General features: G+C 67.8%; 54 protein-coding genes (1 of these 54 cut by a window edge). 26 read left to right on the plus strand and 28 right to left on the minus strand.

Annotated features, from left to right (window positions below; genetic code table 11):
- Positions 1 to 91: 91 nt before the first annotated feature.
- Both ABZ195_RS12050 and ABZ195_RS12055 read right to left on the minus strand, forming a co-directional pair.
- The gene (locus ABZ195_RS12050; protein ID WP_355217904.1) at positions 92 to 499 is read right to left on the minus strand and encodes a hypothetical protein; all 408 of its coding nucleotides are present in this window, start codon (positions 497 to 499) and stop codon (positions 92 to 94) included.
- 153 nt (positions 500 to 652) lie between these two features.
- Complete coding sequence (locus ABZ195_RS12055; RefSeq protein ID WP_355217906.1) at positions 653 to 913, minus strand: hypothetical protein; 261 nt, start codon at positions 911 to 913, stop codon at positions 653 to 655.
- 75 nt (positions 914 to 988) lie between these two features.
- On the opposite strand from ABZ195_RS12055, the gene ABZ195_RS12060 reads away from it, so the two are divergent.
- The 3 genes from ABZ195_RS12060 (at position 989) to ABZ195_RS12070 (ending at position 2762) form a co-directional block, all read left to right on the plus strand.
- Positions 989 to 1258, plus strand: a complete 270-nt coding sequence (locus ABZ195_RS12060; RefSeq protein ID WP_355217907.1) for a metal-sensitive transcriptional regulator — start codon at positions 989 to 991, stop codon at positions 1256 to 1258.
- 98 nt (positions 1259 to 1356) lie between these two features.
- A complete protein-coding gene (locus tag ABZ195_RS12065; protein ID WP_355217909.1) occupies positions 1357 to 2235 on the plus strand; it encodes a 1-acyl-sn-glycerol-3-phosphate acyltransferase in 879 nt (292 codons plus the stop codon).
- Positions 2236 to 2294: 59 nt separating this feature from the next.
- Complete coding sequence (locus ABZ195_RS12070) at positions 2295 to 2762, plus strand: nuclear transport factor 2 family protein (RefSeq protein WP_355218506.1); 468 nt, start codon at positions 2295 to 2297, stop codon at positions 2760 to 2762.
- A gap of 3 nt (positions 2763 to 2765) precedes the next feature.
- Here the strand turns inward: ABZ195_RS12070 and ABZ195_RS12075 are convergent, their stop codons facing one another.
- Positions 2766 to 3560 (minus strand): SDR family NAD(P)-dependent oxidoreductase, encoded by a 795-nt coding sequence (locus ABZ195_RS12075; protein ID WP_355217910.1) that lies wholly within the window; start codon positions 3558 to 3560, stop codon positions 2766 to 2768.
- Between the two features lie 294 nt (positions 3561 to 3854).
- On the opposite strand from ABZ195_RS12075, the gene ABZ195_RS12080 reads away from it, so the two are divergent.
- Both ABZ195_RS12080 and ABZ195_RS12085 read left to right on the plus strand, forming a co-directional pair.
- Positions 3855 to 4607 (plus strand): hemolysin III family protein, encoded by a 753-nt coding sequence (locus ABZ195_RS12080; RefSeq protein ID WP_355217912.1) that lies wholly within the window; start codon positions 3855 to 3857, stop codon positions 4605 to 4607.
- A 331-nt stretch (positions 4608 to 4938) separates the two neighbouring features.
- Positions 4939 to 5229: a hypothetical protein gene (locus tag ABZ195_RS12085; RefSeq protein WP_355217914.1), complete on the plus strand. Its 291-nt coding sequence runs from the start codon at positions 4939 to 4941 to the stop codon at positions 5227 to 5229.
- Between the two features lie 27 nt (positions 5230 to 5256).
- Here ABZ195_RS12085 and ABZ195_RS12090 read toward each other — a convergent pair whose 3' ends face one another.
- A complete protein-coding gene (locus tag ABZ195_RS12090) occupies positions 5257 to 6468 on the minus strand; it encodes an acyl-CoA dehydrogenase family protein (RefSeq protein ID WP_355217916.1) in 1212 nt (403 codons plus the stop codon).
- A gap of 183 nt (positions 6469 to 6651) precedes the next feature.
- Positions 6652 to 7134: a TspO/MBR family protein gene (locus tag ABZ195_RS12095; protein WP_355217917.1), complete on the minus strand. Its 483-nt coding sequence runs from the start codon at positions 7132 to 7134 to the stop codon at positions 6652 to 6654.
- A gap of 306 nt (positions 7135 to 7440) precedes the next feature.
- On the opposite strand from ABZ195_RS12095, the gene ABZ195_RS12100 reads away from it, so the two are divergent.
- The 4 genes from ABZ195_RS12100 (at position 7441) to ABZ195_RS12115 (ending at position 11584) form a co-directional block, all read left to right on the plus strand.
- The gene (locus tag ABZ195_RS12100; RefSeq protein WP_355218508.1) at positions 7441 to 8568 is read left to right on the plus strand and encodes an ABC transporter ATP-binding protein; all 1128 of its coding nucleotides are present in this window, start codon (positions 7441 to 7443) and stop codon (positions 8566 to 8568) included.
- Positions 8569 to 8639: 71 nt separating this feature from the next.
- A complete protein-coding gene (locus ABZ195_RS12105) occupies positions 8640 to 9836 on the plus strand; it encodes a spermidine/putrescine ABC transporter substrate-binding protein (RefSeq protein WP_355217919.1) in 1197 nt (398 codons plus the stop codon).
- A gap of 15 nt (positions 9837 to 9851) precedes the next feature.
- A complete protein-coding gene (locus ABZ195_RS12110; protein ID WP_355217921.1) occupies positions 9852 to 10727 on the plus strand; it encodes an ABC transporter permease in 876 nt (291 codons plus the stop codon).
- On the plus strand, positions 10724 to 11584 hold the full coding sequence (locus tag ABZ195_RS12115) for an ABC transporter permease (RefSeq protein WP_355217922.1): 861 nt from the start codon (positions 10724 to 10726) through the stop codon (positions 11582 to 11584). The genes ABZ195_RS12110 and ABZ195_RS12115 overlap by 4 nt, the downstream gene beginning before the upstream one ends.
- On the opposite strand, the gene ABZ195_RS12120 is transcribed toward ABZ195_RS12115, so the two are convergent.
- From ABZ195_RS12120 to ABZ195_RS12130, 3 genes are all read right to left on the minus strand, one after another.
- Entirely contained in the window at positions 11581 to 12372 is a 792-nt protein-coding gene (locus tag ABZ195_RS12120) for a hypothetical protein (RefSeq protein ID WP_355217924.1), read from the minus strand. The genes ABZ195_RS12115 and ABZ195_RS12120 overlap by 4 nt on opposite strands.
- 301 nt (positions 12373 to 12673) lie before the next feature.
- Entirely contained in the window at positions 12674 to 13537 is an 864-nt protein-coding gene (locus ABZ195_RS12125; RefSeq protein WP_355217925.1) for an EamA family transporter, read from the minus strand.
- Between the two features lie 81 nt (positions 13538 to 13618).
- Positions 13619 to 14431 (minus strand): acyl-CoA thioesterase domain-containing protein, encoded by an 813-nt coding sequence (locus tag ABZ195_RS12130; RefSeq protein ID WP_355217927.1) that lies wholly within the window; start codon positions 14429 to 14431, stop codon positions 13619 to 13621.
- Positions 14432 to 14465: 34 nt separating this feature from the next.
- Between ABZ195_RS12130 and ABZ195_RS12135 the strand changes: the two genes are divergently transcribed.
- Together ABZ195_RS12135 and ABZ195_RS12140 are read left to right on the plus strand one after the other, a co-directional pair.
- Positions 14466 to 15431, plus strand: coding sequence for a LysR family transcriptional regulator (locus tag ABZ195_RS12135; protein ID WP_355217929.1), 966 nt, complete (start codon positions 14466 to 14468; stop codon positions 15429 to 15431).
- 111 nt (positions 15432 to 15542) lie between these two features.
- Complete coding sequence (locus ABZ195_RS12140; protein WP_355217931.1) at positions 15543 to 16268, plus strand: alpha/beta fold hydrolase; 726 nt, start codon at positions 15543 to 15545, stop codon at positions 16266 to 16268.
- 16 nt (positions 16269 to 16284) lie between these two features.
- Here the strand turns inward: ABZ195_RS12140 and ABZ195_RS12145 are convergent, their stop codons facing one another.
- The gene (locus ABZ195_RS12145; RefSeq protein WP_355217933.1) at positions 16285 to 17685 is read right to left on the minus strand and encodes an FGGY family carbohydrate kinase; all 1401 of its coding nucleotides are present in this window, start codon (positions 17683 to 17685) and stop codon (positions 16285 to 16287) included.
- A gap of 110 nt (positions 17686 to 17795) precedes the next feature.
- Between ABZ195_RS12145 and ABZ195_RS12150 the strand changes: the two genes are divergently transcribed.
- Positions 17796 to 18761, plus strand: coding sequence for a DoxX family protein (locus tag ABZ195_RS12150; protein WP_355217935.1), 966 nt, complete (start codon positions 17796 to 17798; stop codon positions 18759 to 18761).
- A 71-nt stretch (positions 18762 to 18832) separates the two neighbouring features.
- On the opposite strand, the gene ABZ195_RS12155 is transcribed toward ABZ195_RS12150, so the two are convergent.
- A complete protein-coding gene (locus ABZ195_RS12155; RefSeq protein ID WP_355217936.1) occupies positions 18833 to 20233 on the minus strand; it encodes a gluconate:H+ symporter in 1401 nt (466 codons plus the stop codon).
- Positions 20230 to 20727, minus strand: coding sequence for a gluconokinase (locus tag ABZ195_RS12160; protein ID WP_355217938.1), 498 nt, complete (start codon positions 20725 to 20727; stop codon positions 20230 to 20232). Before ABZ195_RS12160 ends, ABZ195_RS12155 begins: the two co-directional genes overlap by 4 nt.
- Before the next feature lie 140 nt (positions 20728 to 20867).
- Here ABZ195_RS12160 and ABZ195_RS12165 point away from each other — a divergent pair, with 140 nt between their 5' ends.
- The gene (locus tag ABZ195_RS12165) at positions 20868 to 21575 is read left to right on the plus strand and encodes an FCD domain-containing protein (protein WP_355217940.1); all 708 of its coding nucleotides are present in this window, start codon (positions 20868 to 20870) and stop codon (positions 21573 to 21575) included.
- Here the strand turns inward: ABZ195_RS12165 and ABZ195_RS12170 are convergent.
- Positions 21556 to 22077, minus strand: a complete 522-nt coding sequence (locus tag ABZ195_RS12170) for a DUF4333 domain-containing protein (RefSeq protein ID WP_355217942.1) — start codon at positions 22075 to 22077, stop codon at positions 21556 to 21558. The genes ABZ195_RS12165 and ABZ195_RS12170 overlap by 20 nt on opposite strands.
- A gap of 48 nt (positions 22078 to 22125) precedes the next feature.
- On the opposite strand from ABZ195_RS12170, the gene ABZ195_RS12175 reads away from it, so the two are divergent.
- The gene (locus ABZ195_RS12175) at positions 22126 to 23013 is read left to right on the plus strand and encodes a hypothetical protein (protein WP_355217944.1); all 888 of its coding nucleotides are present in this window, start codon (positions 22126 to 22128) and stop codon (positions 23011 to 23013) included.
- Here the strand turns inward: ABZ195_RS12175 and ABZ195_RS12180 are convergent.
- The 4 genes from ABZ195_RS12180 to ABZ195_RS12195 all read right to left on the minus strand — a co-directional run bounded on the left by ABZ195_RS12180 (position 23010) and on the right by ABZ195_RS12195 (position 28904).
- Entirely contained in the window at positions 23010 to 23357 is a 348-nt protein-coding gene (locus ABZ195_RS12180) for a YnfA family protein (protein WP_355217946.1), read from the minus strand. The genes ABZ195_RS12175 and ABZ195_RS12180 overlap by 4 nt on opposite strands.
- Positions 23336 to 25330, minus strand: coding sequence for a phosphotransferase (locus ABZ195_RS12185; protein WP_355217948.1), 1995 nt, complete (start codon positions 25328 to 25330; stop codon positions 23336 to 23338). Before ABZ195_RS12185 ends, ABZ195_RS12180 begins: the two co-directional genes overlap by 22 nt.
- 64 nt (positions 25331 to 25394) lie before the next feature.
- Positions 25395 to 27332, minus strand: a complete 1938-nt coding sequence (locus ABZ195_RS12190) for a primary-amine oxidase (protein ID WP_355217950.1) — start codon at positions 27330 to 27332, stop codon at positions 25395 to 25397.
- A 63-nt stretch (positions 27333 to 27395) separates the two neighbouring features.
- Positions 27396 to 28904: a carboxylesterase/lipase family protein gene (locus tag ABZ195_RS12195; protein ID WP_355217952.1), complete on the minus strand. Its 1509-nt coding sequence runs from the start codon at positions 28902 to 28904 to the stop codon at positions 27396 to 27398.
- Between the two features lie 77 nt (positions 28905 to 28981).
- Between ABZ195_RS12195 and ABZ195_RS12200 the strand changes: the two genes are divergently transcribed.
- On the plus strand, positions 28982 to 29680 hold the full coding sequence (locus ABZ195_RS12200) for a hypothetical protein (protein ID WP_355217954.1): 699 nt from the start codon (positions 28982 to 28984) through the stop codon (positions 29678 to 29680).
- On the opposite strand, the gene ABZ195_RS12205 is transcribed toward ABZ195_RS12200, so the two are convergent.
- Together ABZ195_RS12205 and ABZ195_RS12210 are read right to left on the minus strand one after the other, a co-directional pair.
- Positions 29670 to 30449, minus strand: coding sequence for a rhomboid-like protein (locus tag ABZ195_RS12205; RefSeq protein ID WP_355217956.1), 780 nt, complete (start codon positions 30447 to 30449; stop codon positions 29670 to 29672). The genes ABZ195_RS12200 and ABZ195_RS12205 overlap by 11 nt on opposite strands.
- A 9-nt stretch (positions 30450 to 30458) precedes the next feature.
- A complete protein-coding gene (locus tag ABZ195_RS12210; protein ID WP_355217958.1) occupies positions 30459 to 31325 on the minus strand; it encodes an adenylate/guanylate cyclase domain-containing protein in 867 nt (288 codons plus the stop codon).
- A gap of 213 nt (positions 31326 to 31538) precedes the next feature.
- Between ABZ195_RS12210 and ABZ195_RS12215 the strand changes: the two genes are divergently transcribed.
- Entirely contained in the window at positions 31539 to 32582 is a 1044-nt protein-coding gene (locus tag ABZ195_RS12215; protein ID WP_355217960.1) for an oxygenase MpaB family protein, read from the plus strand.
- Between the two features lie 4 nt (positions 32583 to 32586).
- A complete protein-coding gene (locus ABZ195_RS12220) occupies positions 32587 to 33828 on the plus strand; it encodes an acyl-CoA dehydrogenase family protein (protein WP_355217961.1) in 1242 nt (413 codons plus the stop codon).
- On the opposite strand, the gene ABZ195_RS12225 is transcribed toward ABZ195_RS12220, so the two are convergent.
- The 4 genes from ABZ195_RS12225 to infC all read right to left on the minus strand — a co-directional run bounded on the left by ABZ195_RS12225 (position 33818) and on the right by infC (position 35893).
- The gene (locus ABZ195_RS12225; protein WP_355218510.1) at positions 33818 to 34579 is read right to left on the minus strand and encodes an RNA methyltransferase; all 762 of its coding nucleotides are present in this window, start codon (positions 34577 to 34579) and stop codon (positions 33818 to 33820) included. The genes ABZ195_RS12220 and ABZ195_RS12225 overlap by 11 nt on opposite strands.
- Positions 34580 to 34581: 2 nt before the next feature.
- Positions 34582 to 34971 carry a 50S ribosomal protein L20 gene (gene rplT, locus ABZ195_RS12230; RefSeq protein ID WP_149482073.1) on the minus strand — a complete coding sequence of 130 codons (390 nt, stop codon included), beginning with the start codon at positions 34969 to 34971 and terminating at the stop codon, positions 34582 to 34584.
- Between the two features lie 67 nt (positions 34972 to 35038).
- Positions 35039 to 35233, minus strand: coding sequence for a 50S ribosomal protein L35 (rpmI, locus tag ABZ195_RS12235; RefSeq protein ID WP_264040782.1), 195 nt, complete (start codon positions 35231 to 35233; stop codon positions 35039 to 35041).
- A 24-nt stretch (positions 35234 to 35257) separates the two neighbouring features.
- Positions 35258 to 35893, minus strand: coding sequence for a translation initiation factor IF-3 (gene infC, locus ABZ195_RS12240; RefSeq protein WP_355218512.1), 636 nt, complete (start codon positions 35891 to 35893; stop codon positions 35258 to 35260).
- 249 nt (positions 35894 to 36142) lie between these two features.
- On the opposite strand from infC, the gene ABZ195_RS12245 reads away from it, so the two are divergent.
- The 3 genes from ABZ195_RS12245 to ABZ195_RS12255 all read left to right on the plus strand — a co-directional run bounded on the left by ABZ195_RS12245 (position 36143) and on the right by ABZ195_RS12255 (position 41325).
- On the plus strand, positions 36143 to 36505 hold the full coding sequence (locus tag ABZ195_RS12245; RefSeq protein ID WP_355217964.1) for a DUF1844 domain-containing protein: 363 nt from the start codon (positions 36143 to 36145) through the stop codon (positions 36503 to 36505).
- 45 nt (positions 36506 to 36550) lie between these two features.
- Positions 36551 to 39853 carry a bifunctional lysylphosphatidylglycerol synthetase/lysine--tRNA ligase LysX gene (gene lysX / locus ABZ195_RS12250; RefSeq protein WP_355217966.1) on the plus strand — a complete coding sequence of 1101 codons (3303 nt, stop codon included), beginning with the start codon at positions 36551 to 36553 and terminating at the stop codon, positions 39851 to 39853.
- A gap of 95 nt (positions 39854 to 39948) precedes the next feature.
- On the plus strand, positions 39949 to 41325 hold the full coding sequence (locus ABZ195_RS12255; protein WP_355218514.1) for an alpha/beta hydrolase-fold protein: 1377 nt from the start codon (positions 39949 to 39951) through the stop codon (positions 41323 to 41325).
- Positions 41326 to 41402: 77 nt separating this feature from the next.
- Here ABZ195_RS12255 and ABZ195_RS12260 read toward each other — a convergent pair whose 3' ends face one another.
- Positions 41403 to 43073 carry an amidohydrolase family protein gene (locus ABZ195_RS12260; RefSeq protein WP_355218516.1) on the minus strand — a complete coding sequence of 557 codons (1671 nt, stop codon included), beginning with the start codon at positions 43071 to 43073 and terminating at the stop codon, positions 41403 to 41405.
- Positions 43074 to 43222: 149 nt separating this feature from the next.
- Between ABZ195_RS12260 and ABZ195_RS12265 the strand changes: the two genes are divergently transcribed.
- The 4 genes from ABZ195_RS12265 to ABZ195_RS12280 are packed head-to-tail and all read left to right on the plus strand — an operon-like array spanning position 43223 to position 47498.
- Positions 43223 to 44599, plus strand: a complete 1377-nt coding sequence (locus ABZ195_RS12265) for an APC family permease (protein WP_355217967.1) — start codon at positions 43223 to 43225, stop codon at positions 44597 to 44599.
- Between the two features lie 44 nt (positions 44600 to 44643).
- A complete protein-coding gene (locus tag ABZ195_RS12270; RefSeq protein ID WP_355217969.1) occupies positions 44644 to 45993 on the plus strand; it encodes a helix-turn-helix domain-containing protein in 1350 nt (449 codons plus the stop codon).
- Positions 45994 to 46033: 40 nt separating this feature from the next.
- Positions 46034 to 46315 (plus strand): hypothetical protein, encoded by a 282-nt coding sequence (locus ABZ195_RS12275; RefSeq protein ID WP_355217971.1) that lies wholly within the window; start codon positions 46034 to 46036, stop codon positions 46313 to 46315.
- 4 nt (positions 46316 to 46319) lie between these two features.
- Positions 46320 to 47498, plus strand: a complete 1179-nt coding sequence (locus ABZ195_RS12280) for a winged helix DNA-binding domain-containing protein (protein WP_355217973.1) — start codon at positions 46320 to 46322, stop codon at positions 47496 to 47498.
- On the opposite strand, the gene uvrA is transcribed toward ABZ195_RS12280, so the two are convergent.
- Positions 47488 to 50379: an excinuclease ABC subunit UvrA gene (gene uvrA, locus ABZ195_RS12285; protein ID WP_355217975.1), complete on the minus strand. Its 2892-nt coding sequence runs from the start codon at positions 50377 to 50379 to the stop codon at positions 47488 to 47490. The two genes, ABZ195_RS12280 and uvrA, sit on opposite strands and share 11 nt — an antisense overlap.
- 120 nt (positions 50380 to 50499) lie before the next feature.
- On the opposite strand from uvrA, the gene ABZ195_RS12290 reads away from it, so the two are divergent.
- Positions 50500 to 51189 (plus strand): MBL fold metallo-hydrolase, encoded by a 690-nt coding sequence (locus tag ABZ195_RS12290; protein ID WP_355217977.1) that lies wholly within the window; start codon positions 50500 to 50502, stop codon positions 51187 to 51189.
- Entirely contained in the window at positions 51186 to 51686 is a 501-nt protein-coding gene (locus tag ABZ195_RS12295) for a DUF427 domain-containing protein (protein WP_355217979.1), read from the plus strand. The genes ABZ195_RS12290 and ABZ195_RS12295 overlap by 4 nt, the downstream gene beginning before the upstream one ends.
- Before the next feature lie 17 nt (positions 51687 to 51703).
- Here ABZ195_RS12295 and ABZ195_RS12300 read toward each other — a convergent pair whose 3' ends face one another.
- From ABZ195_RS12300 to ABZ195_RS12315, 4 genes are all read right to left on the minus strand, one after another.
- Positions 51704 to 52147: a universal stress protein gene (locus ABZ195_RS12300; protein ID WP_264040797.1), complete on the minus strand. Its 444-nt coding sequence runs from the start codon at positions 52145 to 52147 to the stop codon at positions 51704 to 51706.
- 267 nt (positions 52148 to 52414) lie between these two features.
- Positions 52415 to 54046 (minus strand): UbiD family decarboxylase, encoded by a 1632-nt coding sequence (locus ABZ195_RS12305; protein WP_355217981.1) that lies wholly within the window; start codon positions 54044 to 54046, stop codon positions 52415 to 52417.
- A gap of 10 nt (positions 54047 to 54056) precedes the next feature.
- Positions 54057 to 54482, minus strand: coding sequence for an SRPBCC domain-containing protein (locus ABZ195_RS12310; RefSeq protein WP_355217983.1), 426 nt, complete (start codon positions 54480 to 54482; stop codon positions 54057 to 54059).
- A protein-coding gene (locus tag ABZ195_RS12315) for a UbiD family decarboxylase (RefSeq protein ID WP_355217984.1) crosses the window boundary here: on the minus strand, positions 54483 to 55735 show its 3' portion. 193 nt of this gene lie beyond the right edge of the window; 1253 of the gene's 1446 nt are visible here — the last part of the coding sequence; its start codon lies off the right edge, out of view; its stop codon occupies positions 54483 to 54485. It abuts the gene before it with no gap.

The raw sequence follows: 55735 nt of genomic DNA on the forward strand, positions 1-55735 counted from the left end.
GGCGCTCATCAGCGCTCAACACGATCTCGACGGCATGCGGAGTAGGCATGACCCAGTCTAACAACTAGGCCGCAATTAACGACTCAGGACACTAGCCAGCTGCAGCGGCCGCAGCCTTGTCCTTGGCGGCCTTGTCCGCTGCAGCGGCGATCGCGGCACGTCCCTCGGGGCTGGCGGCGGAGTTGCCCGGTGTCGTCGCCGTAGCGACTCCCGCGTTGCAGTTGAGGTAGAACTGCACGGTGTCGGTCTCGTGGCTGAAGTCGGTGCCGTGGATGAACGGAGCACTCTGAGAGCGCTCGACCGAGCAGTCGTCTTGCGCCTCGGCATCGCCGACGCGACTCGCCACCACGACTGTCTGCTTGGCGTCACCAGCGGCCTTGGACGCGTCGGCGTAACTCTGCCCGGCGTAATCATCCGCCGCCGCGGTCCCGCCGGTGAGCAAGGCAATTGGTAGCGCGCCAGCCACCAGCGTTGATGCGATGGCGATGCGTGCGAACATCGGACTCCGTTCCAGACGTGTCGTCGGTCTCTCGAGAACGTCAAGATAGAGACAGTCGCTGGCATGCCGCTTTCGTGTGGCTGTGTGCAAACTGTGAGATCTCGAGAGAACCTCCGCCCGGCGCGAAGGCTGTGGAGTGGTGGTCGGCGTTGGTCAGTGAGCCTCGTTGGCATCACCGGGATGGGGCACGTTGTCTTCGTCGACGTAGGCGGCGTGATCGGTGTCCACGTCGGAATGGTCGCGCGGACCCTCGTTTGGCCCCTGGGTCTCGACCGCATCCGCAGCGTCACTGGGCATCGTCATGTGCACGTCCTCTTGATTCGATCCGTCGGGCTCGTTCCCGCCGGTGGGTTCACCGAGTTGGGTGTGCCCCGTCTGGACCGTGCCGAACCGGGCCCGCGTCCCCGCGCTCACCCGCCCGATGTGCGCATGGCCTGCATACCCCTACGGGTACCGTGTGGGGAACGGGCTAGAGCGAAGGGTGTGAGCATGAAGCGTGACGAAGAGAATCTCTCGGCCGTCCTGAATCGTCTGCGTCGGGCACAGGGGCAACTGGCGGGCGTGATCTCGATGATCGAACAGGGTCGTGATTGCAAGGACGTGGTAACCCAGCTCGCTGCGGTCTCCAAGGCGCTCGACCGCGCCGGCTTCAAGATCGTGGCGTCCGGTCTGCGCGACTGCATCGCGGGCCAGGGCGCCGACGGTGCCGACCCCATGACCGAGGCGGAATTGGAGAAGCTCTTTCTGGCGCTCGCCTGAGCTGCGCGGCTGGGAGCCCTTGCATTCCGATCCGCCCGTGTGCGAGCAACGGGTACGGCATCATCGTCTGCGCACGGCCACACCGATCGGAAGGTCTCATGCCCGAAGACGAATCATCGCAGCAGGGTGACGTCGAGAACCTCGCCGACGCTCTCCTGACGGCCATCGAACAGGGCGCCGAAGCGGGCTCCGACGGCGAAGAGTCATCCCCCGACCTCGTCGGCGGCGCCGTCTTCGCCTTCCGTCGGCTGGCCATCGAATTCGTCCGCCGCTACAACCGCCTCGAGGTCACCGCCGAGCCGGAGGGTCTGACGGATCCGGTCCTGTTCGTGGCCAACCACGGGTTCGGGGGCATCTTCGATCTCAACGTGTTCGCGGTCGCGGCCACGTTCGAAGGACTCGAGTTGGACCGCGACGTGACCATCCTGACCCACCAATTGGCCTGGACGCTTGGCGTGGGTCGCCTCATCGAGCCACTCGGGGCGCGACCGGCCAGCGCGCAGTCGGCTCAGGACGCGTTCGCCCGCGGCGAGCACGTCGCCGTGTTTCCAGGTGGCGACATCGACGCGGCCAAGGCCTGGGAAGAACGCAATCGCATCAAGTTCAACGGACGCAACGGGTTTGCCCGCCTGGCGATCGACTCGGGCGTTCCCATCGTGCCGATCGTCACCGCCGGCGCCGGTGAGTCGCTCTTCGTCATCTCCAGCGGCGAACGGCTTGCCCGGGCGATCCGACTCGACAAGCTGCTGCGGGTGAAGGCGGCGCCCGTCAGTCTCTCGCTGCCCTGGGGCCTGAGCGTCGGGGCCGTCGGCATGCTGCCCTATCTGCCCTTGCCCACCAAGCTGACCACCCGTGTTCTGCCGGCCATGGTGCCGGCTGACGCCGAGGACGCCGCCGACTACGCCACCCGCGTGGAGACCGTGATGCAGGAAGCGCTGACGGACATGACTGCCCACCGCATCCCGCTCATCGGTTGACCCGCGTCGGCGCGGCGCAGACCGGAGGCGACCCGACCACCGACGAAAGGCGCACCATGATGGAGGAATCCCGTCCACCCCTGCCACCGTTCGACCACGAGGCGGCGATCCGCAAGGTGCAGGCCGCCGAAGACGCGTGGAACACCTGCAACCCCCACCAGGTCAGCCTGGCGTACACACCCGACAGCGTGTGGCGCAACCGGGGGTCCTTCGTCACCGGGCGCCAAGCCATCGTCGAGTTCCTGACCGCCAAGTGGGAGCGGGAACTCGATTACTCACTGCGCAAGAGCCTTTGGGACTTCCACGACGACCGGATCGCCGTCCGCTTCCAGTACGAGTGCCGCGACGCGACGGGGCAATGGTGGCGCAGTTACGGCAACGAGCTGTGGGAGTTCGACGAGAACGGACTCATGCGCCGGCGCGAGGCCAGCATCAACGACGTGCGAATCGAGGAGGCCGACCGCCGGTACTTCGGGCCCCGGGCCGAGGACGAACGCGGGCCGGGCAACGACATCGAGCTGCAGTGAGGGCTACTGCTCCCCCAGACCCATCAACTCGGTGACCCCGTGGTCGCGACCGGCCGTGTAGCCGCCGTCGACCGCCAGGGATTGTCCACTGACGAAGCTCGCGTCGGCAGACAGCAGAAATGCTGCTACGGAGGCGATTTCGTCGGCGCGCCCGAAGCGCCGCAGCTTGTGCTCGTGGCGTAGCGATTCGCGTGGCGCCTCGAAACCCGGCATCCCCATCACCGAGTCGAACATCGGCGTCCGGATGAAGCCAGGGCAGATGACGTTGGCCCGAATACCACTGGGGCCGTAGTCGATTGCGATGTTCTTGGTCAGCAGGACGACCCCACCCTTGGATGCGTTGTACGCACTACCCCCCGCGGTGCCTTCGAGGCCCTCGATGCTGGCCAGGGTCACGATGGCGCCCCGTTCGTCGGCCACCCGCGGCTGGGCCACCATCTGGGCGAGCGCGGCGCGCGCCACCACGAACGTGCCCTTGAGGTTGACGCCGAGCACACGATCCCACTCCTCGTCGGGCAGGGTGTGCACGGGTCCGCCACCCGCGACGCCCGCCGCGTGCACCACGCCGTCGAGGCGCCCCGCCTCGGCCACCACGGCCTCGACCGCGGCGGTGACGGCAGCGGCGTCGAGCACGTCGGCGGCCCGACGGGTGAAGCGGCCCGAGAACCCGGTCGGCCCGTGACCCAGGTCGACGCCCACCACGTGCGCCCCCTCGTCCAGCAGTCGCTCGACCGTCGCGGCGCCGATCCCCGACGCCGCACCGGTCACCAGCACGCCCTTGCCCTCGAACCTGCCCATCGCCGTCCCCTCTCGCCGGTACGTCCCTCCGCGACATCATGACGTGGGCAAAGCGGCGGCGGCACCGCTTCGGGTTCGCCTCGCGAAGGGTTCCACGTCACGGCCGGGCCTCGAACTGTTCACCGGATCGTGATGTCCCCAAGCCCTGCTGCCGGTGATCGTGACCCCAGACCTTCGGTAGCCTCTACGCCAGGCTCGCGCGCAACGCGACGGGCCACGCCGACGGGCGACGGCTCCACCACGACAGCAAAGAATGTCCTGAACGAGCACAGATCGGTGAACCACATGAGCGCCATGACCACATCGTCTGCCGCCGCAACACCGGCGACCGACGACGACGCCCCGGCTACCCCGCACCGCGACGAGGACCTGCCGCAGGTTCTCGCCGACACCGTCACCGAGATCCTGCACACGCCGCCCAGTTCGCGCGGCGCCATCCACCTCGTCTGCGCGGCGTTCGCGATCGTCGCCGGCGCGGCCCTGGTGCCCGCGGCGTTGATCGCCGGTCGACCCCACGCGGGCCTGGCGACCCTCGTCTACGCCATCACGATCATCGGCATGTTCAGCGTGAGCGCGGTCTACCACCGGGTGCGGTGGAGCAATCCCACCGCGCGCACGTGGATGAAGCGCGCAGACCACTCGATGATCTTCGTCTTCATCGCGGGCAGTTACACCCCCCTCGCGGTGCTCGCGATGCCGCCGCAGACGGCGAAGCTCGTGCTCACCATCGTCTACTCGGGAGCCGCGGCGGGCGTCGCGTTGAAGATGTTCTGGCCCTCGGCGCCCCGGTGGGTCGGAGTGCCGCTCTACCTCATCCTGGGCTACACGGCGGTCTTCTTTGCCGGAGTCCTGCTCGACGGCGCGGGGCCAACCGTCGTCGCCCTCTTATGTGCCGGTGCCGTCCTCTACAACATCGGAGCCGTCCTCTACGGCGTTCGATGGCCCAACCCGTGGCCGCGGACATTTGGCTACCACGAGTTCTTCCACGCCTTCACCGCCGTGGCGGCAGCCTGCCACTTCGCCGCCATCTGGCTGATCATCGTCTGACGACGCACGCGCCTTCTCGTCCGTCGTTGCCACGCAACGACGTTGGGTGTTTGGTCCCGATCGCCTGACAGTGCCCTGGCGATGCCTCTCCGAAGGCGTCGACCACAGCCGCGTCGGCTACACCTGTGGGGTCGGGAGCAAATATCTGATGGACGAGAGGCCACGATGACGACGAATCGATGGACCAGGCTGGCCGCCGGCGCGGCAGTCTCTGCTTCCCTGGCAGGCGCTGGGTTGGGTCTGCTTCCCGAGCTGGCTCATGCCGATCCGCCGCCGTGCCCGCCCGGTCAGTTCTGCGGACCGGGTGGACCGGGCGGGCCCGGTGGACCAGGTGATCACTGGAACCACGGTGATCACGGTTGGCGTGACGGCGGATGGCAGAACGGACCCGGCGGACCGCCGCCGCCGCCACCCGGTGGGCCGGGTGCACCTCCGCCGCCCGCGGGCTGGCAACCGGGCCCGGTGCCCCCACCCCCGCCGTGGCAACAACCGGCACCGCCGCCACCCGTGGGCACCGCCGCCACCCCCGCCTCCGCCGTGGCAGCAGGACGCGCCCGTCATCTGGGACCAGGGTCAGAACTCGTGGGGGTTCTGGCTGGGGCCGATCTGGATTCCGCTGTAGTGGATCGCGCGGGCTGCCGCTGGAGGGTTACTTCAGCGGCAGCCCGGTGATCGCCCTGGCCATCACCAGTCGCTGAATCTCGCTCGTACCTTCGAAGATGGTGAAGATCTTGGCGTCGCGGTGCATGCGCTCCACGGGATAGTCCCTCGTGTACCCGTTGCCGCCGAGGATCTGGATCGCCTCGTCGGTGACGTAGACCGCCGTCTCACTGGCGGCGAGCTTGGCCATCGACCCCTCGGCATTGACGAACGGCTTGTCGTTGCGCGCCATCCAGCCGGCCCGCCACACCAGCAGTCGCGCAGTGTCGATCCGGGTTCGCATGTCGGCGAGTTTGAACGCGATCGCCTGGAAGTCGCCGATCTTGCGGCCGAACTGCTCACGTTCCTGCGAGTAGTCCAGGGCGTACTCGTAGGCCGCTCGGGCCACACCCAAGGCCATCGCGCCGACCGTCGGGCGGGTGCGCTCGAAGGTCTTCATCGCCGCTTGGCCGGCTGAGCTCTTGCCCTCGCGGGCTCGGGCGATTCGTTCGTCGAACTTGTCCTTGCCACCGATGATCAACCGGCCGGGAATGCGGACGTCGTCGAGTACGACCTCAGCGGTGTGGGAGGCACGGATGCCGTGCTTCTTGAACTTCTGCCCCTGGCTGAAACCCGTGCTGCCCGGGGGGATGATGAAGGTTGCCTGACCTCTCGATCCCAGTTCCGGATACACCGATGCGACGACGATGTGGACGTTGGCGATGCCGCCGTTGGTGGCCCAGGTCTTCGTGCCGTTAAGGATCCACTCGTCGTTGGCCTCGTCGTACCGGGCCCGGGTGATGATGGCGGACACGTCCGAGCCAGCCCCGGGCTCCGAGGCGCAGAAGGACGCGAGCAGGGGCTCGTCAACGGTGCCGAACATCTGGGGCAGCCACTCCCCCAACTGCTCTGGTGTCCCCGTCGCAGCCAGCGACGCCGCTGCCAAACCGGTGCCCAGGATCGACAGCGCGATGCCCGCATCACCCCAGAACATCTCCTCGAACACGGTGAGTAGTCCGAGGCCGCTCGGTTCTGCGGCTTGGGTGGCGAAGAGTTCCACGGAGTACAGGCCGACCTTCGCGGCTTCCTGGATGATCGGCCAGGGAGTCTCCTCCCGCTCGTCCCATTCCGCCGCCGCAGGCCTGACGACCTTCTCGGCGAAGTCGTGAACCCAGTCACGAACCTCGATCACGTCGTCGGAGAGTTCGAGCGAGAACGTCATGCGACTGATCCTTCCGGCGGAGTCATCCGCGCATGGGCTGGCCGAATTGGTCACCCTGGGCAACCGTGGCACGCTATTCGGTGAACGACTGTACACACCGAACTTACCGGGCTTCTAGTTACCCGGCGAGTGGGCCTGCCATTGCGGGCAGTGCAGGTGAGGCGACGACGCCACCGAGCCGGGTCAGCGGTTGAGCCACCAGATGCGAGTCGAGAGCACCGTCGCGAACGTGCACCACAGTGGGTAGGGCCAGAGCGCCTTCGCCGGGGTTCCGTTCACCGCGACCGCACGCCGGGTCAGATCGGCACTGCTGACGGCCAGCGCTCCCGCCAGGACTGCCGACGAGCCGAGTTGGCGGCGGTTGAAGAAGAGCCAGGACCAGCTTCCGTTGAGCACGAGGTTCAGCGCGAGCAGCTTCGTGTAGGTCCGGGCCTCGTCGTGGGCGCCGCGGTCGTCGAGTTCGTCGAGGGTGGCCGCCGACACCAGCGCGATGTCGGTGTACAGCAGCGGCCACACGATCGGGAAGGCCTGCCGAGGAGGCTGAAAGCTCGGTTTGCGGAGTGTTTGGTACCAATTCGACTGAACTGCGGGTCCGGTGGCGAGACCGCCGAGGACGGCGGTTGCCGCGGCGGCTCCTGCCGTCTTGGCGAGGGTAAGCGCGCGCATGCGACTCCTTTCGACTCCTCGAAGGTACCTGGCGGCCACCCACCTCAAGCGGATTCGGCGTCCCACCGACTTCGCAGTGCGGATTCCGATTGTCTAGATGTAAATTCGTTGCGGAATCGCTTGCGAAGGTCACCAAGATCGGCGAGTGTTTATCCACGGCGCACGGGTTGAATGCGGATCGCGTCTCCAGTTGGAGCGCCCCGCCGTTCGTGCCGAGAAACCAGGGAGGTAGTCCTGAGCGGCACCCGCGGCACCACGGTCGGCACCACCGGAGACGACACCCGCGCTCTCGTGCCGGGCACGCCGGTGGTCGAGATCGACCACGTCACCAAGCGTTTCGACGACTACGTCGCCGTCGCCGACGCCGACTTCTCGATCGCGTCCGGCGAGTTCTTCTCCATGCTCGGCCCGTCCGGCTGCGGGAAGACCACCACGTTGCGCATGATCGCCGGGTTCGAGACGCCGACCGAGGGCGCGATTCGGCTCGAAGGCGTCGACGTGTCGTCGGTATCGCCACACAAGCGCAACGTCAACACCGTGTTCCAGCACTACGCCCTCTTCCCGCACATGACGGTGTGGGACAACGTCGCCTACGGACCCCGCAGCAAGAAGATCGAGAAGTCGGAAGTCACGCGGCGGGTCGACGAACTGCTGGAGATCGTCCGGCTCACCGACTTCGCCAAACGCAAGCCGGCCCAACTCTCCGGCGGCCAGCAGCAACGCGTTGCGCTGGCCCGTGCTCTGGTCAACTTCCCCAGCGCGCTGCTGCTCGACGAACCGCTCGGCGCGCTGGACCTCAAGCTGCGCCACGCCATGCAGTTCGAGCTCAAGCGCATCCAGCGCGAGGTCGGCATCACGTTCGTCTACGTGACGCACGACCAGGAGGAAGCGCTCACGATGAGCGACCGCATCGCGGTCATGAACGCCGGCAACGTCGAGCAGATCGGCACGCCCACCGAGATCTACGACCGTCCCGCGACCGTGTTCGTCGCCAGCTTCATCGGCCAGGCGAACCTGTGGCCCGGTGTTCAGAACCGGGTCGACGGCGACCTCGCCGAGCTGTCGGTCCTCGGCACGACGCTGCGGGCCAGGCCGGGTGACACCGCCATCGAACCCGGTGGGCACGCCACCCTGATGGTGCGTCCCGAGCGGGTCCGCGTGTCCGTCGAACCGCCCACCGGTGACGTGGCGACCGTGTCCGCCACGGTGACCGACCTGACGTTCCAGGGTCCGGTGGTGCGCCTGTCGATGGACGCGCCCGACGGATCACCGATCGTCGCCCACGTCGGCTCCGAACAGAATCTGCCGCTGTTGCGGCCCGGCGACCGAGTCCACGTTGCGTGGTCACCAGAGGCATCCCTGGTCCTTCCGGCCGCCGACATCCCCACGACCGAAGATCTCGAGGAGATGTTCGACGCGCCCCTCGAGCCCTGACGCCACGCCCGCTCCCACCCTCCCCGCACGCTAAGAAGCACCGCCCTCCCGCAACCTCCGAAAGGCACCTCATGGCGAACGAGTTCGATCCTCGACAGCTGTCCCGGATCGCGTCGACCAGGACGTCGCGACGCCGACTCCTCGGCGGTGGCGCGGCAGCAGCGGCGGCGCTGGCGTTGGGTCCGTCCTTCCTCGCCGCGTGCGGTTCCAGCAGCACCACGAGTTCCAGCAGTTCCTCGGCGCCCCCGCCGGATGACGGCAAGCCCGCGAGCGGCAACCTGCGTATCTCCAACTGGCCGCTGTACATGGCCGACGGGTTCGTCGCCGCCTTCCAGAAGGCCAGCGGACTGACCGTCGACTACAAGGAAGACTTCAACGACAACGAGCAGTGGTTCGCCAAGAACAAGGAGCCGCTGTCGCGCAAGCAGGACATCGGCGCGGACCTGGTGGTGCCTACCCAGTTCATGGCGCTGCGCCTCAAGCAACTGGGCTGGCTCAACGAGATCAGCGAGACCCGGGTGCCCAACCGCAAGAACCTTCGACCGGATCTGTTGAACGACAAGTCCGATCCCGGCCGCAAGTTCACCGCGCCGTACATGAGCGGCATGGTGGGTCTGGCCTACAACAAGGCGGCCACGGGGCGCGAGATCACCAAGATCGACGACCTGTGGGACCCGAAGTTCAAGGGCAAGGTCAGCCTGTTCACCGACATGCAGGACGGCCTCGGCATGATCATGACCTCCCAAGGCGGTGACGTCGCCAACCCCACCATGGATTCCGTGCAGAAGGCCGTCGACCTGGTGAAGGAGCAGAAGGACAAGGGTCAGATCCGCCGGTTCACCGGCAACGACTACGCCGACGACCTGGCCGCGGGAAACATCGCCATCGCCCAGGCCTACTCGGGCGACGTGGTCCAGCTGCAGGCCGACAACCCGGATCTGGAGTTCATCATCCCCGAGTCCGGTGGCGACTGGTTCATCGACACCATGACGATTCCGTACACCACGCAGAACCAACATGCGGCCGAGGCGTGGATCGACTACGTCTACGACCGGGCCAACTACGCGAAGTTGGTGGCCTTCGTGCAGTACGTGCCGGTGCTCTCGGACATGACCGACGAGCTCAACAAGGTCGACCCGAAGTTGGCCGCCAACAAGCTCATCAACCCGCCGCAGGACTTCCAGGACAAGCTGCACACCTGGGCTGCGCTGACCGACGAGCAGACCCAGCAGTTCAACACGGCCTACGCGGCGGTGACCGGTGGCTAGTCGTCGGGCGCGCTCGTGGCAGGAGTAGTCAGCAGCAGCCGCCAGCGCAGCAAGATCGCGCCGTACCTGATGATCCTCCCGGGTCTGGCGTACCTCGCGATCTTCTTCGTGGTGCCGTTCTGGTCGCTGTTCCGGACGTCGCTGTCGAGCATGGGCGGTTCGATCTACCTGCCGCAGTTGACCTTTGCGTGGAACTTCGGCAACTACGCCCACGCGCTGTCGACCTATCAGGACCAGATCCTTCGGTCACTGCTGTACGCCTTCACCGCGACGGTGGTGTCGCTGGCGATCTCCTACCCGCTGGCCTACGTCATCGCGTTCAAGTCGGGTCGGTACAAGAACCTCCTCCTGGGTTTGGTGGTGCTGCCGTTCTTCGTGACGTTCCTGGTGCGCACCCTGGCGTGGAAGACGATCCTGGCCGACGACGGCATCGTGGTGCAGTCGCTCAACGCGATTGGACTGCTGCCCCCCGACGGACGGCTCTTGTCGACTAGTTGGGCCGTCATCGGCGGATTGATCTACAACTCGATGACGTTCATGATCCTGCCGCTCTACGTGAGCCTGGAGAAGATCGATCCGCGGTTGCTCGAGGCCTCGCGAGATCTGTATTCCTCGGGCACCCGGGCGTTCACCAAGATCATCTTTCCGTTGTCGGTGCCCGGCGTGCTCGCCGGCAGCCTGCTGGTGTTCATTCCTGCGATGGGCGACTTCATCAACGCCGACTATCTGGGCAGCACGCAAACCACCATGATCGGCAACGTGATTCAGAAGCAGTTCCTGGTGGTCAAGGACTATCCGGGTGCCGCGGCGCTCAGCTTCCTGCTGATGGCGATGATCCTGGCGGGCGTGCTCTCCTACACGCGGGCCCTGGGTACGGAGAACCTCGTATGACGATCCAAGAAGGCGCGGCGGTCGTCGACCTCATCGACCAACCGCGGCGGTCGAAGCGGTCCGTTCGTGGCCCCGGCAAGCTGGGTGACGTCGCCCTGCGGGTGGTTGCGGGGTTGGTGCTGTTCTACATCTTCGTCCCGATCTTCGTGATCGTGCTGTTCTCGTTCAACAAGCCCGCGGGCAAGTTCAACTACACATGGCAGGGCTTCACGCTCGAGAACTGGGCCGATCCGTTCAAGTACCCGGCGTTGGCCGAGGCCCTGAAGATGAGCATCGAGGTGGCAGCGCTGTCCACCCTGATCGCCCTCGTGCTGGGAACGCTGCTGGCAATCGCCTTGGTGCGGCAACGATTTCGGGGCAGCGGGGCGGTCGACACATTCCTGGTCCTGCCGCTGACGGCTCCCGAGGTAGTCATGGGTGCCTCGCTGTTGACGTTGTTCCTGGACCTCGGTTGGGCGACCGGTTTCACGACCATCCTGATCGCCCACGTCGCGTTCGAGATCAGCTTCGTGGCGATGACGGTGCGGGCCCGGGTCAGGGGCTTCGACTGGACCCTGGAGGACGCGTCGATGGACTTGGGCGCCAGTCCCACCCGGACGTTCTTCCGGGTGACGCTGCCGTTGATCGTCCCGGGCATCGTCGCCGCGGCCATGTTGTCCTTCGCGCTCTCGCTCGACGACTTCATCGTCACGTACTTCGTGAGTGGGTCGACGGTGACCTATCCGCTGTTCGTCAACGCGGCGACGAAGGCCGCCGTGCCGCCCCAGATCGACGTCCTCGCGACCGCGATCCTGGTGATCAGCCTGGTGCTGTTGATGGTGGGAACGCTGTACCGCCGCAAGCGGATCGCGCCCTAGGCGACCCGTTCGACGGTGCCGACCCTGCCCTGGTGGGACGACAGGACGCTGCGCGAGCGGGGCGAGAGTCCGGGCTCGGCCATCGGGCGCCGGCGGCGATGGATGCGTGCCACCTCGACGACGACAGAGGCCACCTGCGCGGGCTCGCCATGCACGGTGAATGTCCTGCGGTCCCACCACATCATCTTGGTCTCGTAGCGGGCGTCGGGGTAGGGCGTGGCGGGAATGGGCGCCACCACCCCGCCGGTGGATCGCCACCGCTCCAGGGTGTGTGCGGCGGAGGTTGCCATGTAGTAGTCCACCCCGAGCACGGCCGTGAGGTGAAAACCGCTGCGGGCGTGCAACTTGGCCCGGTGGCGATTGCGGGCACCGTCCCCGTCCATCCAGGCGGCCTTCATCTCGATGACCCCTGACGGAATGCGTTGCGCCAGCATGATGCGGACGTCGGACTCCCCCGGCTGACCCGCCCATTCGACGACGGCGTGGGAGTCCTCGGGCTCGGTCAGCACACCCCTGGTCCGGACGCCACCGATGACGCGACCGTCGACGTCGGTCATCACCCAGAACAGCGCGGTGTCGGCGGCGCACCGTTCCGTATCGGCGTCGATGGCGTCGCTGACGCCGAACTTCGCGTAGCTCGTGACGGCTCCCCGGTGATACTCGGCGAACAGATCGGGGGCCGCAGCCGGTTCGGCGATGGTAACCACGCATTCCGCAGCCGAGTCCCACCAGGACAGTGTTCCGCCCGGGACATACTGACCCGATTTGGTGAGTTCGAATGTCGTCATTGATCCGCCTTCGTCGCTTGATGAACCGACAATGGCAATATAATACCTTTGGTCGAAAAGCGTATTCACCTGCTACTTAGGTCGCAGATGTTGTATCCAGCAAATCAATTACCGCCCCAGAAGATTTGTCTTCAAACCCAGTAGCCAATGGCGCTCGACGGTTCATGGTCGACGGGCGTCGACCAGCGGCCACCGACGGCGCGCGACGGATTACGGCGTTGCTCGTCGGCGCGCCGGTTTCGGCGCGGCGTAGCTGTACGGGCAGCTGAGAGTAGCCGGGGCCGCGCGTGTCGGGACGGCGTCAGGTCACGTCGACGAGGACGGGTGTGCGCGATCCGCTGCGGGCAGCTCCGATTCCGGCGACGACGACCAGGCAGATGCCGATCACGCCGGCGCCGTCGGGGGCTTGCGAGAGCACCAGGAAGCCGATCAGCATCGCGAATGCCGGCTCGATGCTCATGAGCGTTCCGAAGGCGGCGGTGGTCAGTCGGCGCAATGCCATGACCTCCAGCGTGAACGGGATCACCGGCAGCAGGATGGCCAAACCGATGCCCCACAGCAGGATGTCGGAGGTGACACGCGGGATGACCGTGGGGCCGACGACGACGGTGGAGAACACGGCGGCGACGGCCATCGACAACGCGAGCCCGTTGACGCCCTCCACGCCGTCGCCGACACGCTGGGTCAGCAGAATGTAGGTCCCCCAACATGCTCCCGCGCCAAGCGCGTACGCCACCCCGACCAGGTCGACGGCGTCAGCCCACGGCTGGGTGAGGAGTACGACGCCTGCGGCCGCCAACCCCGGCCACACCACCCGGCTTCGCCCCCTGCCCTTGGCCACCGCCACGCCGAGCGGTCCGAGGAACTCCAGCGCACTGGCCGTCCCCAGGGGAATACGGCCGATGGCGGCCATGAACAGCAGCGTGACCGCTGCGGTCACCACCCCGAGGACGACGCACGTCAGCGCGGTCGTCCTGGTGAAGGCCGACGGCCTCGGCCGGACGACGGCCATCAGCAAGATTCCGGCCCACGTCAGCCGCAACCACGCCGCACCCTCGACGCCAATCTGGTCGATCAACCCCAGCGACAAGGCCAAGCCAGCCTGAACGCAGAGCATCGAGCCCGACGCCATCAGCACGCCGGTGCGAGCCTGGTTCATACCCATGGCTGCATTCAATGGCACGGCCACTGTTCGCGTCCACGTGATAAAGCGGGACACATCGTTCGGCAATCGCGAACGTTCGTCTCACAAGCTCTCGGCGACGGTGGTGTCGTCGGAGAAGTCGATCTGCGCGGCGGGGTTGCTCACGGCCGTGATCAGACCGGTGCCGAATGCCCCGTCCCGGTCGTAGAGCGTCGCCGCGCCGACGCTGATGCCCTCCGCCGTCCAGTGCGAATCGGCCTGCAGATAGATCCACTCGTCGACGGGTAGCCGGGCTAGCGCCACGGTCAGATCCCCGTTGATGTAGCCGATGCCCGCCGTGCCGAGGTTGGTGACCAGGCTGGTGCCCTCCGCGGAGTAGGCGGCGTTGACGAACGGTGTGTTCTCCGTTCCCTCGACCACGTCGATCGCGCGGTTGAGGAACCTCTTTCGTGAGGTATTTCGGTGATCGGCGATGGTGGGACTCCACCCGGCGGCGTCGCTGCCGACCCGCAGGCGACTGGCCTCGTCGACGTCCGTCGGGGTCGGGAGTTCCATCGTCGCCGACCACTCCTCGCCGCGTGGCGCCGCTGAGCGGCGGTACTGCACCAAGGTCGCCTTCGCCACCACGGCATCGCCCTGGAGCAACTCGCATTCCGAGTTGCGCACCCGCCGGCCGTCGCGCACCAGCCGCGACCTGACGGTGGTCGGTACGCCGCGAGCCGCCTTGAACAGGTCCACCGTGAGGCGGGCCGGCATGAACTCGTCGAGGCCGAAGCACTCCTCGACGGTGCGTGCCGCCAGGCCTACCAGGGCCGGACCATTGAGATGGTCTGGGCCCCAACGACTTCGCGCATTCGTCGTGGGAAGGAAGGTGTCGGGCGACGTTTGGACGAAGTGGGCCGCACGCGCAGTCATTCTCGAATCGTCGCACGGGGCGGACAATGCCTGAGTGGACACCCGCCGACTACAACTGCTGCTCGCCCTCTCCCGGCTCGGCTCGATGCGCGCGGTCGCGCAGGCCCATCACCTCACCACCTCGACCGTGTCGCAACAGATCGCGGCGCTCGCCAAGGACGCGGGGACCGATCTCGTCGAGCCGGCTGGCCGCCACGTACGCCTGACGCCGGCCGGCCGCCGACTGTCCGACCATGCCGTGACCATCCTCGCCGCCGTCGAGGCCGCACGCGTCGACCTCGACCCGGACGCCGAGCCGACGGGTACCGTGCGCGTCGGCGGATTCGCCACCGGCATTCGGGTGTCGCTCCTGCCGGTCCTCGCCGAACTCGCCACCAGCCATCCGCGGGTGGATGCCATCGTCGGTGAATACGAACCCGTCGAGGCCTTTCGCCTGCTCGTCGACGACGACCTCGACCTGGCCTTGGTCTACGACTACAACCTGGCTCCGGCGTCCCTCAATCCCGCGTTGGACGCGGTGGCGCTGTGGTCGACGCCCTGGGGCCTCGGTGTGCGAACCGACGCCGCCCGCGGTGGGACCGCAGACCTGCGTGACCACGCCGAGCAGACGTGGATCGTCAACTCCCGCAACACTGCCGACGAAGCCGCGGTCCGCACGCTGGCCGCGTTGACCGGGTTCACTCCCCGAATCGCCCACCAGATCGACAGTCTCGACCTCGTCGAGGACCTCATCCTCGACGGGTACGGCGTCGGTCTGTTGCCGCTGAATCGCCCGACCCGCGAGGGTGTCTCGGTCCTTCGCCTCGTCGAGCCGACCATCGTGATGACGGCGTACGCGGCGACCCGCCGCGGCCGTGAGAGTTGGGCGCCGCTGCGGCTGCTGTTGGACCGCCTGCGTCCCGTTCCGGGTGAGCGTGGCCAACTCCGGACGCCGGACTCCGCGCCGCCTCAACGCGACTGGCCCCGGCCCGCCGCGGCCGACCCCCCTGCTAGCCGGTAGTCGGCCTGGCCGCTACCGGTCTTCGGTCTGTGGTGGTCAGCGCCGATGTGGCCACGCCGTCGCCACGGGAGTCTGAATGCACTCATTCAGGACCGCCCGAAAGGCTCGACCATGACGAACGACACGCTCCGCATCCTCGCCGCCACCTTCGCCTCCGCCGCTGCCGTCCTCGGGCCGCAAGCCGCCGGGTTGGCGCAGGCGGACACGAACCCGTCCTGCGCAGCCGTCGAGGTCGTGTTCGCGCGTGGCACCTTCGAGGCGCCGGGCATCGGTGACACCGGTCAGGCCTTCGTCGACGCCCTCAACGCCCGGCTCGGACAGCCCGTGGGCGTATCCGCCGTCGACTATCCCGCCTCGCTGGACTTCCAGGCCGCCGCCAACGGAGTCGGTGACGCCAGCCGTCAGATCCAGTCGATCGCCACCACATGCCCCGCCACCAAGATCGTCCTGGGTGGCTACTCCCAGGGCGCGGCCGTCGCGGCCTACACCACCGAGAGTGCGGTCCCGGCCGGTTTCACGCTGCCCCCGGCGATCAGCGGACCGATGCCGGCCTCGATCGCCCCGCACGTCGCCGCCGTGGCCCTGTTCGGCACGCCGGACACGTGGTTCCTGAACCTGGTCGACCACTCCGCCCCACCCATCACCATCGGTGAGGCGTACGTGAACAAGACCGTCCAGATGTGCAACCGGGGTGACCCGGTCTGCTCGCCCGGCGGCCTGAACCGGTCTGCCCACAGCGCCTACAAGAGCAATGGCACCGCCGATCAGGCGGCCGCGTTCGTCGTCGCCCAGCTGTCGTCGACCTCGGCGCCGCACACGTCCGTCGACGAGGCGTGACGTCTCCTGGTTCGGGTCAGCGCTGGCCCAACGTGAGGGACTGGGCGGCCCGGTAGCGTTCGAGCACCTCGGGCGTCGACTCTGCGGTGAACGACGACGTCTCGCCGAGGGTCCACGCGGGCGGTTCGTCGTCGCCGGACACCACCCACGCGGCCTGTCGGGCTGCGCCGAGCGCGACGTACTCCGCCGGCGACGGAACGTGAACCGGGACGCCCAGGATTGCCGGGGCGATCCGGCGCACCGCCTCCGACCTGGCCCCGCCACCCACCAGGATGACCCGGCCCGCGTCGACGCCCTGGTTCGAGATCTTCTCCACGCAATACTGAATCGACGCCAGCAGGCCCTCGACGGCGGCGCGGGCGACGTTGGCGGGCAGCATGTTTCGCGTCGTCACGCCGTGTAGCGCGCCAGCGGCGTCCGGCAGGTTCGGCGAGCGCTCGCCGTCGAAGTACGGCACCAGCGTCAACCCCTCCGCACCGGCGGGCGCGGACAACGCAAGCCGGTCGAACTCGTCGAATTCGACGTCGAGCATCTTGGCCACCGCCGCAAGCACCGGCGCGCCGTTGAGGGTGCACACCAGGGGAAGCTGTCGGCCCGTGGCGTCGGCGAAACCGGCCACCAAGCCCTCGGCGTCATGCGGCGCGGCGTCGCCCACCGCGCTCACCACCCCGGAGGTGCCCAGGGACACCACGCAGTCACCCGGCCCGACCCCCAGGCCCAGGGCCGCCGCGGCGTTGTCGCCGGCCCCTGGCCCCAGGACCGCACCCGTGGTGGTCCGGCCCGCGGCCTCCGACGGTCCCACGACCGTCGGCACCGACGGTCTGCGGCCGCGCATCGCAAGCTCGAGCAGATCCGGTTGGTAGGTGCCGTCCTCGGCGGAGAAGTACCCGGTGCCGCTGGCGTCGCTGCGGTCGGTGCGGATGTCGGCGACGTCGGTGGACCCCGACAGCCGCCACGTCAGCCAGTCGTGCGGCAGGCACACCGTCGCAGTCGCGTCGGCGTTCTTGGGTTCGGCGTCGACGAGCCAGCGCAGCTTCGTCGCGGTGATCGACGCCACCGGCACCACGCCGATGCGGTCGGCCCATGCCGCCGGTCCGCCGAGCTCCTCGACGAGCGCCTTGGCGGCCTGGCTGGATCGGGTGTCGTTCCACAGCAACGCCTTGCGCACGATGTTGCCCGCGCCGTTCAGGCAGACCATGCCGTGCTGCTGGGCCCCGACCGAGACCGCGGTGACGTCGTCCAGTCCGCCCGCGGCTGCGGCGGCGTCACCCAGTGCCGCCCACCACGCGGCGGGGTCGACCTCGGTGCCCCCGGGGTGTGGCGCCGATCCGGAGCGGACCGTCTCGCCGGTGTCGGCGTCGCAGATCACGACCTTGCACGATTGGGTGGACGAGTCGATACCCGCGACGAGGGCCACGCCGACCTCCTTCGGTTCTTGGAACGTCCACCTTAATGCGGAGATCCGCACCGAAGACCGGTCATGGCCGGTGGGGTTTGCAACGCGTCCACCTGGGGAACAGACCGCGCATGTTGATTCGACGAATAGCGCGTCCCATGCTGGCCACCACCTTCATCACCCGTGGTGCCGAAGCACTCAAGAGCCCCAAACCAGCCGCCGACGCCGCCCGGCCCACCCTCGAGGGTCTCAGCAAGCTTCCGGATCCCGTCGGCCCCAACGTGCCGACCAACGCCGAGACCGTCGCCAAGGTGACCGCCGGTGTGCAGATCGGCGCCGGCCTGCTGCTGGCCTCGGGCAAGCTGCCCCGCCTCTCGTCGGCCGCACTCGCCGTCAGCGTCGTGCCCGGCAGCCTCGGAAGCCACGCCTTCTGGAACGAGACCGACCCGGTTCGCAAGGCGGCCGAGCGTCGGGCGCTCTTCGCCGACGTCGGCCTCATTGGCGGCCTCATCATCGCGGCCGTCGACCTGGAGGGCCGGCCGTCGCTGGGGTGGCGCGGTCGCCGGGCCGCCCGCAAGGTCGGCGAGCGCGTCACCAGTGTCCTGCCGACCGGACACGACGTCCCCAACGCACTGATCGACGGCGAGCTGGTCGACAAGTGGGGCGAGGGCCTGCAGTCGGGTCTGCACGTCGGTGCCGAACGTGGCCGCGAACTGGCGCAGGTCGCCTACGAGCGCGGCTCGGAGTTGGCCGACGTGGCGCTCGAGCGTGGCACCGAGTTGGCCGACGTGGCCCGCGATCGTGCGCCCAAGATCGCCAAGAAGGCGCGCAAGCGCGGTCTCGAGTTGGCCGAGCTGACCCAGGACCGCAGCACCGAACTCGCCGACGTGGCGCAGAAGCGCGGCGCGAAGCTCGTCGACGTCGCGCGCGACAAGGCACCGGATCTGGCGGGCGCGGCCCGCGACCGCGGCGCCGAACTCGCCGCGTTGGCGCAGGACCGCAGCGCCGAATTCACCACGCTGACGCGCAAGCAGGCCAAGCAGACCCGCAAGGATCTCAAGCGCGCCCAGAAGGAACTCGAGAAGCGCGTTCGCTAGGCACGCACCGCACGCACGAAGGGGCGGGCGTCACCCACGGTGGGTGGCGCCCGCCCCTTCGTCGTGCGGCCCTAGATCACCAGGTCGAGCAGGAGCACGACGCCGAGACCGCTGACCGAGAGCACCGTCTCCATGATCGACCACGTCTTGATGGTCTGGCCCACGGTCAGACGGAAGTACTGGTTGACCAGCCAGAACCCGGCGTCGTTGACATGGGAGAAGAACAGCGAACCGGCGCCGACGGCCAGCACCACCAGCGACACCTCGCCGGTCGGCAAGTCCGCGACGAGGGGCACGATGAGCGACGACGCCGTGATGGTCGCGACCGTCGCCGAGCCCGTGGCGAGCCTGATCAGCACCGCGATCAGCCAGGCCAGGACCAGTACCGAGATGTTGGCGCCCTCGGCCCAGCGAGCCAGCAGGGTGCCGATGCCCGTGTCGACCAGCACCTGCTTGAACCCGCCACCGGCGGCGACGATCAGGATGATGCCCGCCACCGGCGGCAAGCCGGACTCGATGCACCCGGTGATCTCGTTGCGGCTCATCCCGGCGCCCCGGCCGAGGGTGAACATGCCGACGATGACCGCGATGAGCAGCGCGATGAGCGGCGTGCCAAGGGTGTCGAACACCATCCGGACCAGGTTCGCCTTGTCGTCGATGAAGATGTCGACCAGCGCCTTGCCGAGCATCAGCACGACGGGCAGCAGCACCGAGAACAGCGTCACGGCGAAGGACGGCCGCCGCGGGGTCTCGCCGTCGGCGAAGCGGTCCGCGTCGAAGGTGTCGGGCGCGTCGACGACGACCCACTTCCCGGCCAGTTTCCCGAACAGTGGGCCGGCCAGGATGATGGTCGGGATCGCCACGGCGACGCCGAGGGCCAGCGTGACGCCGAGGTCGGCGTCGAGGAGGCCGACGGCGGTCAGCGGGCCGGGGTGCGGCGGCACGAATCCGTGCATCGCCGAAAGGCCTGCCAGAGCCGGGATTCCGACGGTGACCAACGACAGCTGCGAGCGCCGCGAGACCAGATAGATCACCGGGATCAACAGCACCAGGCCGATCTCGAAGAACATCGGAAGGCCGATGATCGCGCCGACCAACGCCATTGCCCACGGCAGCATCCGGGGCGAGGCGTGCCCGACGATGGTGTCGACGATCTCGTCGGCGCCACCGGAGTCGGCGAGCAGTTTGGCGAACATCGCGCCGAGCGCGATGAGAATGCCGACCCCGGCGGCGGTCTCGCCGAAGCCCTTGGTGAACGACGCCAGCACCGTCGTGAGGTTCTCCCCCGCCACCATGCCGACCGTCAGCGCGCCGAACATCAGCGACAGGAAGGGGTGCAGTTTGACGATCGTGATGAGCACGACGATGACCGCGATGCCCACCAGGAACGCGAGCAGGAGGTGAACGCCGGAGGCGACCGGCTCGGTGAGCTTCGGCGCGTCGTCGGCGAGCAGAGTAATTCCGTTCATCATCTCGACTCCCGTTGGGTCAGCGCTACGTACTGGTTGATGATGGAGTCGATGTCCTGGTCGACGTCGACGTCGACTCCGTGTTCGTCGGGTGCCAGCGGCTCGAGCGTGGCGAACTGCGAGGCGAGCAGCGACGCGGGCATGAAGTGACCGGGCCGGCTGGCCTGCCGGCGGCCGATGACCTCGGGAGTTCCGGCCAGATGCAGGAAGTTGACGTCGGCGCAGTGGTGGCGCAACTGGTCCCGGTAGACCCGTTTGAGGGCCGAGCAGCTCATCACGCCGCCGTCGGCGTGGGCGGCCAGCCACTCCCCGATCGATTCGAGCCAGGGGTGTCTGTCGTCGTCGTCGAGGGCGTGACCCGCGGTCATCTTGGCGATGTTCGCGGCGGGATGAAAGTCATCCGCGTCGGCGAAGGGAACGCGCAGACGTTGCGCGAGGGCCGCGCCGACGGTCGACTTCCCCGACCCGGACACACCCATTACGACGATTGGCGCCATGCCGCTGTGACCTCCCGATCCGTGGTACCCGGCTGTGCCAGGCATCACACAGCTTGCCGTAATGATCAGATCATTGCAAGCAAATGACCCAAAAATCTGTCTTTAAACCACTCAGCAAACTTTATGACAAGATGTATGGCGTGTCCGGACCCTCAAACGTCAGCGCTCTGCACGACAACGTGCTCGCGGGAATCGGCGCCGAGATCGTGTCCGGAACGCTGCCTGCCGGAGGCGTGATCAACCTGGAGGGCGTCGGCGTGCAGTACGGCGTGTCCCGCAGTGTGGCGCGGGAGGCCATCCGAGTCCTCGAGTCGATGGGTCTGGTCGCGTCGCGGCGCCGCGTCGGCATCACGATCCAGCCCGTCGAGCGATGGAACGTCTTCGACCCTCGAGTCATCCGCTGGCGACTCGAATCCGGCGATCGCACAGCGCAATTGGTCTCGCTATCCGAACTGCGCCGCGGCTTCGAGCCGACCGCGGCCGCGCTCGCCGCCCGGCGAGCCGACCCCCACCAGTGCCGCATCATGGCCGCCGCAGTGTCGGACATGGTGATGCACGGGCGATCCGGCGATCTGGAGTCATATCTGTTGGCCGACAAGGTGTTTCATCAGACACTGCTCGAAGCCAGCGGCAACGAGATGTTTCGGGCGCTCAACGGCGTCGTCGCCGAAGTGCTCACCGGACGCACCCACCACGGCATGATGCCCGAGAACCCCAACCCGGTGGCCATCGCCCTGCACGACGAAGTGGCCAGGGCCATCCGCCTTCGTGACGAGGCCGCCGCGGAACGCGCCATGCGGGAGATCATCGACGAGGCGGTGACGGACGTCAGTTCGTCCGCAAGGTGAAGTTCATCGTCAGCCCCGACACCTCGGTGACCTCCACCGATCGGCGCGACGACACGCCCCCGGTGACCACGTCACACCCGACGGATGCACCCACCTCACCGCTCAACCCGTCGTCACAGGCCACCGAATCGATGCGCTCCGGGGACTTCTCGGCCACCAGCCGTGCCACCGCCGCTTCCACCTGCTCCCGCGACAACGCCGGGGTCAGGTCGTACTGGATTGCGCCGTCGTCGGTTCCGGTGACGGTGACCACCGGTTGAAAACCGTTCGCCGAACCCACGGCGACGTCGCAGCGCGTCGTGCGGCCCACTTCACCGACCAGATCCGACTCGCACACCACGGTCTGCGGGGGTTCGCCTGCCGCGCCGAGCTTGTCGGCGACGTCCTTCTGCAGGGCGTCCTTGGCGACGACCGGGGTGACGTCGGACCCCGTCACACCGGCGCAACCACCGGTGATCGCGCCCATCAGCGCGAGACTCGCCGCCGCCACCGAGCACCGCATGTCATGCATCCTTGCATCCGTCCGGCGCCTCGGTGGTTGACTGCGCAAGTGAGCAGAACACCGACCACCGCCCGCAGGCTGTTCGACCGCTTCGAACCCGTGCACGCCCTGACCTACTTCGCACCCGAGTCCCGCGAAGCGCTCGGCCAGACCGGTTTCCGCGGATTCTGGATGTGCTACTTCGCCGCTCGGGCCGCCCCGTTCGGTGCCGTCGGCGCAGACGTCGTCACCGCCGTGTTCTACAACTTCGCGCCCTCGCACGTGGCGCGGGCTCTACCCGCCGCATGGGACTTCGCCAGCCCGGCCGACGCACTACGGGCACGGGAGGCCTCCGCGGTCGCCGCCCTCAACCGCTGCGGGGTCGTCGACGGACCCGAGGTGCGAGACGCCGCGGACCTCCTCGCCACCGCAGCGGCCACCGCGCCACTAGACGGACGCCCCCTCTTCGCCGCCAACCACGAGTTGCCGTGGCCCGAGGAGCCGGTCGCCAGGCTGTGGCACGCGAGCACCCTGCTGCGCGAACAGCGCGGGGATTCGCACGTCGCGGTGCTCGTCGCCAACGGCGTCGGCGGTCGCGACTGCAACGTGTTGCACGCGCTCGCCGACCGGGTGCCGCGTGAATTCATCGTGCGAAGCCGCGAGTACGACGACCAGGAGTGGCAGACCTGCGTGGAGCGGCTGCAGGACCGGGGTTACGTCGACGGCCAAGGCGCGCTGACGGATTCGGGCCGGGAGTTCAAGCATCACCTGGAGGAGACGACCGACCGGTTGTCGCTGTCGGCGTTCGACGCCCTCGACGACGGCGAACTGGAACGCCTCTTCCATACGTTGACCCCGTTGACCAGGGCGGTGGTTGCCGGCGGCGACATCCCCGCCGCCACGCCGATGGGTCTCGGGCGCCACGACCTCGACGACGACGGCGCGCATCTGACCTAGCGCGGGCCGTACATGATCAGACCGACCCCGAGTAGGCAGACCACAGCGCCCGTGACGTCCCAGCGGTCGGGCCGGAACCCGTCGGCGACCATGCCCCACAGCAGGGAACCCACGATGAAGATGCCGCCGTAGGCCGCCAGCACGCGACCGAAGTTGGCGTCGGGCTGGAACGCCGCGACGAAGCCGTAGGCCCCGAGCGCCAGCACCCCGGCGCCGGCCCACAACCAGCCCCGATGCTCCCGGACGCCCTGCCAGATCAGCCAGGCGCCACCGATCTCCAGCAGCGCCGCCATCACGAACAGCACCACCGACTTGAGGACCGTCACTTCTGGTTGCGGTTCCATTCCAGCCAGCCGACCCCGCGGCGGCCGTCGTTCGTCGTCACGGTGGCCCAGGCTCGGGGGAACTTGCTCACCCGGCCGTCCGGTGAGACCAGCAGCACCGGCGCGTGGCCGCGCACGTCGATCGTCGCGGTGAGGTCACCCGGTGTGATCTGCAGGGTGGTGCCGACGGGTAAGTCGTCGTCGCCGAACGTCTCTCGCGCGACGACCGTCTGCAGCTCGACGATCTGCCCGTCGCGCTGGACGTAACCGGCGGCCAACGGCGGCGCGCCGGGGATGCGGAGATCCAGACCGTGGACGTGGGTGCCGTCGTCGAGGTGCAACGCACTCCAGACCCACTCCATGCTCCACCAGTCCCGAGCCGCCCACGAGTGGTCCCGCTGACCGGGCACCTCGGCGAACTCGTACGAATTACCCTCGACCCGAACCGTTCCCGACACCGTGCACGGGATCTCGTAGCGGGTCGACAGGCGGTACTGATACGGGGTGCCGTCGGTGGTCCACACCAAGTCCATCTCGAGATCGACTGGCCTTCCCGCGCGCCCGGCGAGGAGGTCGGCCGGATCGTCGTGGGCCTCTCCCCTGCCCCGGAGCGTCACCCGATGGGACTGCAACGGCGCGGTGACGTCGAGTTCCAGCTCGACGCCGTCGGCGTGTACCCGGGTGTGGTCGGCCGGCAGCGGCGCCTCGAAGTCGAGCACGGCGATGGTGGGCATGTTCGGACCGCACAGCAGCGCGTTGATCCAGGCGTGGCCCTGGTTCGGAATCAGCCCGAGGCGCAACCATCCGCCGACCTCCTGGTCGGGGTCGACGAAGTCGAAGTACCAGCTCTCGCTCCACAGCGGTTCATCCGACTGTTCGTGGCGGCCTTCGTCTTCGGGCAAGGGACGCAACGGTTCTGGTTGCGACGGCGGGGGCAGCACGGCCAGTGCGTCGGTGTCCAGGACGTGTTGGCAGTGCCGGGCGATCATCGTCATGAACATTCGGTCGCCGCGTTCGGTGCGCTCGACCAGCATGGGCGACACGATCGACATCATCACGCCGAAGAAGCTCTGGCGCCGCACGCCGTCGCGCATGTCGTCGAGGGTCACCGCGGGGTCCGGCCCGAGTGCGTCGTAGTAGATGCGCAACAGTGCATCGACGTGCTCACGGCGCCGTTCAGCCGGCAACGCACATCCCAGGAAGTAGGCGACGTCGGTCATCGCCGGTCCCCAGGTGACGGTCTGCCAGTCGACGACGGTGAGCGGACGGTCGGCGCCCTCCTGGCCAAAGAGCATGTTGTCCAGGCGGAAGTCGCCGTGCACCAGGCCCTGCGGCCGGCCGGACGCGGCTTCGGCGGCGAGGTAGTCGTCGAAGGCTGCGACCAGGCGCTCGCACACCTCGCGATGTTCGGGGCTGACCTCGTCGCGGTACCGCTCCACGAAGCCGGCATACAGGGCGCCCATCAGACCCTGGTTCAGTGGCGACTCCCGGTTGAGCCACTGCGCGTCGGCGAGGGCGGCGTCGCCCAGCAGCGGACCGTGTACATGGCCCAGCTGCATCAGCGCCATCGTCGCCTGCTCCACCGTCGCGCCGCCGATCTCGTCGCCGACCACGGCCGGCGCGGCGTCGCTCAGCAGCAGATCGAACGCACCCGTCAGCGGATCGTAGGCGGCGTGGTGACACTCGGACACGGGTCCGCCGAGCCCGGGTGCCACGTCGGTGTAGAACCGGACCTCGCGTTCGTAGAGGCCCATCGCCAGGCCGGTCTGCCTGCTGCTGGGGTCGGCGGCGGCGACCTTGAGCACCACCGAGGCCGGCCCGACCTCGCCGTCGGCGTAGGTCAGCCCCACCCGGTAGCACTCACTCATCTGTCCGGTACCGATGCGGTCGACGGTGAAGTCGTCGACGCGTCCCGCGCCAAGGGCGGCGGTCAGCCAGTCGGCGGTGAGATCGGCTGGTCGTTCGATGAGGGCGTTGGCGAGGAAGGGCTGCACGCCGCTCACCTTAATCAGGGGTCGGCACCCGTGAAACCCTTTTCGGGTAGAAACTTGACAGGCGTCAACTCTGCGGGTGGCAGGTGTCCGACACCGTCGCCGGCACGTCCAGTGCCGGGTTGCGATCGAAGAATCCGAACGGCTTGAGCCAGAAGGAGACGACGTCGACCGGCATCACCGGCCAATCCTCGGGTCGCGTGATGTGGTGCAGGCCGAACACGTACCAGAGCACGACGTCGGTGTTCTCGATGGGCCGGTTGGCCTTGGTCCACTGCCCCAACCCGGTGTCCTCGGCCGACTGGTTGACGAATTCTCCCGCGGGCCAGCGTTCGTCAGCCGAGTTCGGCGTGACCCACAGGGTATGCCCGATGACGTTGGCGCGCTTGAGGACTGGCGATGCGGGGTCGAACATCGCTGGGATGGCGCCGCCGGGCACGAGCTTGTAGGACGGATGGGTGCCCAGACCGTTGGTCACATTCGGGTTGACCACCTTCCATGCGCGCTGGGTGCCGAAGTCGACGTCCTGCATGCCCTCGCTCTCGGTGCGCAGCGGGACGTTGCGCGTCACCAGCGACAAGCCGTACGGGTTGTCCGGTCCCATCGGCTCGGCGTAGGACTCCGACATGACGACGGTGTTGTCGGTGCCGTCGACGTCCATGTCGAGCCGGGCCACCAGGAAGTGCTGGTGGAACGGCGCATACGTGCGTTCGTCGACCAGCGTGCCGTTCGGATTCGGGGCACCCGCGGCCAGCGGCGTGGTCACCATGATGCCGGTGGCGCGGACCTCGCATTCGATGTTGCCGTCCTGATACAGCCGCCAGTAGACCAGGTATTCGTAATTGGCGACCGTCACGTGAAAGGAGATGGTGAGGCGACGCATCCGCCGCACCTCGGCGCCCGAGTCGTGGTCCACGTGCTTCCACAACACCGCGCCGTCCTCTTCGTGGATGCAGATGGCGTTGGTGATGGTGTACGGCTCGCCCGTGCTGTCGTGCATCACGGCGTCGAGGTAGCGGATCTCACCGAGGCAGTCGCACCCGAGTTCCAGCGAGGTCGTCATGAAGCCGAGGCCCCACTCGCCGATGTCGAAGGCGGTCCGGCGGTAGTGGTCGGCCGACGAGTCGCGGTACGGAACGATCATCTCGGCGAACGACATTCGATGGGCGATCGAGCGCTCGCGGTCGCCGTCGCGGTAGCGCACGGTGTGCAGGGTCATGCCCTCCCGGTAGTTGAACCCGATGCGCAACGACCAGTTCTGCCACCGCAGCAGGTTGCCCTCCAGGGTGAACGACGGCCCCTGGGGCTGGGTGATGAGCAGCGGCGTGAGCGGCTCGCGCGTCGATGCTGCCCGGATGCGCTCGGGAACGTGTGCGGGCGCGTATTCGCCCATCACGTCCGGGGTTTCGACGCCCCCGTCGTCCTCGACCCGCAAGACCTCCATGGTGTTCAGGTCGACGACGCAATGCAGACCGCTGACCAGGTGTGCATAGGGGTTGGCGTCGGGCGCGTCCTTGCGCCACGTGTCCGACCACCCGAGTCGGCGGCCGCGGAACTCCGCGGGGGCGACCGCGTCGCCGAAGGTCCAGGTGTCCATGAAGACGTCGTCCAGGTCGGTGATGCCCCGCTTGGCCAAAGCGGCGATCACCTCGGGGTCCCGCCGCAGGAGCTGGTCGCACTCGTGGAATTCGTCCACGGTGAAGTTGGCCTGGACGCCGGGCACGTGGTCGAACGCCTCGACGCGGTCGTCGGTCACCGAGACCACCGCCTTGTAGGTGGCGTTGGCCGCCCTGTCGAAGCAGATCACGACGGCCCGGCGCGGGGGCACCTCGCCGACGTCGTCGAACCGCCGCAGCTGCTCCTTGTCGGGCTCGACCAGTTCGATCGACGCGAACCGCCACCCCAACCCGGAAGCCGGGGCCGCCTCGACCTGATGTTCCCGGCGCAACACCGCAGCGACAGCGCTGAATTCGTCGGAGGACAGAGGATCGAGTGGGTGCGTCACCTCACCACTCGACCACGTCGACGACGGTCGCGCGAGAGGATCGCCGGAAACCCGGGACGGTCGTCAGCTCGACGTCAGCGTAAACCCCTCCCACGCCCGCCGGCGGTCGGCGTTGGGGTCGTATTCGAGACGCGAATGCCGGTCGAAGACCAGCACCGCGCGCTCGTCGGCGGTGTACCGAGGCCAGCCCTCGCCCGGTGATCCGGTGCGGCTGAACGCCCGCCACCGGGATTGCACGTCGTTGGACACCCGTCGCGCCGAGCGGCGGTCGGCGACCGCCGTCATCAGTGACCCGAACCGGGTGCGGTAGACGTCGAATACGGCGAACAACTCCGTCGCGTGGGTGGCGCCCAGACCCGACAGATGGAACGTGCGCGGCGCGTAGTCGTAGCGGTAGACGTAGGTCGGGGCGTGCTGCCCGTGGGCGGAGGCGATCTGCCATGCCGCGGTCCCGAAGGCGAAGTCGCCGCCCAAGCGAATACAGGCACTGGGGCTCGGGTAGCCGGGGTACGCCTTGGTGATTCGCTCCCGGAGTTCGACGTCGGAGTCGGCGAGGAGCAACTCGATCGCAGGCTCCGTCGTCGGCAGCAGTTGCAGGAAGCGAGTGAACAGCCGCCCCTCGTCGCGGTTGGTGCCGACGATGAGCGGCACCCGGTGAGCCGTGCCGTCACGCATGGCCTGCAACGGATCCTGCGGCAGCAGTTTCGTGCCGTAGGTCGGTCCGACGGGGAAGGCGCCGCGCATTTCGGTCATGCCGAGTCGCATGACGGCGTTCAGTGCGTCGATCAGCTGGGCGGGCCTGGCGTTCATCAACGCGGTGACCCCGTGCTCGGGGGTGGCACCCAACTCGCGCACGAAGTCGTTGGCGAAGGCGGCCGCGACGTCGGGTGGACCAGCCATGCCACTGGCCGGACTCTCCGAAATGACTTGCGCAAAGAGGCCTTTGGCCTCAGGCACTGCCATCAGGGTTGCGACCGCATGGGCACCGGCGCTCTCGCCGAAGATCGTCACGTTGTCCGGGTCGCCGCCGAATACGGCGACGTTGTCGCGGACCCACCGCAGGGCCATGACCAAGTCCCGCAGGAAGAGGTTGTCCTCGATGGGGTGCTCGGGCGTCGACAACGCAGACAAGTCCAGGCAACCGAGTGCGCCCAGTCGGTAGTTCACCGACACGTAGACGCATCCGCGGCGCGCCATCGAGGCGCCGTCGTAGATCGGGGTGGCCGAGCTGCCGAGGATGTACCCGCCGCCGTGGATGAAGAACATGACGGGCAAGGGGGTGTCGGATGGGGTCTCGGGAGTAACCACGTTGAGCGTCAGGCAGTCTTCGCTCATCGGCTGGAAACGACCCACGCCGAGCATCGTGTACTTGCGCTCCTGCGGCGCACAGTAGGTGAACCCGTGGCAGTAGCGAACCCCTGGCCACGGCTGGACCGGCCGAGGGGCGCGCAGCCGTAACGGCCCCACGGGCGGCTGGGCGTACGGGACGGACCGCCATCGGTGAACCCCGTCGGCGGTGAAACCCTCGATGACGCCGCTGTCGACGGCCACGCGAATGGTGCGTTCGTGCATGACCCGACGTTAGCGAACATCACGCCGCCCGACGTGCCTGACGGGCCGTCCGACCTGCGACCGCTACCCTGGTCGCCATGCGCATAGCCCTTCTGGTGGCCGTGTCTGCCCTGGTGGCGGGCTGTTCGGGCGGTGCGGACGGGACATCTGACCGCGCCGAATCGACTACCGCCACCACCGGTGCGACGAGTAGCCAGAACCCGTCGTCGACGTCGACGCGGGCCACGACGCCAGCACCGATTGCCGCTACGCCACCGCGACAGGGCGCGGCAATCGCCGACGTCGTCGCGTGGATCGAGGCCGCGACGCCCGCCGACGTCGCCCGTTACCACTCGATGACCCGCGGCGGCGACACCACCGACCTGGGTGCGGACGTCGCGTTCACCACCGCGGGTGCCGAGACCAACTGCGTCACCAACCGCTATCAGGACGGGGCGCTGGCCTGCCTGGTGAAGCTTGCCGACCCTCCGCCGCGACCCCCCGGCCTCGAGACGGCGTGGAAGGCCAACTGGGTCGACTTCACCGGCACCACGGTCGACGTGGGCTCACCACACGGTGACCCCGGTCCGTTCGTCGACGGCACGGGCGCCGAACTGCCCAACGGCGAGAGTCTGGCCTTCGGCGACTACCGGTGCCGCGCGGACACCGCGGGCCTGTTCTGCGTCGACTACTCCCATCAAACGGCGGTCGCGCTGAGCGCCCGTGGCGTCGAGCCGTTCGGTTGCCTGCAGAAGACGGCCCCGCCGGCCGACATCGGACTCCGCTTCAGCTGCTGACGGGTTCTGGGAAGGACCGCCGCTGCGCCCACACCCACCCACCGGCCGCGGCGGCGAGCGCTCCCGCCAGTCCCGCCTCGGCGGCCGAGCCAAGCGTGCCGGGAGTGCTGGTGAACACCAGGAACCCGAAGGTCGCGGCCACCGCCAACAGCCCCATCAGAGGATGGGTCCACGGCCGCGGCACTCCGAAACGCGTTGCGACGAGCATGCCCAGCACCAGCGCCACGAGGTGGCCGACGTCGGTGAAGTCAGCCCCGGCGACCACGGCGGTCAACGCCACCGCCAGCCACCAGCCGATCCAGGCTGGTCGCCACCGACGGGGAATCGCGGGGGTGATGGCGCCGAGCACCGCCGTAGCGCCGTAGCTCATCCCGACGTCGGCGGCGCGGCTCACGCTTCGGGGCAGCCAGCCGTGGCTCACCGCCGCCCAGAGTCCGGCCGCCACCAGTAGCGTGGCGCCGATGTGGCCCACCGCGAAGGCCACCATCAATCGTCGACTGCGCCACAGCAATTCGGCCAATGCGAGCAGGCACGTCAGGCCCGGCAGCCAGTAGACCAACGGTCCGGCGTCGACGACGAACGCGCTGCCGAGCAACGTGCCGAGGTGGCCGTGCCGCAGATTGTGCAGGTTGGTACTGGTGTGCCGGATTATCCGGTCCTGAACGGCGGGGTCGAGATCCACCAAGATCATCGTGACGACGGAGAGCACGACGGCGTAGCCCGCGGTCACCCGAACGCGGGCCAGTCGAGCGAACGTCGCAGCCACCATCGACGTCGACTATGCCCCCGGCGCCTCCGCCTCGACCTCGTCGCTACCTGGAAGCTCCCTGCGAGTCTTCACCCAATACATCACGAGGTCGTCGGGCACTCCGGGGGCCTTGGCCGAGAACAGTTGCCTGCGCACACGTTTGACGGTGATTCCGAGTGCGTCGAAGTCCTCGTCGGAGATGCCCTCCAGGGTCGCGTTGGAGACCACCAGGCCGCCTCTGGTGGCGCGGTCCATCACCCGTGCCGCGACGTTGACGTCGACGCCCAGCCAGTCCGAGCCGATGCGTTGCGGCCGACCGGTGTGAATTCCGGCGCGCATCATTGGCGTGTACCCGCCGACCTCGACGGACTTCACCGCCTCCAGGGCCCTCAACACGGATCCGACAGCAGTCGCAGGATCGCGGAACACCGCCATCGCGCCGTCGCCCATCCGCTTGACGATCCGCCCGCCTGCCTCGAGCAGTGGCGGTTCGGTCACCTGGGTGACTCGCCGGACCAACTTGAGCACGGCGTCGTCCCCGGCGCGCAGCGACCAGTCCGAGAATCCGACGAGATCGGTGAACACCAGCGTCACCTCGGGATTGGCGGGTTGGCCCGACACCCGTTCGGTCAGCGCCTGCCACACCTGCAGACCCGCGAGGCTGACCTCGCGCGAGGCGGCGTTGCGATCCAGGATGCGATCGGCCGCACGCGCCGCCGCCCTCGGGCCGCCGACACCCGCCGCCGACAGCGGATCCCCGAAGTCGGGGTCACCGGGCAGCAGTCGACGAGCACGTCTGACGAGAGCGACGATGCCCTCGTCGTGATTGGTGTTCCTCAACCAACGCAACGGACCGCCGCCGTCGCCGGACCGTTCCTCGAACGATTCGGCCTCCACGCGGACCAGCCTAGGTGTCTGGGACGGCACCGGCGGTGGGGCGTCGCTCACAGCCCCGGCACCGGCCGGGGTCGAGCCAGGTCACGGTGGCGTCAAGAGCCGACACCCGAACGGGTGACGACGACCGCCGCGCCGTCCGGCGATCGTGGACAACGTGCGTTGTCACGCATACGTTGGGCAGACGACCCGACCTCGTACGGCTGTGAGGACGCAGTGCCCCGAACCGCGAAGCCCCCGACCACCGCCGACCCCCTCGGCCCCGAGTCCTTGACCTGGAAGTACTTCGGCGACCTCCGCACGGGCCTGCTGGGCGTGTGGATCGGCGCCATGCAGAACATGTACCCGCAGCTCGGCGCCGGCGTCGAGGAACACTCGTTGTTGCTGCGTGAGCCGCTGCAGCGCGTCGCCAGGTCGGTCTATCCGATCATGGGAGTCGTCTACGACGGCGACCGCGCCCCGCAGACGGGGGAACAGATCAAGGGCTACCACCAGACCATCAAGGGCACCGACGCCGACGGCCGCCGCTACCACGCGCTCGACCCCGAGACCTTCTACTGGGCGCACGCCACCTTCTTCATGCTGATCGTGAAGACCGCCGAATACTTCTGCGGCGGACTGTCGGATGCCGAGAAGCGCCAGCTGTTCGACGAGCACGTCCAGTGGTACCGGATGTACGGCATGAGCATGCGCCCCGTACCAGCGAGCTGGGAGGACTTCCAGGTCTATTGGGACACCACGTGCCGTGAGGAGCTGGAGATCAACCGGGCGACACTCGACATCTTCTCCATCCGCATCCCCAAGCCCTGGTTCGTCGCGTTGCCCACCCCGGTCTGGGACCAACTGTTCAAGCCGATGGTCGCCGGGCAACGATGGATCGCCGCGCACCTGTTCGACCCCGAGGTCCGGGAGCGGGCCGGCATGCGCTGGACCCCGGGTGACGAGGTGGTGCTGCGCCTGTTGGGCAAGCTCGTCGAGCTGGCGTTCGTCGCGGTGCCCGACGAGGTCCGCTTGCACCCAAGGGCCGTGGCGGCCTACAGGCGGGCGTCGGGCCGATCGCGAGCCGACGCCCCGCTCGTCGAGGCGCCGGCCTTCATGGGTCCCCCACGCGACCGCCGGGGTCTGCCGATGCACTACGTCTCCGGCGGGTCATCCGCGTCGGCGCTCATCGAACGGGTCGGTTCGCTGGTGCACACCACGTTCTCCCTGGCAGGTCTGCGCCCGGCGCGCGGCCGGCACGAGCAACGAAGGGCTGCGTGAACTCGTGCTCGAATGGTCAGACGTCGACGTCGCGGTACGCGACGCGGTCCGAGAGTTCGTCGACCGGGAGGTCCGACCCCACGTCGACGAACTCGAGAGCGGCGACATGGCGCCCTACCCGGTCATCCGAAAGTTGTTCGCCACCTTCGGCATCGACGCGATGGCCAAGGAGTCGCTGCAGAAGCGGCTCGCTGCGATGCGCGAGGGTCAGACATCCTCCGGCGGCGGATCCTCGGGTGGCATGTTCGGCGGTGGCGGTGCCCAGGCCGGCATGGGCTTCGTGCTGATCAGTGAATTGTGCCGCGTCAGCATGGGTCTGGTCACGGGGGTGGGCGTCAGCCTGTGTCTGACCGTTCCGACGATCGCGTCGCGGGGCACGCTGGCGCAGCAGGAGCGCTGGCTGCCCGAACTCGTCACCTACGAGAAGATCGGCGCCTGGGCGATCACGGAGCCCGATTCGGGCTCCGACGCATTCGGTGGCATGAAGTCCGCCGTCGTGCGCGACGGGGACGGCTACGTCCTCAACGGACAGAAGACCTTGATAACCAACGGGCCGGACGCCGACGTCACGGTGGTCTACGCGAAACTCGCCGACAGCGCGACGGAGCCGCGAGACCGAAAGGTGCTCACCTTCGTCCTCGACAAGGGCATGGAGGGCTTCGTGCAGTCGAAGCCGTTCCGCAAGATGGGCATTCACAGCTCGCGGACCGGCGAGCTGTCCTTCCACGACGTGCGGCTCGGTCGCGACCGGTTGCTGGGCGAGACCGAAGAGGACGGCGGACGCGGTGACGGTCGAGACAGCGCCCGGTCCAACTTCTCCGCCGAGCGGATCGGCGTCGCCGCGATGGCCCTCGGGGTGATCGAGGAATGTCTGCGGCTCTGCGTGGACTATGCCAAGTCGCGCACGCTGTGGGGCCAGGAGATCGGCCAGTTCCAGCTGATTCAGCTCAAGCTGGCGAACATGGAGGTGGCCCGGATCAACGTGCGCAACATGCTGTTTCGCGTCATCGAGGCCGCCCAGACCGGTGCGTCGATTTCGTTGCCCGAAGCCTCCGCGATGAAGTGGTACTGCTCGCAGGCAGCCACCGACGTCGCCATGGAAGCCGTACAGATCTTTGGCGGCAACGGATACATGACCGAGTACCGCGTCGAGCAACTCGCCCGCGACGCCAAGTCGCTGATGATCTACGCGGGAAGCAACGAGGTTCAGATCACCCACGTCGCCAAGGGGCTGCTCAGCGGTTGACGCGTGAGCTCTCGTAGAGGCAAATGGCCGCCGCGGCCGCGACGTTGAGACTCTCCGCACTCCCCCGCATGGGGATGCGGACCCGCACGTCGGCCGCCTCGGCGACGTCGACGGGCAGCCCGTGGGCCTCCGAGCCGAAGAGCCAGGCGGTCGGCACGGCGAGATCCAGTTCGTCGATCGACCGCTCGCCGTCGAGCGTCGCGGCCATCACCACCAGTCCGGCGTAGACCATGTCGCGAACGAGGGATAGCGTGTCCGGCGCTTCGACCACGGGTACGGAGAAGATGCTGCCCGCAGAGGCCCGTAGGCACTTCGCGTTGTAGGGGTCGACGCCGTCACCGGCCAGGATGAGTGCGTCGGCGCCCATGGCATCGGCAAGTCGGATCAGCGTGCCCGCGTTGCCGGGGTCCGAGGTGTCCACGGCGACGGCGATCAATCGCGGGGTGGACAGCACGTCGGCCAGCGACGCCGACGGCGCCCGGCACACCGCCACCAACCCGACGGGAGTGACGGTGTCCGACAACGCCTTTGCGGCCCGATCGGTGACCGGGTGAACGGGGGCGTCAACCAACAGATCGCCGAACCGCTCGGCGGCCGCCTCGGTGACGAAGACCTCGTCGACGAGACCACGCCGCAACGCAGACTCGACGAGGTTGGGACCTTCGGCGAGAAAGCGCGCGGCGTGGCGACGACCGGCCGGACGCTGCAGCTTGATCGCCGCAGCTACCCGGTTGGACTTCTCGGTGAGCAGTGTCAGGCGGCTTCGCCCGACGGTGCGTTCACGTCTTCGGGCAGAGCAGCCTTGGCGACCTCGACCAGGGCGGTGAACGCAGCCTCGTCGCTGATCGCGATCTCGGACAGGTTCTTGCGGTCGACCTCGACGCCGGCCAGCTTCAGCCCCTGGATCAACCGGTTGTAGGTGATTCCGTTGGCGCGGGCCGCGGCGTTGATGCGCGTGATCCACAGCTTGCGGAAGTCGCCCTTGCGGGCCTTGCGGTCACGGTAGGCGTAGGTCAAGGAGTGGAGCTGCTGCTCCTTGGCCTTGCGGTAGAGCCGTGACCGCTGGCCGCGGTAGCCCTTCGAAGCCTTCAGTACGGTACGCCGCTTCTTCTGGGCGTTTAGTGCGCGCTTGACGCGTGCCATGGGGTGTTCCTATCTCGAGCGGGTTCGGGGTGGGGAGCCTGCGAAAGGCTGGCAAATGCGAGTCAGGTCAGCCGTTGAGCATCTTGTTGATGCGCTTGGCGTCGTTGTCCGCCACCACGGTGCGGCCGTCGAGCCTGCGGGTGCGCTTGGTCGCCTTGTGCTCGAGAAGGTGCCGGCGACCGGCCTTCTGGCGCACGATCTTTCCGGTGCCGGTCTTCCGGAAACGCTTGGAAGCGCCGCTGTGGGTCTTGGCCTTGGGCATGGAGTCCTCGGTTCTAGTGGTGGATCAGTTCGTGGATGGAGCTGGTGGAGCGTCACTCGGCGGTGCCGCAGCCGGCTCGGCGGGAGCGGGGGCCGCGCGCTGCGCCTGAGGTGCAGCAGCGTCGTGTGCCGCTCGGGCCTTGGTCTTGGCGCCGCGGTGAGGTGCCAGCACCATCGTCATGTTGCGACCGTCTTGCTTGGCGGACGTCTCGACGAAGCCGTAGTCGGCCACGTCGGCGCCGAGCCGCTGCAAGAGTCGATAGCCCAGTTCGGGCCGCGACTGCTCACGGCCACGGAACATGATGGTCACCTTGACCTTGGACCCTGCTTCCAGGAAGCGGACGACGTGACCCTTCTTGGTCTCGTAGTCGTGGTCGTCGATCTTGGGTCGCAGCTTCTGTTCCTTGACGACGGTCTGCTGCTGGTTCTTGCGAGACTCGCGCTCCTTGAGTGCCGTCTCGTACTTGAACTTGCCGTAGTCCATGATCTTGCAGACTGGCGGCTTCGCAGCCGGAGCAACTTCGACGAGGTCGAGATCGGCATCCGCGGCGACGCGGAGGGCATCTTCGATGCGCACGATGCCTACCTGTTCACCGTTCGGTCCGATGAGACGGACTTCAGGTACACGTATGCGCTCGTTGATGCGGGTCTCAGTGCTGATGGGGCCTCCTATGTAGTCTTCGAGGAGTCCGCGCCATCAGCCATCCGCTCGACAGAGCGAAAAGGCCCTGTACATGACAGGGCCCGATGCCGACCGATCACGACTTTCGTCGCCTGCGCGGAACGCAGAACACCCACCTCGCGGCGGGTGTGACCGGACCGTTGGACCCTGGGGGTCAACGGTGGGAGCGGGACTCCACTTGCTGTCCTGGCGTAGGCCGGGACGGTCGCGCATGCCAGTCTAACAGGCATGACCGAGGTTCCCGAACTGCCCGAAGACACCGCTGACCCGACCGTCCGCGAACTCGCCGAAATTCCCGCCGTCGAGGTCATCACCAGGGCCGCGGTGATGCTGATGAGCGCCGCCGCCGAGAAGCTGGGTTTGTCGGAAGACGATCCCGACGAGTCGCCGCACCGCGACCTCGACGAGGCGCGACGACTCATCACGGCCCTGGCCGGTCTGGTGAAGGCGTCCGTGGAGTACCTGGGTCCGCATGCGGGACCGGTGCGCGACGGGCTCAAGCAGCTGCAGCTGGCGTTCCGAGAATCCTCGGCCTTCCCCGACGAGCCCGGTCATGGTCCCGGAGAGAAGTTCACCGGCCCCGTCTGGTAGCCACTGCCAACCATTTCGCGGGTTGACCGAATATTGTCGCGGCCTATGACGATGACTAGCTCCAGGCAGCATCGAACGTCGACGTTTCGGTGGGTGCCCGCCGCCGCGGGATGGCTCGTCGGCATCATCGCGACGCTGTCGTTGATCGCCAGCATCTCGCCGTTGGTGCGTTGGGTGATCAAGGTGCCGCGCGAGTGGGTCAACGACTACATCTTCAACTTCCCCGACACCAGCTTCGCCTGGGCGTTCGTGCTGGCACTGCTGGCGGCGGCGTTGGCCGCCCGCAAGAGCGTGGCCTGGTGGATCCTGGTGCTCTACATGGTCGCCGCGGTCGGCTGGAACGTCGGCGACCTGTCCACCGGCCCCGAGTCGGTGATGGAGGACATCGGCGAGGTCATCGGACTGGTGTTCCACGTCGTGGCCATCACCCTGCTGGTGCTGGCGCGCAAGGAGTTCTGGGCGAGGGTGCGACGAGGTGCCCTCATCAAGGCCGCGGCCACGTTGGCTGCCGGCATGGCGGTCGGCATCCTGGTCGGCTGGGGCTTGCTCGAGATGTTCCCGGGATCACTCGAACGCGACGAGCGCCTGTTGTACGCCGCCAACCGCGTCGTGGTCTTCGCCGGCGTCGATGCCGACGCCTTCGACGGCCACCACCCGCACGTGTTCGTCAACGCCTTGCTCGGCTTGTTCGGCGCAGTCGCGCTGATGGTCGCCGCCGTGGTGCTGTTCCAGTCGCAACGGGCCGAGAACGCGCTCACCGGTGAGGACGAGTCCGCCATCCGAGGGATGCTCGAGGTCTGGGGTAAGAACGACTCGCTCGGCTACTTCGCCACCCGCCGCGACAAGTCGGTCGTGTTCGCCCCCAACGGGCGTGCCGCGATCACCTACCGCGTGGAGGTCGGGGTCTGCCTGGCCAGTGGCGACCCCCTAGGAGACCCCCGGTCCTGGCAGGCCGCAATCGGCGCGTGGTTGACGCTGTGCCAGGCCTACGGGTGGGCACCGGGCGTGATGGGCGCGAGTGCCGCTGCGGCACAAGCCTTCCAGGAGGCCGGTCTCAACGCCCTCGAACTCGGCGATGAGGCAATCCTGTATCCGGACGGGTTCAAGCTGTCGGGCTCGGACATGAAGCCGGTGCGGCAGGCAGTGACGCGGGCGCGGCGGGCAGGTCTCACCGTCCGCATCCGCCGCCACCGCGATCTGACGCCGCAGGAGATGGCCGCGGTCATCAAGCGGGCCGACGACTGGCGCGACACCGAGACCGAACGCGGTTTCTCGATGGCGCTGGGTCGGCTCGGTGATCCGGCCGACGGCGACTGCATGCTGGTCGAGGCGGTCGACCCTCAGGAGCGCGTGGTGGCCATGCTGTCACTGGTGCCGTGGGGCACCAACGGCGCCTCACTGGACCTGATGCGGCGCTCACCCCAATCCCCCAACGGCACCAACGAGTTGATGGTCAGCGAGCTGTGCCTGCAGGGTGCGGACATCGGCATCACCCGCATCTCCTTGAACTTCGCCATGTTCCGGTCGGCCTTCGAGGAGGGCGCCCAACTCGGCGCTGGCCCGGTGCTGCGGCTGTGGCGGGCGCTGTTGGTGTTCTTCTCGCGCTGGTGGCAGCTGGAGACCCTGTACCGGTCGAACATGAAGTACATGCCCGAATGGGTGCCGCGCTTCGCGTGCTACGAGGACGCCCGCCTCGTGCCGCGGGTGGGCATCGCGTCGGTCATCGCCGAGGGCTTTCTGGTACTGCCGTTCAGCCGCCGAGCCGAACAGCACACCGGACAACACATCTCGGCTCCGGAGAACCTCGTGCTCTCGGGTCGGCTCCATCCCGACGGCAGCGCCCCCGACACGTCCGGGCTGGGGCTCGAGGGGCCGTCGGAGGATGCCGTCCACCGGCTTCCCGAGCAGGTCCGCGTCCGGATGGCCAAGCTCAAGGCCCTGCAGGACGAGGGCGTCGACGCCTATCCCGTCGGGAGTGCGCCCAGCCACACCGTTGCTCAGGCGCTGGAGACCACCGGCGAGACCGTCTCGGTCTCGGGTCGCGTACTGCGCCTGCGGGACTACGGGGCGGTACTGTTCGCCGACCTGCGCGACTGGTCTGCCGAAGTCCAACTGCTGCTGGATAATTCGCAATTGGCCCAGGGTCGAACGGCCGACTTCACCAAGGCCGTCGACCTCGGCGACCTCCTCGAGGTGACCGGCACCATGGGCGCCAGCAAGTCCGGTACGCCTTCGCTGCTCGTCGAGAAGTGGCGTCTGATCGGCAAGTGCCTGCGACCCCTGCCGGACAAGTGGAAGGGGTTGACCGACCAGGAGGCGCGGGTGCGCACCCGCTACGTCGACCTGGCCATCAACACCGAGTCGCGAGACCTCATCCGGGCGCGCAGCGCCGTGCTGCACGCAATCCGAGAGACATTGTTCGCCAAGGACTTCCTCGAAGTCGAGACGCCGATCCTGCAGCAGATCCACGGTGGCGCCAACGCGCGCCCGTTCGTCACGCACATCAACGCCTACGACTTGGCGCTCTACCTGCGGATCGCCCCTGAGCTCTACTTGAAACGGCTCTGCGTCGGCGGGGTGGAACGGGTCTTCGAGCTGGGACGGGCGTTCCGCAACGAGGGCGTCGACTTCAGCCACAACCCCGAATTCACCCTGCTGGAGGCCTATCAGGCACACGCCGACTACAACGTGTGGATCGACGGGTGCCGCGAGCTGATCCAGAACGCGGCGCTGGCGGCGAACGGCGCCCACGTCGTGATGCGGCCGCGGGCAGACGGAACGCTCGAGCCCGTCGACGTCTCCGGCGAGTGGGCCGTCAAGACAGTGCACGGCGCGGTGTCCGATGCGCTCGGCGAACACGTCGCGGCCGACACGGACCTGGCGACGCTGCGACGCTACGCCGACGCCGCGAAGATCCCGTACCAGACTCATTGGGATGCCGGCGCCGTCGTGCTGGAGATGTACGAGCACCTCGTCGAGGACCGCACCGAGAGCCCGACGTTCTACAAGGACTTCCCGACGTCGGTCTCCCCGCTGACCCGGCCGCACCGCAGCCAGCCCGGCGTCGCGGAGCGGTGGGACCTGGTGGCCTGGGGCGTCGAGCTGGGTACGGCCTACAGCGAACTGACCGATCCCGTCGAGCAACGCCGCCGACTGCAGGAGCAGTCGTTGCTCGCCGCCGGGGGCGACCCGGAGGCCATGGAGCTCGACGAGGACTTCCTGCAGGCCATGGAATACGCGATGCCGCCGACCGGTGGCCTGGGCATGGGCGTGGATCGCGTGGTCATGCTCATCACCGGCCGCAGCATCCGCGAGACCTTGCCCTTTCCGTTGGCCAAGCCCCGCTAGCGGGTTCACAGCCAACCGTCAGCTTCGCCGTCCACGATGACGTCGTGACATCGTGGTTGGCAGCCGGGGACTTTCGGCAACAGCACCTCTCGTTGATGCATGGCTGGTTGCCGCTGGTGATCCAAGCCCTCACCGTGGCAGTTCTGCTGGCCGCGATCGGCCGGCGCAGCCGACGCTGGGGCCTGGTGTGGCTTCCCGTCGCGCTCGCCGTCGGCGTCGCCCTCTCCGCGATCACCTACTGGGTCATCTCGTCGCAGGGCATGTCCGACGACCCGGCTCCCAACTTGCTGTGGGTTTGGCTCGTGGTGACGGGGTTTGCCGCAGTGGTGTTCGTCGCCGGCTGGCGCAACGCCGGCTGGGGCCGCCGCACGGCGTCGGCGGTCGGGTTGCCCATGTCGCTGCTGTGCGCGGCGCTGGCCCTGAACCTCTGGGTCGGTTACTTCCCCACCGTTCAGACCGCCTGGAACCAGCTCACCGAGGGACCACTTCCCGACCAGGCCGACCAGGCGACGGTCGTGGCGATGCAGACCAAGCACCAGGTGCCGGCCAAGGGTGTCGTCGTACCGGTGAACATCGACTCGTCGGCGTCGGGGTTCAAGCACCGCGGCGAGTTGGTGTACCTGCCGCCCGCCTACTTCGCGTCGAACCCGGCACCGCACCTTCCGACGCTGATGATGATCGGAGGCGAGTTCAACACCCCCGGGGACTGGCTGCGTGCCGGTGACGCGATCAAGACCGTCGACGACTACGCCTCCGCCAACGGCGGCAACGCGCCCGTGCTGGTGTTCGTCGACACCGGTGGTGCATTCAACAACGACACCGAGTGCGTGAACGGCCCGCGCGGCAACTCGGCCGACCACCTCACCAAGGACGTCGTGCCGTTCATGGAGTCGACCTACGGCGTGAGCACCAACCGGGCGAACTGGGGTCTGGTCGGCTGGTCCATGGGTGGCACCTGCGCCGTGGACCTGGCGACGATGCACCCGGACATGTTCTCCACGTTCGAGGACATCGCGGGTGACCTGGCCCCGAACTCGGGCAACAAGCAACAGACCGTCGACCGGCTCTTCGGCGGCAACGCCGCGGCCTATGCCTCCTTCGACCCGACCAGCGTGATCACCAAGCATGGTCGCTATCAAGGGGTCTCGGGGTGGTTCGACATCAACGGGTCGACCCCCTCCTCGGGCCCGACCGTCGTCAACGCGGTCAACTCCAACGGCACCGGCCTCGGAGGCAAGGACGCCTCGGTGCGCCTCAGCGACCAGGCGTCGGCAGCCAAGTCGCTGTGCGCGCTCGGTGCGGCCAACGGCATCCAGTGCGCCGTGGTGATGCAACCCGGCAAGCACGACTGGCCCTTCGCAGACCGCGCGTTCACGGCGGCGCTGCCCTGGCTGGCCGGCCAGGTCGGCACCCCGGGGGTACCGCGGTTGGGCCTGCCCGGTGCGGCTCCGCTCGCCTCGCACGTTCAGTAGTCGGGTTCCGCGGCGGGAGAGGACCAGGGCCGCCGCCGCGATGCCGATGCCCGATCCCAACATTCACGACGGCGCAGTCACAGCGACCCCGAGACCACGCGCCCCTCGAACACGACGGCGTCGCACTTGATGCTGCCCAGCGACTCCGCCGCGACGTCGAACGGCGAACCGTTCAACACCACGAGGTTCGCCACCTTGCCCACGGTGATCGAACCGAGCACGTCCTGCAGTCGGAGCTGGGTGGCCCCGTTGACGGTGTAGCCCTGCAGCAGCAGCTCGCGTGGAAGCTGAGCGTCCGAGGCCGGCCGGACACTGCCCGGGTAGGTCACCGGATCCAACGGAAACTCCGGGTCCACCCGCGTGGCGGCAACCTGCATGCCAAACATCGGCGCGGCTCTGTGCAATTCGTAACCGGTCACGACGTCGCTGCCGAAGGTCACGGTGGCTCCGCTCGCGGCGATCTCGTTGAAGCGGTACATCCGATTCCAGCGTTCCTCGCCGAGGTGCTCCTTGGCCTCCTCGCCGAAGTACCCGCCCGACCAGTGCGTGGTCCAGTTGACCAACATCCCCAACTCGGCAGGCCGCACCATGTCGGCCGGGTCGACGAGTTCGCAGTGGGCCACCGTCACCTGGATTCGCCACGCGTCACCCCGAGTCGCGATCCGTCGCCGGGCGGCTTCGACGGCGTCGCAGGCCACCCGAAAGGCGCGGTCGCCGACCAGATGCACGTGGACGTCGACGCACGCGTCGTTGCACAGCAGCAGACACTGCTCGAGTTCCTCGGTCTCCATGCCGATCTCGCCGAAGTGGTCGTGTGCGTGATTGCAGAGCGGGGCGATCACCGCGCTGTTGCCGCTCTCATTGGTTCCGTCCAGGAACAGCTTCACGGCGTTTACGCCGATGTGGGGGCGGCCGTATCTGGCCTGCAGGTCTGCCACGCGCGTCAGCACGGTCGGAAGGTCTCGCGAATTCGTGAACTGAACGGCCCCTTGGTAGTACACGTTCAGCTCGCCGCGGTCGTCGAGTTCGGTCAGCGACTCCATTATCTGCTCGTCGGCGAGCAGCGCCTCGAACACCGCCGTGACGCCATTGTCGGTCATGAAGTCGAAGAATGGCTTGATGCGCGCCGGGGTGAGCTCCTGGGGTGGGGTCCACCCGATGCGCTCGTACATCGCCTCGAGGAAGTGCCGATGGACGAATTCGCGCAGCAGTCCGGTGGGCTCGCCGTCCTCGTCGCGCACGAACATCTCGAGCCCCGGCACGGGATCCGGGGTGTCCTTGGTGACGCCCATCAGCTCGAGCATCTTGCCGTTGACCCAGTGCTCGTGTTCGCTGAAGTCTTGACACAGCACCGGGCGGTCGGACACCACGGCGTCGAGCAACTCCTTCGTGGGGCCGCCGTCGCGGAACGTAGCGCTCGGGTAGTACTCGAAGTACAGGAAGGGTGCCTCCGAGACCGGATGCTCGGCGGCGTAGTCGGCGATGAACCGCAGGATCTCGGCGACGTCGGTCGTCCACGGAAGCCGGACGTGCCAGAAGCTCTGCGACACCATCGACGGATGGGTATGGGCGTCCACGATTCCCGGAATCACCGTCCGCCCGCCGAGGTCGTACACCGGCAGGGACCCGACGTCGGGTCCCGCGCTGCGCTCGCCCACGTAGGTGATCTTCCCGCCCTCGACCACGACGGTGTCGGCCAGCGGCCGGCCCGCATCGGCGGTGTGCACCCGCGCGTTCGTCAACACCATTGCCACGTCGGCTCTCCTCACTCGTCGTGGGAAAGCTACTCACGGTGGCGCGGCGGAACACCCCCGTGCAGTCGGTTGAGCGTGATCGTCATGTCGGTCGAGCCGAATCGTGCTGTCGCGGCGACCCCGGCACTCCCTACATTCAGCGGATGACCGAACTCAAGCGGCTCCTGACACTGCGGCACCTGGTGGTGTTCGGCCTGGCGTACCTCGCGCCAACGGTGGTGTTCAACTACTTCGGCATCGTGACGACGCTGACCGGCGGCATGATGGCGCTGGCCTACGCCGCCACCACGGTGGTCATGTTCTTCACCGCCTACAGCTACGCGACGATGGTGCGGGCCTTCCCCGTGGCCGGCTCGGCGTACACCTACGTGCGCAAGGCCGTTCACCCCCACCTCGGTTTCCTCACCGGCTGGGTGATGCTGCTCGACTATCTGCTGCTGCCGATGGTGTGCTACCTGCTGGTCGCCATCTACATGAACGAATTCGTCCCCGCCGTTCCCGTGTGGGTGTGGATCGTGCTCGCCGCTGCCGTCGGGGCCGTCACGAATGTCTTCGGCGTCAAGATCGCCGGCCGGGTCAACTCCGTCGTGATCGGGGCGCAAATCCTGTTCTCGGTGGCCCTGGTCGTCATCGTGGCGGTCTACGTCACCGGTGGACGGGGCGCCGGCACGCTGTTCGACGGCGCGGCGGTGTTCGACGCCGCGAACTTCGACGGTTCGAAGGTGCTGTGGGCCGCGTCCATCCTGGCCGCGTCGTTCCTGGGCTTCGACGCCGTCTCGACCATGGCCGAGGACACCGTCGACCCGGCCACGACGGTGCCGCGCGCCGTGCTGATCGTTCCGATCGCCGCCGGCATCGGCTTCTCGGTCATCTCCTACTTCATGCAGCTTGCCTGGCCCAACGCCGCCAACGAGATTCAGGATCCCGACTCGGGAATCTTCGAACTGCTCGGCCGTCTCGGCGGTAACGCGCTGTCGACGGCGTTCCTCGTGACCGACAACCTCGCGAGCATGGTCTGTGCGATCGCCGGCTTGGCCGCGGCGTCGCGGATCCTCTACGGGATGGGTCGCGACGGTGCCCTCCCCCGCCGCTTCTTCGGCGTGCTCAGCGAACGGTTCCAGACGCCGGTCAACAACATCCTGCTGATGACGGGGATCGCGCTGACGGCGATCTTCTACGCGGACAACCTGATGGCCGCCGCGTCGCTGGTGGCCTTCGGTGCGCTGTGCGGCTTCGTGCTGGTCAACTATTCGGTCATCAGTCACTTCTTCATCCGCGGCCGGCGCCGCTCCGGCACCGATCTGATCCGCTACCTCGTCGTCCCCGGCCTGGGCATGTTCGTCTGCGCGGCGCTGCTGGTCAACGTCGACGTCTCGGCCAAGATCCTCGGCGGCGTCTGGCTCGCGCTCGGCATCGTCTATCTGGGCTTCTCCACCAAGGGCTTCCGGCGCCCGCCCGCCGAGATCGACATGGTCGAGGACGACGAGGCGACGGCGTCGACGACCGAACCCGTCAGCTGATCGGTTGCGTCGCGACCGTCGCGCGGCAGGACTACGTTTGACCGATGTTGGACGTGGTGACGGACTACGCGTCCGGCGCCAGGGTGCGCACGGACGTGCAGGCCATTCGGCGCACCGCGCTGCACGCCCATCCCAACGCACTCGAGATCGTGTACGTGCTGGCGGGTCGGCTGCACGTGCGAGTCAGCAGCGAGGACTTCGACCTCGACGCGGGCGACTACGTCGTGGTCAACCGCCTCGATCCCCACCTGCTCGAGGGCGACGACGAAAACGTCACGGCCATGGTGCATCTCGACCTCGCAGCGTTCACCGCGGTCGACCCGTTCGCCGACCAGATCATGTTCGCCTGCGAGTCCTTCGACCTGCCCCGGTATCGACGGCAGGAGGAGTTGCTGCGAGGGTTCCTGCTCGACGTCGTCGACCTCGCCGTGATCACGCCGTCCCCGGCCCGACTCGACACGCGGGCGGCCGACCTCGTCCGGCTGCTCTGCACCGGCTACGCGATCGAGAACTACTACCAACGGGACCGGGAGCCAACCGAGGCCCAGCGGGCCAAGCTGCACGGCATCGTCGCCGCGATGCGGACGCATCTGGCCAGCCGAGACGCCCTGGAGGACGTCGCGGCCGCCCACCACTACTCGAAGTCCTACGTGTCCCACTTCGTGAAGAACACGGCCGCCTTCAGCTTCAGCAGCATGTTGACCGCGACTCGGGTCATGCACGCCGAACGATTGCTCCTGCTCACCGACGACACCGTGCGCGACGTGTCGACGCAGTGCGGATTCTCCGACGTCAAGTACTTCACTCGCTCCTTCGCCGATTGGTTCAAGCAGACCCCGGCGGAGTACCGCGCCCGGTACCGCCCACTTGCTTGGCGTGACGACTCGTGCGAACCCGTCGACGCGGAGACCACCGCCACGCTCGTCGCGCAGCACCGCAGCCGCGTGGCCTCCCCGACCGACCCGCCGCGACTGTCCATCACGCCGATCGTGCTCAAGAACGTCGGCTCGCGTGCCGACCTCCTCGCCAGGATCGGCACGTTCGACCACGCCGACGGCGTGCCCGTCAGATCGGCGACGGCGCCGCCGCCGCGCCGTCATCTCCTGCCGATGCGCGTCCGTGACGCCGATCTCGACGGCGACCACCTCGTCCAGATCCTGGCGTCGTCCACCGGCAACGACGCCACGCCGTGTCTGGTGGTCGAGTACTCGGGTCGCACCTCCACGATCGCCGCCCTGGCGAAGCTGGCCACGCTGCTTCGCCGGGCCGGCGACATCGAGGCCGAGGTGTGGCTCTTCTACACCGGAGCGCGGGCGCGGGTCGCGGTCGACGACGTGATCGACGTCGTCGAGCACGAGCACGGCCTAACGCCCCGGGCCGTGATGGTCACCTGAACGACGCGATCTCGCCGATCGCGGCGGTACCGTGACAGGCGTGGGAGACCCCGAGGACATCGTGGACGCGGAGATCGTGCCCGACCCGCGGGCCCCGGCGCCGCCGGACACCGGGTACACCGAGAGCGGCGTGCCGACCTTCGAGTCCGTCCGCGAGAAGATCGAGACCAGGCTCGGCACGGCGGTCGGTTCGTCGGAACTGGCGTCGGAGACCCCCGAAGGCCGTGAGGTCGAGGAACGCTACGAGGCTCGGCAGCGCGCGGCTCACGACCGTCTCGAGCAGATCAGGGCCTCGATGCGCGACGAATCGGATCGAACCTGACGTCGTGCGCTCCTTCACCGTGGAGGAACGACGCGCCCGGCTGGGACGGCGACACTTCCTGGCCGAGTCCACCGATCGCTCGATCGCCGACCTCGCCAGCTCCTTCGTCGGTCTGCACGCCACCGACCCGGCCACGCCCTACCTCTCACTGTGGGCCCGCTGCAACGGTTTTCGGGTGGCCGACCTCGATGCGGCCCTCTACACCGACCGCATGGTGGTCAAGCATCTGGCGATGAGGCGCACGCTGTGGGTGTTCGACACCGCCGACCTGCCCGCCGTGCAGGTGGCCGCGAGCGACCGCGTCGCGGCCACCGAACGCAAGAAGCTGGTCGCCGACGTCGTCAAGGCGGGAATCGCCGACGACGGTGACGCCTGGTTGTCGCGGGCCGCCCGAGCGGTCCGCGCCCACCTCGACGTACACGGCCACGCCAGCGCCTCGGAGCTCCGGCTCGCGCTGCCCGAGTTGGCGGGCACCTACAACCCCGCTCCCGGCAAGGCCTATGGGGTCGAGGGACCCATCTCGCCCCGCGTCCTGACCGTGCTGGGCGTCGAGGGTCACATCGTCCGCGGCCCCAACGACGGCGGGTGGACGACCTCGCGTCCGAAGTGGACGTCGGCGACCCGGTGGCTGGACCGCGGGGCGGAACTCGACCACGACGCGGGGCGGGTGGCGCTGCTCCGAGCGTACCTTCGGAGGTTCGGGCCGGCGACGGTGACCGACGTCAAGTGGTTCTTCGGCCAGACGCTCGGCTGGACCCGAGACGGTCTGCGCGACGTCGGTGCGGTCGAGGTCGACCTGGCCGGGACGCCGGGTTATGCGCTGGCCGACGACCTCGAACCCGAGATCTCGTCCGAGCGGTGGTGTGCGCTGCTGCCCGGCCTCGACGTCACCACGATGGGTTGGAAGCAACGGGACTGGTACCTCGGCGCGCACGAGGCCGAGGTGTTCGACCGCAACGGCAACGGTGGACCCACCGCGTGGTGCGACGGCCGCATCGTCGGAGCATGGACCCAGGACGCCGACGGCCGAGTCGTCGTCCGCCTCGTCGAGGCCGTCGACGCCACGGCCTCGAAGGCCTTGGCGCACGAGGCCGACGAGCTCACCGACTGGCTGGGCGGGGTGCGCATCGCACCGCGATTTCCCTCGCCCGTGACGAAGTCTGGCGCGGTCGCTAGGCGCTGACCTTGCGCCGCTTCTTCGCAGGTGCCGGTTGCGGCAGCAGTTCGGTGAGGAACTGCCCGGTGTAGCTCTCCGCGACCGCGGCCACGTCCTCCGGGGTGCCCTGTGCGACGACCGTGCCGCCTCCGCCGCCGCCCTCGGGACCCATGTCGACGACCCAGTCCGAGGTCTTGATGACGTCGAGGTTGTGCTCGATGACGATGACGGTGTTGCCCTTGTCGACCAGGCCGTTGATGACCTTGAGCAGCTTGCGGATGTCCTCGAAGTGCAGACCGGTGGTCGGTTCGTCGAGCACGTAGACGGTGCGCCCGGTGGATCGCTTCTGCAGCTCGGCGGCCAGTTTCACGCGCTGGGCCTCGCCGCCGGACAGCGTCGGCGCGGGCTGCCCCAGTCGCACGTAACCCAGACCGACGTCGACCAGGGTCTTGAGGTAGCGGTGAATCGACGTGATCGGCTCGAAGAAGTCGGTGGCCTCCTCGATCGGCATGTCGAGGACCTCGGAGATGGTCTTGCCCTTGTAGTGCACCTCGAGGGTCTCGCGGTTGTACCTCGCGCCGTGGCACACCTCGCACGGCACGTAGACGTCGGGCAGGAAGTTCATCTCGATCTTGATGGTGCCGTCACCCGAGCATGCCTCGCAGCGCCCGCCCTTGACGTTGAACGAGAAACGACCCGGCTGATAGCCGCGCACCTTGGCCTCGGTGGTGGCCGCGAAGAGCGTGCGGATCTTGTCGAACACCCCCGTGTAGGTCGCGGGGTTAGATCGCGGCGTCCGGCCGATCGGCGACTGGTCGACGCGGACCAGCTTGTCGAGTTGGTCTACGCCGTTGATGCGGAGGTGGCGACCGGGCACCTGACGGGCGCCGTTGAGCTTGTTGGCCAGCACCGACGCGAGGATGTCGTTGACCAGGGTGGACTTGCCCGATCCGGACACGCCGGTGACCGAGGTCAGCACGCCCAGAGGGAAGGAGACGTCGATCTCCCTGAGGTTGTTCTCCCGCGCCCCGACCACCGTCAGCTGGCGCTTGCGGTCCACCGGACGCCGGATCGCCGGAACCTCGATGCTCTCCTTGCCGGAAAGGTATGCACCGGTGATGGATTCGGGGTTGGTCAGCAGATCGGCGTAGGTGCCGCTGTGCACGATGTGACCACCGTGCTCCCCCGCCGCGGGTCCGATGTCGACCACCCAGTCGGCGTGGGCGATGGTGTCGAGGTCGTGCTCGACGACGATCAACGTGTTGCCCAGGTCCCGTAGCCGAACCAGCGTGTCGATCAACCGCCGGTTGTCGCGCTGATGCAGGCCGATCGACGGTTCGTCGAGGACGTAGAGCACGCCGGCCAAGCCAGAGCCGATCTGCGTGGCCAGCCGAATGCGTTGCGCCTCACCGCCGGAGAGCGTGCCCGCCGCCCTCGACAAGGTCAGGTAGTCGAGTCCGACGTCGAGCAGGAAGCCCAGCCGGGACTGCACTTCCTTGAGCACCTGCCCGGCGATCGCGTGCTCGCGGACGCCGAGGGTCAACGCGTTGAGGAACTTCGAGCAGTCGGCGATCGACAGCTCGCACACCTGCGCGATCGACTTCGCGTCGTCCGCCGCCGCGAGCGTGACGGCGAGGATCTCGGGCTTGAGCCGGGTGCCCTCGCAGACCGGACACGGCACGTCGCGCATGAAGCCGTCGTAGCGTTCCTTCATCTGCTCGGATTCGGTCTGCTCCATGCGGCGGTGCAGGAACGCCATCACGCCCTCGAAATCGGCGTAGTACGAACGGGTGCGCCCGTAGCGGTTCTTGTACCGCACGTGCACCTGCTCGTCGCATCCCTCGAGGATCGACTTGCGAGCCTTGGCGGGCAGTTTGCGCCACGGGGTGTCGACGTCGAAGCCCAGTGCCTCGCCGAGACCCGCCAGCATGCGGGTGAAGTAGTCGGCGTTGTGCCCCATGGACCACGGCGCGATGGCCCCCTCGGCCAGCGTCAGCTCGGGATCGGGCACCACCAGTTCGGGGTCGACCTCCTTGCGGATGCCGAGCCCCGCGCACTCGGGGCACGCACCGTACGGGGAGTTGAAGGAGAACGACCGCGGCTCCAGGTCGTCGACCGCCAGGGCGTGGCCGTTCGGGCAAGCAAGCTTCTCGGAGAATCGCTGCTCGCGGTGGGGGGCGTCCTCGTCCGCGTCGACGAAGTCGAGCACCAGGATGCCGTCGGCCAGACCGAGCGCCGTCTCGACGGAGTCGGTGAGGCGCTGCTTGGAACTCGCCTTGACGCTGAGGCGGTCGACGACCACCTCGATGTCGTGCTTCTCCTGCTTCTTCAACTTCGGCGGGTCGGTCAGGGTGTGGACGACGCCGTCGACGCGAACCCGGCTGTACCCCTGCGAGTTGAGCTTCTCGAACAGGTCGACGAATTCGCCCTTGCGGGTGCGCACGACGGGGGCGAGCACCTGAAACCGCGTGCCCTCCTCCATGGCGAGCACCTGGTCGACGATCTGCTGCGGCGTCTGCCGGGCGATGCGCTCGCCGCAGACCGGACAGTGCGCCGTGCCGGCGCGGGCGTACAGCAAGCGCAGGTAGTCGTAGACCTCGGTGATGGTCCCGACGGTCGAGCGTGGATTGCGGTTGGTCGACTTCTGGTCGATGGACACCGCGGGCGAGAGACCCTCGATGAAGTCGACGTCCGGCTTGTCCATCTGCCCGAGGAACTGCCGTGCATACGCCGAGAGCGACTCGACGTAGCGGCGCTGGCCTTCGGCGAAGATGGTGTCGAAGGCCAGCGACGACTTGCCGGACCCGGACAGCCCGGTGAAGACGATCAACGAATCGCGCGGCAGGTCTAGGTCGACGTTTCGCAGGTTGTGCTCGCGCGCACCCTTGACTATCAGGCGGTCAGCCAACTGATATCTCTCCTGGTCCGATGGTGCGCCCCAACCCGCTCGAAGCGCACCGCGCTCATGGTATGTCCAACCCCCGACAAGTCCGAGCCGCGTCCCGGCCCACCCCGTACCGTGGGAGTCATGACTGGCCAAGGAACTTCCGTCGCCGACGACTACACCGGCCACGTCGAACCCGGCACGGCGGCGCGCCGAACCCTGCCGGGTGCGACGATCTTGAAGGCCTCGGTCGGTCCCATGGACAACAACGCGTACTTGGTGACGTGTTCCCAGACTGGTGAGACGCTACTCGTCGACGCCGCAAACGACGCCGCCGTCCTGCTGGACCTGGTCGAGCGCTACGCCCCGACGCTGTCGCTGGTGGTGACGACGCATCAGCACGGCGACCACTGGCAGGCACTGGCCGAGGTGGCCGGGGCCACCGGTGTCCCGACCGCCGCGCACCAACTCGACGCCGAACCGCTGCCCGTCCCGCCGGACCGCATCCTGTCCCACGGCGACACCCTCGAGGTCGGTGAGCTCACCTTCGACGTCATCCACCTTCAGGGCCACACCGAGGGATCGGTGGCTCTGGCGCTGCGCGGCCCTGCCGCAGGCGACGCCGTGCATCTGTTCACCGGTGACTGCCTGTTCCCCGGTGGTGTCGGGAAGACGTGGCGCGACGGCGACTTCGAGCGGTTGCTCGGTGACGTGACGACGCGCCTGTTCGACGTCTACCCCGACTCGACCGTGGTGTATCCGGGTCACGGCGACGACACCACCCTCGGCGCCGAACGGCCCCACGTCGGCGAGTGGAAGGAGCGGGGCTGGTGAGCGGTTGGCCGAAACCCGACGAGATCCGTCCCGGTGAGGAGTCGGTCTGGGACTACCCGCGGCCCCCTCGACTGGAGACGTTCGCCGGCTCGATCACCGTGGAGCTGGGCGGGGAGACCATCGCCTCGACCGACCGCGGATGGCGGGTCCTCGAGACCAGTCATCCACCGACCTACTACATTCCCGCGTCGGCGTTCCGCGACGGCGCCCTGCGCCCGGCGCCGGGATCGTCGTGGTGCGAGTGGAAGGGCGTGGCGTCCTACTTCGATCTGATCGCGGGCGACCACCTGGCCGAACGAGCCGGCTGGACGTATTTCGAACCCACACGGGGCTTCGAGGCGATCGCGGGCGCCGTCGCCGTGATGGCGGCGCAGGTCGACCGCTGCACCGTCAACGGCGAACGGGTCGAGGCGCAACCCGGTGGCTTCTACGGCGGGTGGATCACCAGCTGGGTGAAGGGCCCGTTCAAGGGCATCCCGGGATCCAGGGGCTGGTAGGCCCCCGGACCGACGCGTCAGGACGTGTGGACGATGAGGACGTCAGACTTGGAACGACGTGCCACGTTGGCGGGCACCGAGCCCAGCAGCCGGCCTGCGATGGTGCTCAGGCCGACATTGCCCACCACCAGCAGGTCGGCCTTGATCTCCTCGGCGAGGTCGACCAGGGCGTCGACCGGGGCACCGACGACGGCCTTCTCGTCGACGTCCTTGGCGCCGGCCGTGTGGGCACGGTCGCGGGCTTCGCGCAGGATCGCGTAGATGGGGGCGTTGCCCGCCATCTTGTATCCCTCGTCCTTGAGGACGTCGGCGGCCCGGGAGTCTTCGCTCTGCGGGAAGTACGCCGTGGCCACGATGAGCTTCGCGCCCGCCCCTGCGGCGATCTGCGCAGCCCGGTCTACCGCGCGCAGCGATGAATCCGAACCGTCAGTGCCGACCAAAACGGTCTGATAGGCGCCCATTCATGCCCTCCAGTGTCGATTGCCAAGCCACCCGAGACAGTAGCCCTTCGCCAGGCGGCACGGGCCGATTCGCTCGGATGGCACTGGTGCTGCCGGGCTGATCGTAACGGTAGCCGCCACCGGAACGCCGGTGCCGGTGAGCAACCCTACGACTCGTGACCTGGCGAGGGCCGGATCGCTTCGGTGGCTCGAACGTGAGCCAGGTCATCGGCAGGGCCGACTAACGGATCGAACGGGCACGCCCGCAACGACTTTGGGGACCGAGAATCAGTCGCGGTGCCGCGGGTCGAAGTTCGACGGCGCGCCCTCATCGACGGTGACGGCGAAGTCGGTGTCGGAGAACGTGTAGCGATACCACGGTTCGTCGGCGCAGCGCCCCAGCCGGTGTCGGAGATTGCTGAAGGCCCCGTACACCGTTCGATAGGGCTGACCGTTGAAGTGCTGCAGGATCTCCTTCCAGGTGCGGGGAGCCTTGCGGATGAGTGTCTCCATCGCTGCGGTCAATTGCTCCTCGGACAGTGCGACGACATCCGGGGGTGGGTCGCCCAATTCGAAGACCGTGCTGCGGTCGAAGTGCGAACGGACGAACTTCGGCCCGATCGGAATGGTGCAGTCGAGACCGATCTTCGAGGCCGTTCCCGGCGCGGCATCCTCGGCGATCATCGGGTCGACGGTCATCGTGTTGCCGCTTCCGATGGTCACCGTGTCCAGGTGCGGCATGTAGCGGAACGCCATCGCGAACTGCACCGCGTTGTCGTCCCAGATGTCGACGTCCTCGTCGAACACCATCGCGATCTTCGGCAGTCCCTGCTTGGAACACGTCAGCATCACGCCGAGGGCCTGCTTCGCGTCACCCGCGCCGCGCGTGTTGATCTTCGCGTAGGCGATGTTCGATAGCCCGCCCAGCGGCGCCCGCACCTCCTTGACGTCGATTCCGGCCATCGCGAGGCCACCGTAGAGGTCCGATTCGATCATCGGCAGCTGAAGCATGTTGTCGGTGTACCAGGGGTGCTCTCCGCCGATGGTCGCGTGCTGGAAGATGCCGCCCCTGCGGAACGTCATCGCCGTGACCACGGCTCGGAAGTTGGCCTTGATGCCACCGCCGTACATCCCGGTGAACTCGCCGTAGGGCCCCTCGTCATGGGTCAACCCCTCGGTGGCCATCAGCCGGCACTCGATGACGATCTCCGCATTGGCCGGTACCAACAGGTCGACGGTCTCGCACTTCACCAACTTCGCGGGGTGGCCGTAGAAGTTGCCGAGGACCTCGAAGTCGTCGGTGCCCGGCGGCACCCCCGTCAGAGCGGCGACCTTGTCCACCAGCGGCCCGCCCAGCACGATCGCGAGTTCGAGATCCTGGCCCTTGGCCTGTGCCGCTTGGGCATTCAACCGTGCACGATGCGACGTGCAGGTCATGTCGAACATCTTCTCGGTCTTCGACCGGAACATGCTGCGATAGATGCCCCAGTCATAGACGCCGGTGTCGGGGTGCTTGCTGACCACCAGGTTGTCGTTGGTGTAGGCGTGGCCGTCGCGGTCGTGGTGCAGGAACAGCGGCAAGCGGGTCAGGTCGACGTCGTCGCCGAGCAGGATGACCTCCTTGCACGGCGCCGTGTCGACCACCACCGGCGGGATCCGGCCCTTGCCGAGCTCGACCATGCGACGGCCCGTCTCACTCTTGGCGCAGCCCAGTGCCCATGCGGTTTGATCCTGGTTCGAATAGGCGTTGGCCAGGAACTGGAACTCGCAGTCGGTGACCTTCTCCACCAAGACCGCGGTCAGCGGATGTGCCTCCATGACGGCGGGCAGCTCGTCGACCCGCTTTTCCTCCGTCACCCGGACGAGTAGCCCCGCCTTCTCCATGTCGTCGACGAAGTCACTCAGGCTTTGTTGCGGCATGGCAGGCCCCTCATTCGAATGCTGTTGCTGCGGTGCCGGTCTCGACGAACGTGCGGAGGTGATGCAGCAGGACACCCCAGGTGGTGTTGCACTTGCGAAAGTTGCCGTGCGTCCCCGGCCAGCCGGCATGCACGTGCTCGAGGAGCACCCTGTCGTCGTCGGTCTCGGACAGGACGAAGGTCGCCGTGGTACCGACCGAATCACCGGGGCCACGGGTGCATCGCCACCCGACCTCGCGGTTGGGCTCGGAAGTGAGTACAACCCAGGCGAATTCGGGATGGTCGGCGAAGGTGAACACCCACTCGCTGCCGACTTCGCCGGTGCCCGTCGCGGTCGGGGTGTGCCAACCCTTGACACCCTCGAGGGTCGTCAGCGCCTCGAATACCCGATCCGGAGACGACGAGATCCTCAGCTCGTGCTCGATCTGATGCACCATCTACTTGCCTCCGTCGAGTTCCGGGAAGTCGTAGTCGCGCCAACCGGGCACGTCGGCCACCTCGACGAACTCGCGCCCGTGTTCGGCGACCGAGGGTCCGCACGCGTCGCCCGCGACCTTGACCACGGTGCCGTAGGGGTACGTCGCGTCGATGCCGAGGGCCGAACCGGTGCGGCGGTCGGGTGGTAGAGACTCGTCCAACGTGGGGTCCAGCGGGCCGCCGGGCAGGTGGTCGACGATGATGACGTCGCGAGCCGGTTGCGACCGGAAGGCCAAGGCCCACTCGACCTCTCCGGAGTTCTGCACGTCGACGTCGGGGTCGACGACGATGACCGTCTTGGGCCGCACGTTGGAACCCATCGCGGCGAGAATGGCATTGCGCGCCTCACCGGCGAAGCGGGGACGCATGGCCATCACGACGCGAAAGTTCACCCCACCCGACGGCGGTATGGCGACGCGTTCGATCGTCGGGAAGGTCTGCTGCATCGACCTCAGGAACGAGGCTTCGAACGCCAACTGCTTGAGGACGTGGTTCTCGGTGGTGGGCTTGCCCGTCAGCAGTGCCTGGAAGTAGGGCTTGTCGCGATGAGTGAGCGCGAGGGGACGCGCGATCGGCTTCATCGAACCGGGTGTGTAGTACCCCGTGTACTCGCCGAGAGGGCCCTCGAAGACGGTGGTGGCGAAGTCCACTTCGAACTCGACGACGAACTCGGCGTGCGCAGGAACTTCGAGATCGATCGTTCGACACTTCACCAACTCGACCGGTGCCCCGCGCAGTCCGCCGGCAACCTCGAAGTCGTCGGTGTCGTCGGGCACCTGGATGGGACCGGTGTAGGCGAGCATCGGGTCGACGCCGATCACCAACGCGGCGTGGAAGGTCTGCTGGCCCAACGCCGCGGCCTTGGCCAAGTTCTTCCCGAAGCGGTGGTTGGGCATCGCGAGGAAGGACAGGGTGTGCGCGTCGACGACTTCGAACCGGTAGTGGCCGATGTCGGGCACACCGGTTTCGGGGTCGCGGCTGACGACGATGCCCGGGGTGATGTAGGGGCCGCCGTCGTCCGGGCTGTAGGTCGGCACGGGCAACGCCGTCAGGTCGACGTCCGCTCCCAGGATGACGTTCTGGTGCACGGGCGCATCGTCGACGACGACGGGCGCGATCCGGCGCGCCAGCCCCTCCAGGATGCGACCCATCACGGCGTCCTCGTCGCTTTCGTAGGCGATCAGCGCCTTTGCTCTCGAGTTGTAGACGCCCC

Origin of the sequence: Mycobacterium sp. NPDC006124, assembly GCF_040614235.1 — a bacterium.
Classification (GTDB): domain Bacteria; phylum Actinomycetota; class Actinomycetes; order Mycobacteriales; family Mycobacteriaceae; genus Mycobacterium.

What these genes read in the sequence shown, in the direction of transcription:
- ABZ195_RS12290 (WP_355217977.1), top strand. Translation starts at nt 50,500, where the DNA reads ATGACTGGCCAAGGAACTTCCGTCGCCGACGACTACACCGGCCACGTC.
- ABZ195_RS12255 (WP_355218514.1), top strand. Translation starts at nt 39,949, where the DNA reads ATGCATGGCTGGTTGCCGCTGGTGATCCAAGCCCTCACCGTGGCAGTT.
- ABZ195_RS12245 (WP_355217964.1), top strand. Translation starts at nt 36,143, where the DNA reads ATGACCGAGGTTCCCGAACTGCCCGAAGACACCGCTGACCCGACCGTC.
- ABZ195_RS12050 (WP_355217904.1), bottom strand. Translation starts at nt 499, where the DNA reads ATGTTCGCACGCATCGCCATCGCATCAACGCTGGTGGCTGGCGCGCTA.
- ABZ195_RS12080 (WP_355217912.1), top strand. Translation starts at nt 3,855, where the DNA reads ATGACCACATCGTCTGCCGCCGCAACACCGGCGACCGACGACGACGCC.
- ABZ195_RS12305 (WP_355217981.1), bottom strand. Translation starts at nt 54,046, where the DNA reads ATGCCGCAACAAAGCCTGAGTGACTTCGTCGACGACATGGAGAAGGCG.
- ABZ195_RS12065 (WP_355217909.1), top strand. Translation starts at nt 1,357, where the DNA reads ATGCCCGAAGACGAATCATCGCAGCAGGGTGACGTCGAGAACCTCGCC.
- rplT (WP_149482073.1), bottom strand. Translation starts at nt 34,971, where the DNA reads ATGGCACGCGTCAAGCGCGCACTAAACGCCCAGAAGAAGCGGCGTACC.
- ABZ195_RS12140 (WP_355217931.1), top strand. Translation starts at nt 15,543, where the DNA reads ATGACGAACGACACGCTCCGCATCCTCGCCGCCACCTTCGCCTCCGCC.
- ABZ195_RS12270 (WP_355217969.1), top strand. Translation starts at nt 44,644, where the DNA reads ATGTTGGACGTGGTGACGGACTACGCGTCCGGCGCCAGGGTGCGCACG.
- ABZ195_RS12115 (WP_355217922.1), top strand. Translation starts at nt 10,724, where the DNA reads ATGACGATCCAAGAAGGCGCGGCGGTCGTCGACCTCATCGACCAACCG.
- ABZ195_RS12260 (WP_355218516.1), bottom strand. Translation starts at nt 43,073, where the DNA reads ATGGTGTTGACGAACGCGCGGGTGCACACCGCCGATGCGGGCCGGCCG.
- ABZ195_RS12300 (WP_264040797.1), bottom strand. Translation starts at nt 52,147, where the DNA reads ATGGGCGCCTATCAGACCGTTTTGGTCGGCACTGACGGTTCGGATTCA.
- ABZ195_RS12170 (WP_355217942.1), bottom strand. Translation starts at nt 22,077, where the DNA reads ATGCGGTGCTCGGTGGCGGCGGCGAGTCTCGCGCTGATGGGCGCGATC.
- ABZ195_RS12120 (WP_355217924.1), bottom strand. Translation starts at nt 12,372, where the DNA reads ATGACGACATTCGAACTCACCAAATCGGGTCAGTATGTCCCGGGCGGA.
- ABZ195_RS12105 (WP_355217919.1), top strand. Translation starts at nt 8,640, where the DNA reads ATGGCGAACGAGTTCGATCCTCGACAGCTGTCCCGGATCGCGTCGACC.
- ABZ195_RS12180 (WP_355217946.1), bottom strand. Translation starts at nt 23,357, where the DNA reads ATGGAACCGCAACCAGAAGTGACGGTCCTCAAGTCGGTGGTGCTGTTC.
- ABZ195_RS12150 (WP_355217935.1), top strand. Translation starts at nt 17,796, where the DNA reads ATGTTGATTCGACGAATAGCGCGTCCCATGCTGGCCACCACCTTCATC.
- ABZ195_RS12160 (WP_355217938.1), bottom strand. Translation starts at nt 20,727, where the DNA reads ATGGCGCCAATCGTCGTAATGGGTGTGTCCGGGTCGGGGAAGTCGACC.
- ABZ195_RS12155 (WP_355217936.1), bottom strand. Translation starts at nt 20,233, where the DNA reads ATGATGAACGGAATTACTCTGCTCGCCGACGACGCGCCGAAGCTCACC.
- ABZ195_RS12095 (WP_355217917.1), bottom strand. Translation starts at nt 7,134, where the DNA reads ATGCGCGCGCTTACCCTCGCCAAGACGGCAGGAGCCGCCGCGGCAACC.
- ABZ195_RS12070 (WP_355218506.1), top strand. Translation starts at nt 2,295, where the DNA reads ATGGAGGAATCCCGTCCACCCCTGCCACCGTTCGACCACGAGGCGGCG.
- ABZ195_RS12195 (WP_355217952.1), bottom strand. Translation starts at nt 28,904, where the DNA reads ATGCACGAACGCACCATTCGCGTGGCCGTCGACAGCGGCGTCATCGAG.
- ABZ195_RS12310 (WP_355217983.1), bottom strand. Translation starts at nt 54,482, where the DNA reads ATGGTGCATCAGATCGAGCACGAGCTGAGGATCTCGTCGTCTCCGGAT.
- ABZ195_RS12205 (WP_355217956.1), bottom strand. Translation starts at nt 30,449, where the DNA reads ATGGTGGCTGCGACGTTCGCTCGACTGGCCCGCGTTCGGGTGACCGCG.
- ABZ195_RS12075 (WP_355217910.1), bottom strand. Translation starts at nt 3,560, where the DNA reads ATGGGCAGGTTCGAGGGCAAGGGCGTGCTGGTGACCGGTGCGGCGTCG.
- ABZ195_RS12090 (WP_355217916.1), bottom strand. Translation starts at nt 6,468, where the DNA reads ATGACGTTCTCGCTCGAACTCTCCGACGACGTGATCGAGGTTCGTGAC.
- ABZ195_RS12060 (WP_355217907.1), top strand. Translation starts at nt 989, where the DNA reads ATGAAGCGTGACGAAGAGAATCTCTCGGCCGTCCTGAATCGTCTGCGT.
- ABZ195_RS12265 (WP_355217967.1), top strand. Translation starts at nt 43,223, where the DNA reads ATGACCGAACTCAAGCGGCTCCTGACACTGCGGCACCTGGTGGTGTTC.
- lysX (WP_355217966.1), top strand. Translation starts at nt 36,551, where the DNA reads ATGACGATGACTAGCTCCAGGCAGCATCGAACGTCGACGTTTCGGTGG.
- ABZ195_RS12200 (WP_355217954.1), top strand. Translation starts at nt 28,982, where the DNA reads ATGCGCATAGCCCTTCTGGTGGCCGTGTCTGCCCTGGTGGCGGGCTGT.
- ABZ195_RS12125 (WP_355217925.1), bottom strand. Translation starts at nt 13,537, where the DNA reads ATGGGTATGAACCAGGCTCGCACCGGCGTGCTGATGGCGTCGGGCTCG.
- rpmI (WP_264040782.1), bottom strand. Translation starts at nt 35,233, where the DNA reads ATGCCCAAGGCCAAGACCCACAGCGGCGCTTCCAAGCGTTTCCGGAAG.
- ABZ195_RS12130 (WP_355217927.1), bottom strand. Translation starts at nt 14,431, where the DNA reads ATGACTGCGCGTGCGGCCCACTTCGTCCAAACGTCGCCCGACACCTTC.